Here is a 57,671-nt window from a genome sequence, read left to right on the forward strand (position 1 = left end):
AAAAAGGACATACGTATAGTATATTCCGACTTCCTTCTCAACCTCACGGGGTTGGGTTAAAGGACTGTATTATATTACTTTATTTTTAGCACTCTTCTATTACATTGTCAAATAAAGAGAGCGTTATTATGTGTGAAATATTTCAAAAGATATTTCATTCTCCTTGACGCACACTTCATTATTTTCCCATAATAAAAATAACTCATATAAAAAGGAATGAATCACAGATGCTAAATTTAGTACTTATGATGATTGAACGTGTCGGACTTATTGTTATTTTAGGATTTTTACTTTCTCATATTAAAACGTTCAGGCGCCTTCTTCATAGACAAGATGGGTATGTAGATAAGCTTAAGCTTATTTGTATTTTTTCAGTGTTTACAATTGTAAGCAATTACACAGGAATTGAAATTGCCGGGAATACAATTATGAAAGAAAATTGGCTACAAGGTGTTTCGTCATCTAGTACAATTGCGAATACACGTATTATGGGTGTTGGAATTAGTGGATTGCTTGGTGGTCCTATCGTCGGCATTGGAGTGGGATCGATTGCGGGTATTCACCGTTATATGCTTGGCGGGACGACAGCACTAAGTTGTGCAATTTCATCAATTTTAGCAGGTGTTATAACGGGGTATATTGGATACATTTTTAAAAAATATAATCGTGCAATTACGCCTAAATTTTCAGCGATTTTAAGTGTGTTTATCGTTTCTTTAGAGATGATTATGATCCTATTAATCGTAGAGGATGGGATTAGTATCGTGAAAACAATTGCGATACCAATGATACTTGTAAATAGTTTCGGGAGTTTTATTTTACTTTCTATGATACAAGCTATTTTGCGCCAGGAAGAAAATGCGAAAGCCTTGCAAACGCATAAAGTATTACGAATTGCTGATAAAACATTACCATATTTTCGCCGCGGACTAACAGAAGATTCTTGTAAACATGTGGCACAAATTATTCACCGCTTTACGGGAACAGATGCGGTATCCTTAACAGATACAGAGAAAATATTAGCTCACGTTGGATTAGCATCAGATCACCATATTCCTTCACATAGTTTAATAACAGGTTTATCGAAAGAAGTGTTGAACACAGGAAAAATAATGAAAGCGAAATCGCGTGAGGTTATTAATTGTCAACATGAAGGCTGCCCTTTGCAGGCAGCGATCGTTATTCCACTAACTTCACATGGAAATACAATTGGAACATTAAAATTATATTTTAAAAATTCTAGCCAGTTAAGTCGTGTGGAAGAGGAATTAGCAGAAGGATTAGCAAAAATATTCTCTACACAACTTGAGTTAGGTGAAGCAGAGTTACAAAGTAAGTTATTGCAAGATGCCGAAATAAAAGCATTACAAGCACAAATCAATCCGCATTTTTTATTTAATGCAATTAATACTGTATCGGCTTTATGCCGAACAGATGTAGAAAAAGCGAGAAAATTATTATTGCAGCTTAGCGTGTATTTTCGTTGTAATTTGCAAGGGGCACGCCAATTGCTTATCCCATTAGAACAAGAGTTAAATCATGTACATGCATATTTATCGTTAGAACAAGCGAGGTTTCCGAATAAGTATGAAGTGAAGATGTACGTTGAGGAAGAGTTAAAGACGACCTTAGTTCCACCATTTGTACTGCAGCTATTAGTTGAAAATGCATTGCGCCATGCTTTTCCGAAAAAGCAGCCAGTGTGCGAAGTTGAGGTACATGTGTTTGAAAAGGAGGGGATGGTGCATTTTGAAGTCCAAGATAATGGACAAGGTATTGAGGATGAACGTCTTGGACAATTAGGGAAAATGGTAGTTCCATCAAAGAAAGGGACTGGAACAGCTTTATATAATATTAATGAACGACTTATCGGGTTATTCGGGAAAGAGACAATGCTTCAAATTGAAAGTAAATTAGAGCAAGGGACAAAGTTCCTCTTTGTAATTCCGAAAAAAGTAGGGGAGGAAAAACGGAGTGTTAAAAGTATTGGTAGTTGATGATGAAATGTTAGCGCGTGATGAATTGAAATATTTATTAGAGCAAACGAAAGAAGTAGAGATAATTGGTGAGGCGGATTGTGTAGAGGATGCATTAGAGGAATTAATGAAAAATAAACCAGATATTGTTTTCCTAGACATTCAGTTATCTGATGATAACGGATTTGAAATTGCAAATATATTAAAGAAGATGAAAAATCCCCCTGCAATTGTGTTTGCTACTGCCTATGATCAATATGCGCTGCAAGCATTTGAAGTAGATGCGTTAGACTATATTTTAAAGCCGTTCGATGAAGAACGTATCGTACAGACATTAAAGAAATATAAGAAGCAAAAACAAATAAAATTAGAAACGAAACAAGAAGTAAAGAGTGTAGATGTAACGACCGAGATGCATAAATTAGCATTACCAATTGAAGAATCGATTGTGCTTGTGAATATTGAAGACATTATATATGTAGGACTTGTAGATGGAAAAGTGACAGTAAAAACGACGAGAGAGACATATGTAACACACGATACACTTGTCATTTTGGAAAAGAAGTTGCCGCAAGCAAGTTTTATGCGTGTCCATCGTAGTTTTATTGCAAATATTAATCATATTACAGAAATACAACCATGGTTCAATTCTACATATAATTTAATTATGAAAGAAGGATCGAAAGTACCTGTTAGCCGTACATATGCAAAAGAACTCAAAAAGCTACTTCGCATTTAAGAAGTAGCTTTTTGTATTTCATCTGCCTATTTCTGTAATTAATTTTGTATATTTGACGTTCTGTTGTGTAAACGCTTACAGATTTGTTTGTATCTTATACAATTGAGGTACCAAATCGAAAGAGGTGGCCAAAATGAGTACGAAAAAAGTATATAGTTTCTTATCACAAGCATTCATATTTTCAGCTATTATGTTAGTTTCTAATATTATTGCAACACATTTACCAATTCCGATGCCTTCATCGGTGATCGGATTAGTCATTCTATTTAGCTTATTATGTTTAAAAGTTATTAAATTGGAACAAGTTGAATCACTCGGAACAGCTTTAACAGGTATTATCGGATTCCTTTTCGTCCCATCAGGTATTTCGGTTATTAATTCTCTTGGTGTAATGGGACAATATTTTGTACAAATTTTAACTGTAATTGTTGTTGCAACAATTATTTTACTCGCTGTAACAGGATTATTTGCACAATTTATTTTAGGAAAAGATGACAAAGAAATAGAAGATACGAAAGAATTGAAAGTAGTAAATAAAGGACGCAAGCACGGAAAAGTTGCGTAACTAATTTAGTATATATTGTTAGGAGGGAATGAACATGGCAAGCACAATGACTCCATATTTCGGAATCGTCGTTTCATTAATAGCATACGGGATCGGAACACTATTATTTAAGCATTCAAAAGGATTCTTCTTATTCACACCATTATTCGTAGCGATGGTATTAGGGATTGTCTTTCTAAAAGTAGGTAACTTTACTTTTGAAGAATATAATACTGGCGGAAAAATGATTAGTTTCTTCTTAGAACCAGCAACAATCGCGTTTGCAATTCCATTATATAAACAAGTGGATAAGTTGAAAAAATATTGGTGGCAAATTTTATCGGCTATCGTAGTCGGATCCATTTGCTCAGTAATTGTCGTGTTCATTGTTGCAAAAGCAATTGGTTTAGATACAGCGGTAATGAATTCAATGTTACCACAAGCAGCAACAACAGCAATTGCGTTACCAATCTCTGAAAGTATTGGTGGTATACCAGCAATTACATCGTTTGCAGTTATTTTTAACGCAGTTATCGTATACGCATTAGGAGCCTTATTCTTAAAGACATTTAGAGTAAAACATCCAATTGCAAAAGGTTTAGCACTTGGAACAGCAGGTCACGCATTAGGAGTGGCAGTAGGAATTGAAATGGGTGAAGTAGAGGCAGCTATGGCAAGTATTGCTGTAACAGTAGTTGGGGTTGTAACTGTAGTTGTCATACCGATGTTTATGCCATTCATTGGGTAGTAAAACTTACTTAAAAAATGAGAAAAGCAAGCTATTTGTAGGACAGATTTCTACTGATAGCTTGCTTTTTATGTTACAGTAGTGGTAAGACCTATTTTAATAAAATGTAAGTTTCCTTAAATCTTCATTAATACTGTGTAGAATACGTTTTGAATTAGGTCATTGTATTGTAAAATAAGAAGTAAGCTACTATAGGATCTGCTAAGGGATACTATAATAAGCTTATAAAAATCTTCATATGAATAAATAATTAAAGGTAGAGAAGAGAGAAAAAATCTACTTATTAACGTTTTACTTTATAGGACAGGAGAGAGTACTCGTCGATTATGCAAATAAAAAACCTGTTTCAAAGCAAAGGATTTCAGAGGTTACTCGTATTAGTAATACTTGCTCTCGTGTTATACGGGCTACAAAGTATGTTGAATTTAATTTTAATTACGTTTATTCTCACGTATTTAATGGATCGATTCCAAAAGTTTATTTCCCGCAAATTAGATCATTTCATGCCCATTAATCGAAAGCTCATTATAGCATTTCTATATGTAATGTTAATTGGTGGAATTGCTATTACGCTATTTAAATATTTACCAGTATTAACGATACAAATTTCACAATTGATTTATCAATTTAATGTATTTTTAAGAAACCCACCAGATAGTGAATTAATTAAGTATGCAGTTAACGCTGTCAACCATATGGAACTTTCGAAATATGTAGGACAAGGCGTTGACATTTTGTATAAATCGATTACGAATGTTGGGAAATTTGGCCTTCAAGTGTTACTTTCTTTAATTTTAAGTTTATTTTTCTTATTGGAAAAAGCTCGTATCGTTGCGTTTACTGCAAAATTTAAAGAAAGCCGACTTGCAATTTTCTATACTGAAATTGAGTACTTCGGTAAGAAATTTGCACGTTCATTCGGAAAAGTAATCGAAGCACAATTTTTAATTGCAGTTGTTAACTGTGTTCTATCCGTTATTGCACTATGGATATTAGGATTCCCACAATTATTAGGTTTAGCGTTAATGATCTTCTTACTCGGTTTAATTCCAGTAGCTGGGGTTATCATTTCGTTATTCCCGCTTTGTATGATTGCTTACAATATCGGCGGTATTATGTATGTTGTTTATATTTTAGTTATCGTAACAGTGATTCATGCGCTTGAAAGTTACGTGCTAAATCCGAAGTTTATGTCGCAAAAAACAAACTTACCAATTTTCTATACGTTTATGGTATTAATCTTCTCAGAACACTTCTTAGGTGTATGGGGATTAATCATCGGTATTCCAATCTTCATTTTCTTATTAGATGTCTTAGATGTGACAAGTGATGAAATGGAGAAGGATGTTGGAACAAAATAAAGTGAAGTAAAGAAAAAGCATCGATGTTCGGTGCTTTTTCTTTTATAACATGATGTTTCTTATGCCATACTGTAAGAAGAACATAGAATAGGGGTGAAAGAATGGCTGTAAATGAAAAGGTAGAACTAGCTACATTTGCTGGAGGATGCTTCTGGTGTATGGTTTCGCCATTTGAAGAGATGGAAGGGATTATAAAGGTTGTTTCTGGCTATACAGGTGGTCATAAAGAGGATCCAACGTATAAAGAAGTATGTTCAGAAACGACGGGACATTATGAGGCAGTACAAATTACATTTGATGCAAATAAAATGCCGTATGAGGAGTTATTAAATATATACTGGAGACAAATTGATCCAACTGATATAGGTGGGCAATTCCACGACCGCGGACAGTCTTACGAAACAGTGATTTTTTATCATAATGAAGAACAACATAAAAAGGCAGAGACTTCAAAAGAAGAGCTTGCAATGAGCGGACGCTTTTCAAAGCCGATTGCTACAAAAATATTACCAGCTATGCCGTTTTATCTGGCTGAGGAATATCACCAAGGATATCATAAGAAAAATACATTCCGCTACGAGTTATACCGTAAAGGATCAGGGCGAGATGCGTTTATTAAACAACATTGGCCAAAAGATAATGATCATTTAAAAGAAAAACTAAATGAGATGCAATTTTATGTAACGCAGGAAAATGGAACGGAACCACCATTTCGAAATGAGTATTGGAATCATAAAGAAGAAGGTCTTTATGTAGATATCGTTTCAGGAGAACCGTTATTTACTTCTTTAGATAAATTTGATAGCGGGTGTGGATGGCCTAGTTTTACGAAGCCAGTTATGTCAGCTAGTGTGAAGGAAAAAATGGATGTGAGTCATAATATGACGCGTACAGAAGTGAGAAGTAAGGAAGGAGATTCACATCTTGGGCATGTATTTCCAGACGGTCCAGGACCAAATGGACTGCGTTACTGTATTAATTCTGCAGCCCTTCGATTTATTCCAAAAGAGGAATTAGAGAAAGAAGGATATGGTGATTTTTTAGTCTTGTTTGGAAATAAAAAATAACCTCGCTAACTGCGAGGTTATTTTTTGTTATTTTGCTTTTTTCTTTTTAAATTTGCTTAATACTTCATAAACGATTGGTACAATAAGAAGTGTTAATAAAGTTGAACTTGTTAATCCACCAATTACTGTTACACCAAGTCCTTTAGAAATTAAACCACTACCTTCAAATCCTAATGCAAGCGGGATAAGAGCCCCGATCGTTGCAATTGCAGTCATTAAAATCGGACGAAGGCGTGTTGCACCAGCTTCTAATAAAGCTTCACGTGTTGATAGACCTTCATTCTCTTTGTGAATAACGCGGTCGATAAGTACGATTGCATTCGTTACAACGATACCGATTAACATAAGCGCACCAATCATTGCAGAGACACTTAATGTTTCACCAGAGATTAATAAGGAAACAAGAGCTCCGATAATTGTAAATGGTAGCGAGAATAAAATTGCGAATGGTGCAAGGGCACCACCAAATGTAACGACAAGAACGAAGTATACAATGGCAATCGCAGCTAACATCGCTAAGCCAAGTTGCTTAAATGATTCTTCAATATCTTTTGTAACGCCGCCCATGGAAACATCTACGCCAGAAGGAAGATCCATTTTATCTACTTCTTTTTGAACAGCGGCAGATGCCTTTGAAACGTCATCAGATGTTAATTTTGCACTTACTTCCGCATAAACACGGCCATCGCGGTGTTTCACTGTATTTGAAGTTTCCCCTTCTTTTACAGTCATCACATCTTTCACAGCCACTTCATTACCAAGTGGTGTTGTAAGTTTTCGATTTGTTAAGTCATCGATTGTTTCATAATTTTGTTTTTCAGCTTCTACATATACATTGACGTCTTTACCGTCTTTTTTAATTGTTGTCAGAACAGGGCGATCATGTTGATTAGAAAGTCCCATTCCAATTTGAGCCGCTGTTAGACCCATTTTACTTAGCTTTTCCTGATCTGCGACTAAAGTGTACTCTGCGTATGTTTTTGCAATACTAGAGTCTATATCTTTTAAGTCTTTGTTTTTCTTCATTATGTTTTGAATATCTTTTACGACAGGCGTAATGTCTTCCGAGCTATCTCCGTAAACGTATAGTTTAATTTCGTTACTACCGCCACTTGCTCCGAAATCTTGGTTTTTCCATTCGCCTTTTCCAGACATCTTCTGTAAATCTTTAACGACTTGCTCTTTTTCTTTTTCGAAGTTTTTCGTGTCGTTATCATATTGCACGAAGAACATCGCTTGATTTGATTGACCAGGACTCATTGGGTTTTCGCCACCTAATGAGAACTGAATTGTTTTGACGTTTTTATTATCTTGGAAGTGCTTCTCAGCTTTCGTTGCAATTTTTTCAACGTCTTCTAACGTTTGCCCCGGTTCAGGATTGTACGTTGTAATGATCATTTTTTCTTCTTCAGCTGGTAAGAAACTTACACCGATAATTGGCACTAGTGCAAGACTACCAACTAATAGAAGGACAGCAATACTTGATGTAATAATTTTGTGATTTAAAGCCCATGCAAGTATGCGTTTATAAATGTTTGCTAATTTACTTGGTTTTTCTTCATGATGTACTTCTTTTTCCCTCATGCTCTCTTTCTTAAATAAAGAGTGAGCTAACATCGGCACGATTGTAACTGCTACTAGTAATGATGCTAATAAAGCGAAGACAATAGTTAAGGCAAATGGTAAGAACATTTCACCAATCATACCTTTTACTAGTCCAAGCGGTAAGAACACAGCAATTGTTACGATAGTAGAAGACATAATTGGGATAAACATTTCCTTCGTAGCTTCACGAATTAAATCTTTTCCGCGCAGTTTCTCTTCTGATAACGACATTCGTCGGTAAATATTTTCAATAACAACGATGGAGTCATCAACAACGCGTCCAATAGCGACTGTCATTGCTCCAAGTGTCATAATGTTAAGCGTAATATCCATTTGTTTTATGACTAATACAGCAATTAATAAAGAAAGTGGTATGGAAACGACAGAGATTAATGTTGTTCGGATATTTCGTAAGAACAGCATAATAATAACAATCGCAAAGATAGCACCAAAAATGGCTTTGCTCAGCATTGTTTCTACTGATTTCTCAATCGGTGCACCTTGGTCAAATGTTGAAATAATCTCTAAGTCTTTATATTTTTTCTCAAGGTCTTTTACTTTATCTTTCACTGCATTTACAACATCAACTGTATTCGCGTCAGCAGCCTTTACAATTTGAATTCCAATTGCTTCTTTTCCATTTGTTCGAGAAATAGATTCTGCTTTTCCGACTTCCTTAATTTCAGCAATTTCGTCTAATGTAACTGTCGGAATCCCGTTCATAGCGGCTGGATTCATTTGTGGTGTTTGTGCACCGGCACCGGCGTTTTGACTACCTTGGCCGCTTGGTGATGAAGGAACAGCTGGAATTTTTAATTCTTTCAATGCTTTCATTGTTGTAATATTTCCATCTACAACAACTGATTTTTCCGTGTCTTTAAATGTATATAAGCCAAGTGGGAAAGATACGTCCGATCCTTTAATTACATTTTTTACAGTATCTTCACTTAAACCTAATTCTTTCATCTTATCTTTCTTGAAGACAAGTTGCACTTCATCTACTTGTTGACCTGAAATTTGAACAGATGCGACCCCATCAAGTCCTTTTAATCCTGGAACAACATTTTTTTCTACACTTTCAGTTAAGGTAGCTAAAGATTCATTTTTACTTGCTACGCTTAATGAAATAACAGGAAAGGCATTAAAGTTTACACGTGAAACTTTCGGATCCTTTACACCTTCTGGCAGTTTCACATTTGCGAGAGCTTCTTTAATTTCTGTTTCAGCCTTTTCCATATTTTTATCAAAATCATATTCTACCTGAATAGAAGATGCGTTTTGAAAAGATGATGAACTAACAACATTTACACCACTTAAATTTTGCAGTTGTTCTTCCATCGGTTTTGAAACTTTGTCAGCTACTTCTTCTGGTGTAGCACCAGGATAAACCGTAGTTACTGTTACAATCGGTGTTGTAATATCAGGAATTGTTTCCAGCTTCATGTTCAGCCCAGAATAAATACCTGCAATGGTAACAATAATGGTTAGTAGCCAAACTGCGAACTTATTTTTTAACGAGAAATTAATGATTTTGTTCATGTTTGCGCTCCCTTTGTATTGTATTGACCAACTGGTCAGTCTAATACATAATATAACTGACTAATTGGTCAGCCGTCAATGAAAAGGGATGGTATAATAAAGTGAAACTTTAATCAGTGGGGATTTTTTCATTCCCACTGATTATTAGTTGAACCAATCGGGCTTTTACGGGCAATTGAGCCCCCACATAACTTCTTTGTTTTCGCTGAATTTTGAGGCGGGGGCTTACTGCCCGTTAATGCGAGATAAATTCATAATAAGATGCGAGATTAAATTTTAGGAGAGACATGATATGAAAGAAAAAGAGCGTTTAATTATAGAGATGGCTATGAAGTTATTTGCGACTAAGGGTGTAAATGCGACATCAGTACAGGAAATTGTGACAGCTTGCGGCATATCTAAGGGAGCTTTCTATTTATACTTTAAATCGAAAGAGGAGCTTTTATTAGCAACACTTCGATATTACTATGACAAGATTCAAAATAAAATGATGGATATTGAAAAAGAATCATTATTACCGCGTGAAAAATTTGCAAAACAATTGCATTGCCAGTTTAACGATATACAAAAGCATAAAGAATTTATTATTATGCATGCGAGGGAAAATGCTATACCTTTTAATAAAGAAGTAGAAGAGTTTATGATGCGGATGAAGTTAGAGTCTCACGCATTTTATCGGAATAGTTTACTGTTTATTTATGGTGAGAAGATTATGCCTTATTTATTAGATTTAGTCATTATGGTAGAGGGCATATGCCGTGGATATTTAGAGTTAATTATTTTACAAGCATCAGAAATTGACTTACCTTATGTTTCTGCTTTTATTTTGAAAAGAGTAGATGATTTAGTAGATGGATTGGTAGGATCTTCGGAAGAACCTGTGTTACATGAAGAAAAGCTTGGAGAATTTCTTTGCAAATCAGAGCTTATTAAGGAGCAGGTTAAGGAACACTTTTTAAAAGAAATTATCATTTTTAAACGTACATTAGCTGATCAATTAGAAGATGAGGAATTGCTTGTGACATTAGATGTTTTGGAGGCAGAAATGAGATTGCAAAATCCAAGAATCCCGGTCATTCAAGGGATGTTATCTAATTTAGAGATATATCCAAATTTAAAAGAATTTCGTTTGAGGCTTATGGGGTATTACAATATAAAAAGGTAACAATGAGAGTTTTCATTGTTACCTTTTTTATTATGCATTCACTTTTTCTTTTGTTCGTGTAGTCTCTTCTTGCTCGATATTGATTGTTTCTTTCACAATATAAATCGGACGGTTTTTGCTCTCGTCATAAATACGAGCAATATATTGGCCAACGATTCCAAGACCAAGCAACTGAATACCACTAAAGAATGTAATAGCAACCATAATAGATGCCCAACCTGTTTGCGTACCAGTGCCAATGATTTTTACAGTAATTGTATATAGTAAGACAATTATTGAAATGAGAACTGATAATAATCCTAAAGTCATAACGATACGTAACGGTTTTGTTGAAAACGCAATAATGCCATCAGATGCAAATTTAATCATTTTCTTTAATGGATATTTTGTTTCACCAGCAAAGCGCTCATCGCGTTCATATTCAACATACGTTTGGCGGAAGCCAACCCAAGACATCATCCCACGAATGAAACGATTGCGTTCAGTCATTTGATTGAAAACATCAGCTACTTTACGATCGATGATTCGGAAATCACCAGTGTCTTTTGGTATATCGATATCAGACATGTAGTTTAAGAATTTATAGAAATATTTAGCTGTTAAAAGTTTAAACCAAGTTTCACCTTTACGTTGTTTACGTTTTGCATAAACAACTTCATATCCTTCTTCCCATTTTGCAATAAGTTCAGGAATAACTTCAGGTGGATCTTGTAAGTCTGCATCGATAATTACAATAGCATCACCTTTTGCAGCAGCAATACCAGCTGTAACGGCTATTTGGTGTCCAAAGTTACGTGCGAAATTGACGATTTTTGTACGGTAATCATTTGCTGCAATCTCAGATAAGATCTCCATTGTACGGTCTGTGCTACCGTCGTTTACAAAGACAAACTCGTAATTAATATCATTTTGAAGCATAACGGACTTTAAACGGTTATAACATTCCTGTGCTACTTCTTCCTCGAAGTACATAGGAACTACAACCGAAATTAATTTTTGCATGTTGTATCCTCCGTAGTTTTAATAAGTTGTTTAAGTTTAATTAGTAGCCTTTTCAGTTTGGTTGAATGTCCAAATTTTATTAAGAACGAAATTGATAACCATTCCGACGCCAATTGCGAAAATCTGTGCAATTAACGCATTAAAGGTAAGTTTATCTACTAATATAAATAAACATAATGTATTAAAAGCCAATACAATTAAATTTACAGTTAGAAATTTAAAGAACATTGACGTGCTTTTATTATTAGGTTTAAACACCCAATTTTTATTCCAATAGTAGCTATTGGCAACACCAATTAAATAGGCAATGGTATTCGCAATAAGGTAGTTCATCCCAAATTTTAATAATATCCAAAAGCTAATAATTGTAATGAGCGTATTAAAGATTCCTACTAAACCAAACTTTAAGAGTTTCTCCATAATAGTATCCTCATCTTTATAAAATATATAAATAAAACAGGAAATGTAGAAAGGTTATTCGTACATAACAAATACTTATTATAGCATATTTTATGCTGAAACGTTATTTATTTTGATTAGAGTGATTTTTTAAGTAATTAGAAAAAATAGGTATTATATACAAAATATAGATAAATATATGATATGCTTTACTTACTACCACCAATTAAAAAGCATAGTGCGAACAAAAATAACATGTGTATTTTGGGTTTTGTGGTAAAAATGAATAGTCCTAAATTTTCATTATGTTTTTGTAATGGAGATAACGTTATTCTTAATACTAATCTTTAAAGGAGTAAATTGTTTTGAAATTATTTTTTAAAGGCATGTCTACTTTTTCTACACGTGCGATATATGTTATATACGTTTTTTTTACTTTAGCATTACTTATTAATTATTTTTCAGATACTCAAAAGTATAATTATGTAACATTATTATTGGGTGTTTTATTATTATCTATAGTGGGAAGTTTTATCCTTAGAAAAAGTTCGCTGTATCTAGAAAAATTAAGTGAAAAAAATGCTTTTTTGTTTTAGTAATCGTTTGTTTTGCGTTCAATTTAGCATGGGTGCTTACGTACCAAATTCAACCATTGGTTGATTATGCTACGTTTTATTATACTGCAGAAGCACTAAGTGAAAACTTTGTCATTGATAATAGATACATCGCATTATTTCCACATATTTTTGGATATGCTTCGTTTTTAAGTATTTTCATGAAAATCTTTGGGTCTAGTTATATGATACCACCTATTTTAAATGTTATTTTAACTACAATATCAATGGGGTTAATATATGCTATATCTAGAACAATTGGTGGGATTAAAACTGCAATAACAGCAAGTGTTTTATGGATAGCGTTACCTTCTCAAACGATTTATAATATGTTTGCAATGTCAGAACCGCTCTATTGTACAGTACTGTTGTTGATTTGGCTTATTATGATAATGACTCATGAAAAAATCGCCAATATAAATATAAAACGATTACTTGTTTATTCCGTTTTAATAGCAGCTTTACTTGCATTTATGAATATGGTGCGACCAATTGCAGCAGTTCCAATTATTGCTCTATTGATATGGTTCTTTATTATAGATACAAAGCATATAGGGAATAAAAAAATATGGTTAAATAAGATAACGTATGTAGGAGTTATTGTTGTGGGATACCTTATTTTTTCTTCAGCAATAAATCAGTATATAACAGTACGTTTAGGCGAAGAGATAGCGTCAACCCCAGGGTATAACATTTATGTAGGATTTAATGAAGAAAGCTCGGGGAAATGGAATCGATCCGATGCTGAACTATTGTTTCATTATAGTAATAAACCAGGATGGAATGCGAATGACGCTCAGCTGAAAATGCTAGAAGAAGCAAAAGAGAGGATAAAAAATGATAATATTGATTTTGTGAAATTATTCTCCAATAAATTCTTTGAGCTTTTAGGTGAGGATAGTGCAGCAGTTTCCTATGCTGATCCTGCATTAGATCATACAGTACGATATACAGTAGCATCTAATATGTTTTATTACTTCTTAATTGTTACTTCATTAGTAGGTGTATTGGTAGCTATTAAAAATAAAAACAAATCTTCTCTATTTATTATTTGCTTATACGCGATAGGATTAACAATGGCACAGTTATTAGTAGAAGTGGCATCAAGATATCATTATTCAGCTACCATTTCGATGATCATTTTGGCTGCATTTGGTATAAATCATGCTTACAATGAAAAAGAAAATATAAATATACATGAAAAGGCATGAGCTCGGTATTGCACCAGGCTCATGCCTTTTTCGTTCGTTTGAATGTATTTTGATGATTAACTCTTCACTGGTTACAGTTTAATTTTGTACTTTGGAAGTTTTTCTGTTTGATATAAATCGATAGCACAAATATAGTCCATAACTTTGAATGATTGTAAAGCTAGGAATGATAAAGTATCGATATCTTGTTTGGTATTCAATTAAGAAGTGAACAGTTACATAACCAATTATTAATAGTAAAAATATTGTGTAATGCGTGTTGTTTTGCTTAGTCAATATGAGATAAAGAAGTGCTAGCGTACCAAATAGCATAGCTGTCATATACATATACTTTTCATATTTCATAAGGTCGTTTTGTAAAGTAATCATATTATCATCTGTGTTCCCCAGCGATAGTAGACTCCATGATGGTGCGGAGTCGTAATCTGCCCACATGAGTGTAAACTTATCACCGAATAAAGATAAAACCTTCTGTGGATCAGCTAGTCGCTCTTGAATCAGTTTCTTTTCAGCGGCTTTTCGTTCTTCGCCAATCTCAAAGGACATCATATATTCTGCATCTGCTGTAGAATAGCCACCTTTTGTTTCATGATTAAGTCCTACTGTGAATTTCCAGAGAGGATCACGGTTGGATAGTGGGTATTGTGTAATTCCGGCAGATATAAATGAATAACTTATAATGTAATGAACAAGGTAAAATACGATGAAAATCCCACAAAGTTTTTTAATAGAAGTGAAAATATCTTGTTTCGATTTCCCTAACATACCGTGTAAAAAGAAATAAATAGTTACTGCAATTAGGATGATGCCACCAAGTGGGCGCATAATGTCTCCTAAAGAAAGGGAGATCCCTATAAAAATCCACATATATTTATGGCTTAAGCCTTTTGTAATTAATAAATAAAATCCAAGATAAAATAGGAATGTGGCAAGGTGTTGATTTGTTAGGACTGAGCTTAATACAATACTTGGGATATATAATGCATATATTAATCCCGCCACGCGTCCAGTCCACTCATTAAATATGTGAGAAGTTATTTTGTAAACTAATAATGTTGTTCCTGTGCAATATAACACATTTAAGAACTTTAGAAAGAAAGTCCCCTCACCGAATAAATTAATAATCAAAGCTTGGTACATTGTAAATCCAAGCTGATAAACCCAAGAAGTATAATAAATACTTTGAGCAAAACTAAAATCTCCTTTAGTTGCTTGCACGGCTCCGTTGTACATCATAGCAAAATCTGATTCGATAGGAGTTTGGATAGTAAGAAACCAGATGAATCGAATAGAGAAGGCTAAAATGATAAGTAAAATAGTGAATATTAGTTTTGACATATATTTATTGGCAATATAGCCAATGAGTATAAATAGAAGGCCTATTAGAATGATACTTGGGATTATAATAAGTAAACGGGTATCAGCTTGTTCTCTAACCACGGATACTGAGTCCCATGTAATAGCTGCAGAAATAATTAAACATAGCACTAATAAACATTTCACAAAAAATGTATTGAGTTTTAGAAAAAATGTACTTTGCATTATATATAAAAACTCCTTATCAAACCTTATGGTATTTTAAAACGAAATCCCTTTACACGCTAAATAGCGGTGTAAAGGGATGTTTTTTAGGGGATTAAGAATTTTCTTGGGCCCATTTTTCTACATCCCAAGTTTTTGTTATCCAATCTTCATAAAAGTCTGGTTCGTGGCATACAAGAAGAATTGTTCCTTTGTATGCTTTCATCGCTTTTTTCAGCTCATCTTTTGCTGTAACATCAAGGTGGTTTGTTGGCTCATCAAAGAGTAGCCAGTTACTTTCTTCGCCCATTAGTTTACATAAACGAACTTTTGCTTGTTCGCCACCGCTTAATTGATTCAACGGACGAGAGATATGTTCATTTTTTAAACCGCATTTTGCTAACATTGCACGTACTTGATGTTGGTCTAAGCTAGGGAATGTATTCCAAACATCATCAATTGGTGTTATATTATCAGCTTTTACTTCTTGCTCGAAGTATGATGGGTTTAAGAAGTCACCAAGACTTGTTTTTCCACTTAATGGTTTAATCTTACCTAAAATCGTTTTTAATAGTGTTGACTTACCGACACCATTACATCCAACAATTGCAATTTTTTCACCACGTTCAATTGTCATTGTTAATTTTGGTAATAACGGATGTGTATATCCAATCTCTACATTTTCCCCTTCGAAGACAAATCGACTACTTGCACGACTCTCTTTAAAGGAGAACTCAGGCTTAATAGCTGTTTCAGGACGATCGATACGCTCCATGCGATCAAGTTGCTTTTGACGGCTCTTCGCACGTCCTGTCGTTGAGTAACGAGCTTTATTTTTTGCAATAAAATCTTCTTGCTTTTTAATAAACTCTCGCTGTTTTTCATAAGCGTTAATATGTTGATTTTTATTGATTTCTGCCAGCTCTAGAAATTTTTCATATGTTGCTGTATAACGCGTCATTTTTGTGAATTCTAGATGGAAAATAACATCGACACATTTATTCATAAATTCCGTATCATGGGAAATTAATAGGAATGCATGTGGATATTCTTTTAAATAATTTGTTAACCAATGAATATGTTCAACGTCTAAATAGTTGGTAGGCTCATCTAATAGTAATACTTCTGGTTGCTCAAGTAGTAACTTTGCAAGTAATACTTTTGTACGTTGTCCACCACTTAATGCCGCAACATCACGATCTAGACCAATTGCATCAATTCCAAGGCCGCGTGCTGCTTCTTCAATTTTAATATCTAATAAATAGAAGCCACCTGCTTCAAGGGCATCTTGAATTTCTGCCATTTGTTCAAGAAGTTCCTCTAATTCTTCCGGTGTAGCGGTTCCCATTTTTTCTGCAACTTCATTTAAAGCTTTTTCTTTTTCAAATAAAGGTAAAAACGCATCTGCTAATACGTCACGGATCGTGCGACCAGGTGTTAAAATGGTATGTTGGTCTAAGTAACCGTAATTTGTACCAGGTGTCCATTCTACACGACCTTCGTCATGGATAAGCTGACCAGTAATTATATTCATAAATGTTGATTTACCAACACCGTTTGCTCCAACTAATCCAACGTGCTCTCCTGCGAGTAAGCGCATGGATACATCTCTAAATAATGTACGATCACCAAATGTATGGCCTAATTTTTCAACAGTTAATAAGCTCATAATGTCCTCCGTTCATTTCTAAATAGTGTCTTGAATCATGATACTAAATTCTTGGATATAATGCTATCATTTCAAAAATATATAATGTAATTGACCAGTATGGGCTACGCTTACAAAGAACGATGGGTTGCTTTGCAAGAAATAAGCGATGTAAGAGCAATAAAAAATAAGGTGTAACCATTTAATAAAAGTGGTTACACCTTGCTTTTTATTTTAAATATCCACGAACAATTCCGCGTAAGCGATTTGCGTGGAATTTGCGCTTATCATTAGAAATGTTTTGTGTCATACGGAATGATGCGGCAGCGACAGCACGTAAGAAATAAGGGAATCCATAGTGTAAACGAATAACCCTACCAAAACCACCAGCATAAGAAATAGCACGTTTTAATGATTGTTCATTAATAATTTCCTCTTTTACAGGATGGTATACGAACAGATCTTTTCTAAATAAACCAGTATAATTTTGTTTCATACCACGTAGTACAAAGTCAGTTTCTTCACCAGCTCCATAAATCGTTCCAGAACCAACACCTAAATCTTCATCAAATGTACCTACATCTTGTACAAATTGCTTTGTGAAGAATAGTGTGAAAGAGGGTCCCATGAATCCATACTTATTATTTAAAATAATGTCTGTATTCGGTGCGTGTATTAAAGAACCTGTCCCTTCAACATTTGTAGTGTTTGTTGAGATGAAATGAACATCTTTATTAGAGTTGAAAGTTTCTAATATACTTTCTAAAACATTTGTTTCATAAATACAATCATCATCTGGAAAAGCGATGAAATCACCATCTGCTACTTTTAAGCCTGCATTTCGAGCTCTCGATAGCCCTTTAATAGGTGTATAAATGTAATTAATAGAAAATTTATCTTTATATTCATCAAATAAATCAGAGATTGGCGTATCATTTTGATCTACTACGATAAGTTCAAAGTTTTTATAAGTTTGTTGTTCAAGTGATTTTAGTAAGTCAAGAATATCATCACGTCTGCCACAAGTAGCCATGATTAAAGAAAATTTCAAGTTTAACAGCTCCTTTTAGAGATGGCGTTTAAGCCTTTTTGAATCGTGCTAATATCTTTTCAAGTAGTGAAAAGAGAATTTCATCCTTTGTTATAAAGAGGATAAGGGCATACGTTAAGCCACACGTTATTATTACTAGGATAACTTGTAGTATTTGCCCCGATACGATCATATCAATAACGAATGCTATTGGGACAAATGTTAGTGAATAAAATAGATATTTAAGTTTTTGTATATCGAATAACGTATAATTCACTTTTAATTTCTTTTTCACATAAATATATTCAAATGTGATTAAGAAACAATTCGCAATTGTTGTTGTGAAAATTGCGGTTGTTGGTGTAAGTACATGGAAGAATATTAATGCAATATTGGATGCTAAGTTGATAAATCCACAAATGAATAAAAATCGCACTAGAATACTTTCTTTCTTTTTAACATAAATAATTTGATTCGATAAAATGGATTCAATACCGACTGTAATCATATAGAAGGCGAAAACAATTAATGTATTACCAGCCTTAGCAAATTCTTGCCCACCGTAAATAACAACAGCTCCATGAGCAATGAGCATTAAACCGATTGCTGCAGGGAATAAGGTAATGAAATATACCTTTGAAATTTTATTTAATAAAGATTCATACTCCATTTCAGACGCGTTTCCTGATAAATAAGACAGTCTTGGAACGGTTACTTGTACAACACTTAACATAAGTGTATTAATAATCATCATAATTTGAAAAGCCATTACGTAATATGCAACTTCTTCCTTTCCAACATATACCCCTAAAACAAGACGATCTAATTGAGTATATAAAATATTAGCATTTGAAAAAATCAAGACTAATAGTAACGGTTTCAAATGAGGAATAATTGTTAAGTCGGAAAAATCAAATTTCACTTGGCGTTTCACATATATAAAGCTAATAGAGTGGTTCAAAAATGTCGATAATACTAATAAACCAGCATATGTTTTGTAATCTTCGACCCCATGAATGAAAGAGAAAAGAAGTACGACATAGATTAAGCGAACGATAACTGTTTTTTTAGTGATGAAGTCATAATTTTCATATGCCTCATTGAACCATTCCACATAAAACATATTAGATATAAAATTAAAACCGAAAATAAGAAGAACAGGAAATAGACTTTCATGTCCGTATCCAATATAACTAAAGAGCACAAAGCCTGATAAAGCCAAAATACTAGTTGTGAAATTAATTACATAGAGACTTGTAAATAATTTAGAAACTTTCTTTTTATCGTTTTTAATTAAGCTAATTTCACGTAAACCATATTGATATACACCAAATACGGCGAACACGAAGAAGTAATTGAAAAAAGTTTCAGCAACGTTAACGGTTCCGATTGAATTGGCTCCTAATGTTCGATATGCGTAGGGACCAACTAAAATTGGAAGTATAATATTAAACGTGTTGAGCAGTATTTTATAAAAAATATTTGAAGCAATTGATTTCTGCATAATTTCACCTTTCCATTAAAATAATACAATTTCATTAAAATACTTGCTATGTCATAGTAAGGTTTTTTAACCACAGTTAATTCTTTCAATATAATGAAGTGTAAGGTGTTTTCTACACAGTTTACAAATCCTTAAATTGTTTTGTTGACCACCCGTATAAGTGTACCCTACATAAACTTTGTAAAGCAACTGTTGATGGCATAGAACCGTGTTATAAAATGAAACTTTAATCCGTGGGGTTTTGTTCATCCCCACAATGATTATCAACCTTCACCAATTGCTCGTTTACGGGCCGGCCGAAGCTGAATTTTGAGGTGGGAGTTTTACAGCCCGCAAATAGCGTGATAAATGAGATTTTATCAATTAGAAAAAGTTAATCGCGAACGGGTATGTATAAAATATTACATAATACGTGTGAAAAGGAGTAATGGTTGTATGAAGCTATGGAATTGTTTATAAAAAATGAGCGAATATGTGATATCTATTCGCTCAGAAGATGTTTTGATAGTGAGGGCCTATATACTCCAAGGTTTACTTAAAGTTAAAACTTCAGCCATTTCCTTGCTTTTTACACGCCCTTTTTTCCTGTTTTCAGCACGTTCAGAACCAGTTGTGTGTAGCCAATGTTCTTCTTCAGTTTCCGGTAGTACTTGTGGAACAGATGAAGGTTTTCCATCCTTTAATGCAACGAATGTAATGAAACATGTTGCAGCTATTCTACGTTCGCCTGCTAATAAATTCTCTGCAATTACTTTTACAAACACTTCCATCGAAGATTTTCCTGTATAACATACGAATGCCTCGTAACAAACAGAATCTGCTTGGTGAATTGGCGTTAAAAAATCAACAGAATCGATAGATGCCGTTACGCAATGTTTACGGCTATGTCTTGCAGCTGCAATTGAAGCGATGCTATCAATTTCTGCTAATAATTTTCCTCCGAAAAGTGTTTGATGATTATTTAAATCATTCGGAAAAACACGTGTTGTTTTAATTGCTTTGGATTCTCGCATGAATTTCTTTTCCATATGGTCAGCCCCTATTTTCTGTTTTCAATCAGAATGACATGTATTGTAAGTGGAGTATAAAAAAATTAAAAATCAATAGATATTTAATGAAGTAAAGAATTACAGAAGAGGGTTAGTAAAACTTCTGTATTTGTATTCATGAAACTGAAAGAAAATTTATTACTATATAAAGTGTAGTGTAAAAGAGGATTCGCTTACATTGCAAGTGAAAAAAATAGGACCCTGTATTTGTCATAGAAATTCCCTATCAGCTGTGTACCTATTCATGATAGAATCGTTTTGTTATGAATGGAAATAGAGGTGCAATGGACATATGAATCATATACAAACAAACTTTTCGTCTTTTTTCAGTAAAATAATGATTGGTGCGATGCTTGCATTTTTTGTTTATAGTTGCTGGTCGGCGTTTGAAACAAGTAAACAATTTTTTGGCGACAGTACAACAAGCGTAACAATCGTATTGGTTATTTTTATTATTCTCATGCTGTTAGTGGCATCGATTTTACAGTATCGTTTTACAGATAAACAATTTCTTGTTTTTCTTATAAGTATATCTATAATTGTGAGACTTAGTATGGTTCTATTTGTAGACGTTCCGATAAGTGGTGATATGAAAGCTATGTTTGAGTCTGCAAAGCAGATTGCAATTGGTAATAACGTAGAGAACGTAGCGCAGTTACCTTTTATTATTTATGAATCAATGATTATTCATGTATTTGGCGATACGGTATTCGCATTGCAGTTATTTAATATTTTATTTTGCACATGGACTGCATTTTTCATTTATCGTATTGCAGCAATCGTTTTTGGAGAAGAGTGCGGCCGTATTGCGTCTGTATTTTACGCTTTATATATTCCAAATATATTTATGAGTTCCTTATTAACATCAGAATCGCTCGCAATATTTTTATTTTATTTGGCTTGCTACATACTTTTATATAAAGGTTTAGATCATCCTTATATGTGGGTACTTTCAGCAATTTTATTTGCATGCAGTAATATGATTTTCCCAATGGGATTATTTCTTCCTATTTTTATTGCTGTATATGTGTTGTTAATTGAACTCTTTCAATCAGCGATGAAGCAAAAAATACTATTAAAGATGATAGGGATGCTTATTCTATTTTATAGTGCTCATTTTGGGGTGAGTTATGGAATTCAGACAATGGGAATGTCACAATATACAATTTCAAATGAGACGTATGTTCAATCTGTTTTAATTGGAAAAGGTAAAAATGAGGAAAAAATAATAAAGAATCAAAGCGTAACAGAGCATATTGATCAAAAGCTAAAAGAGATTGAAGAAGAAAGATTTAAACTTTTAAAGCCAGTAATTAATCAATTCTCAGGTGAGGGAATACATTCTATTCTATTTAAATGTGAAAAACTTATATATATAGCGGTAACATTATTTACGTCTATAGCTTTATTACACTTTCTTATTAAGAAACAACAAAATGAAGGATATATGTTGTTCTTATTGTTAATTAGCGGATACGTATTGTTTAGACTCTTCCAAGTAGATATGACATATTACAACCTTATAGTGCCAGCTTTGTTTATTTTACAAAGCTTTGGTGTTTATATGAGTTATGTGTATTGTCAAAAAATATTCTTCAGAAAATAAAAAGAATCCAGTTCGGATTCTTTTTTTTATAGATGGAAGATGAAGACTAAGAGTCAGCAGAGATAAAGAGTCCCTACTGATATAAGCCTCAATCTATCGATTCAATTCTAGTTGTAAACTATCAGCTGTTAGAGCCATTTTTGAGGATTCATCTTGAATTCCTTTCATTACTTGTGAAATGGTTTCTAACTCATTTTCAATTTTTTTATTCTGTTCTTTCGAGTTAGACATGTCTTTTACAATTTCTTGGAAGTATTGATCTGTCGCAGACATACTATCCGTTCCTTCAGAGACGAGGGAGCTAATTTGTTTCACTGAAGAAGAGACACGAATAATTTGTTCATTTGTTTTTTCAACGAGTTTTGTAACGTTGAATATAGATTCTTTCGTTTGCTCTGATAACTTTCGAATTTCTCCAGCTACAACAGAAAAGCCTTTGCCGAATTCCCCAGCACGTGCAGATTCAATAGCAGCATTTAGTGCGAGTAAATTTGTTTGCTCTGCAATTGATTTTACAATATCTATAATTTCGTTAATTTTGTTAGAAATATCGAGAAGTTCATGAGTATCTGTAATAATCGTTTCCATATTCGTTTGAATGCATTCCATTCGTTTATTTTGCTGATTTAATTGTTCTTTACCTTTATTCGCTTTTTCTTCTGAAGTTGTAGCTAATGATGTACCTGTTTTGGCAATTTCTACAATAGTTTCAGATTTAGCGGTTAAATGTTGAATGGAAGCACTCGTTTTTTCGGATACAGATGCTAATTCTGTTGCAATATGCGTAATTGTCATAGCTGTTAGTTCTTTTTCTTTTTCATGTTCTTTTTGCATTCTTTCATATTCAGATTCATAAGCCGCAATAACGAGTTCTTGTTCAAGAGTAAATAATTTGTTTATTACGTTTATGGAATAAGAAAAATCATCAATTGTTGTAATTTTTGTTTGCAAAATCTTCATGATAGAGCGGAATAATTCTTGATAAGCAGCAGTATACCATTTTCTATGTAAGCCAATTTGTACATGTCTTTTGGCAATTCTAACACGTTGTTCAATAAAATCTTCATGCATATCACCGCTGAATAATTCTTTTATATGTATTTTTAAAGTTTGCTTGAGTTTTGGAATAGAGCTATAACGTTCAATAATAGTAATTAAATTAGGCTGTTTTGTAATATTGGCATAGAATTTTTCCGTAATCCAATCAATTTCTTCATAAATAAAAGGCTGTAGTACCTTTACGATTTGTAAATCTTCTTTTGAAATATGTAACATATCCATTTGAATGTTCAGTTCAGAATTAGTAGGCACGTTAAAAGTGATTTGTTGATTCTTACTTAATTCAAGTATACTGGTGTTTGTTTTATTTGTATGTTTTTTAAAAACCCCAAGCATCGTTCTTCCCCCTGTTTGTAAAGCGTTTTCATTTTTGTTTCTATTATAATTATATATTTTTATATACAATTACTCTATATTAGTGTGTAGAATAGTATATAAATTAAGAGAATTCTATGTAGAATTCTCTTAATGACCTTTATTAATTTTAGCATGTGTTTTAAAGAAAACTGGGAAATGTACATTATATATTACAGTGACAACACGAATAATGAATGTTACTAATAAACAAACATAGAAAGCTAATACGTGTGCCCCCATTGCATATGTGATTAGGAAACTAATTGCCCCTAAGATAGAAGCGATTGCGTAAATCTCTTTTCGGAATACGTAGGGGATATCTTGGGCGCAAATGTCACGCAAAATACCGCCTCCAATACCTGTAATGACTCCCATTGAAACAACTAAAAATGAGGCGTCAACATGATGCGACATTGCCGCATTTGCACCAATAGCTGTAAAAACACCTAAGCCAACAGCATCAGAAAGCATGATAACGACTTGTAGTTTATTGATACGTTCAAAAAACATACAAGTAAATAATGCTGATAATACACTTACGAAAAAGTAAATGGGTTTAACAAATGCGACAGGAGGCAGGTTACCGATCATAATATCACGAATAATACCGCCGCCGAGCGCTGTAGCTACAGCTAAACAAAGGACACCGAATAAATCTAAATCTTTTTTTAAACCAACTAATGTACCAGAAATAGCAGCGGCGATAATGCCAAGAAACGTAAATATGTCGATTAATAACATTGCTGTAATCCCTTCCTCCTAAAGATGTTCCAGAGAAAAAATATACACTAAAGTTATGTAAATAACAATGCATTTTCGTTACATGTAGAAAAAAAGAAAAAATGAGGAAAGAAAGCGCTTGAAAATGCAAATACGCTTTTTTCTATAAGGTAAGTTTGAGGAGAAATGTGAGACGTTTAATTAAAAAATATATGTTATAATAAATATTTGAGATAAGAAAAAAATATTAACAGTATAGATTGAAATTAGGTAATAGTTATGGAGGTTCTAGATGTTAAGCGAAAATAGTAAGAGTAATAAATTTGAAAATTTTCTATTAATCTTTATTTTGTTGCAACCGATTTTAGATTTGCTTACAGCGTTCTGTATCATGGTTTTAAAAATTGATACGACCATTGGAGTTATTACACGCTTATTCGTTATGTTCCTAGGCGGGATATATATTTTAATTCAAACGAAGAAACAAGGAAATATAAAATATATATTGTATATAATCTTAGTAGGAATAGTCTTTACCATCGGATTGATAAATAATAAGCTTACAAAAAATCCTATGGTGCTTTCAGAGGAAATTAAATTTATAGCAAAAGCATTATATCCGTTTGTTATGCTTACTTGTTATGTGTTTGTATTTAAGTCTTTAAAAGAAAAAAGCCATTCAAATTCAAAAATGCGTGACTATATTACGTATGCATCGCTAATTATAGGGGTAGTAATGGTAGCTTCGATTACTACTGGAACAGATTATAATAGTTATGAATGGGTAAAGTTAGGATCACGCGGTTGGTTTTATGCAGGTAACGAGCTAGGATCTATTTTAGCCATCATGTGTCCAATTGTTATTTTGTATTCAATTGAAAAAACAAAAAGTATAGGTAAAGCGTACTATTGGATTCCTTCAATTTTAGTTGTTTATTCACTATTTGCAATTGGGACAAAGGTTGGCGTAGGAGCAATCTTTGGATCAATGGCTATCGCAGTTGTTATGTGCTTTATTCAAGCATTTACACAGCGTAAAGATGGAAAGAAACATGCTTACTTATTAAATGGTTTTCTTGCAATAACTGTATTAGTAGGCATATTGGCATATACACCTTTTTCACCATTCATGAAAAATATGGGATTCCATTTCCAATTAATTGAACAAGAACAGAGTGCGAAAAAGGAAGAGAAAAAGAAGGAGGAAGCTAAAGAGCACAAACCTCCTGTGACAGAGCAAGAAAAAGAGAAAGAGAAAGCAAAAGAAAAAGTAGAAGAGAAAAAAGAAGAAACGCAAGCTCTTATTTTTAGTGGGCGCCAATTATTTGAACAGATGTATAAAGATTTCTATAATGAAGCCCCAATGTCTCAAAAATTATTAGGGATGGGTTATGCTGGTAACTATAAAGAACAGCCGAAACTAATTGAACGTGACTTCCACGATTGGTTCTATTCTTTCGGAATCATAGGGTTCGTTTTACTTGTAATTCCATTCTTATACTTTGGTATTAAATTTATTGTATGTGTATTTACTAAATTTAGACAAATATTCACAGTGAAATATGCAATGGTGATTGCAGCGATACTTCTCGGATTAGGTATCTCATTCATGGCTGGTCATATTTTAATTGCACCTGGAGTGAGTTTCTACTTAGTATTAATCATGGCATATTTAATAGTTGACTTAGAAATTGAATGATAGAAAAATAAAAGCTAGCATATGTTAGCTTTTATTTTGTTATAGTAAATAAAAAGAAAAAATGGGGGATGTAAGAAATGAAAGTGTTGCATATGAATGCTGGTGCAGAAGAAGGTGGGGGGAAAACACATATTATTTCACTTTTATCTCAATTTTCAAAGGAAGAAGTGGAATTAATGGTATTTGAAGAAGGTGCGATTGCTAGAGAGGCGAGAAACCTTGGTATTCAAGTGCATGTTTTTTCCCAATCATCTCGGTACGACCTATCAATTCTTTCAAAAATAAAAGCATTTATTAATGAAAATCAATTTGACATTGTGCATACACATGGCGCACGAGCAAATTTCTATCTCTCCCTCTTGAAAAAAGGTATAAAAGCGAAATGGATAATGACTGTCCACAGTGATCCAACTTTGGATTTTATGAAGAGGGGATTAAAAGGATGGGTATTTACGAAGTTAAATTTACGTTCTTTCAAGAAGGTAGATTTATTCTTTGCAATTACGGAAAACTTTAAGAGAAACATAATAAAACTAGGTGTACCAGAAGAGAAGATTTGTACGGTTTATAATGGAATTGAGTATGATAATACTCCAGCAAAACCTTATGATAAGAGTGAATTTGGCATCGATGAAGGAGTATTTACAGCCGTTCAAGTAGCGCGTCTGCATCCTGTTAAAGGTCATGATATTTTATTTGAAGCGTTACAAAAAATTGAAATTCCAAATATAAAGGTGCTTTTGCTTGGTGATGGACCTATAGAAGCAGAATTAAAAGAGATGGTGAAACAAAAGGGCTTAGAGGATAAGGTGATGTTTCTAGGTTTTCGTACAGATTCAAAAGAATTGTATGCATCTGCACACATTAATTTGTTAACCTCTTATAGCGAAAGCTTCCCTCTTGTTTTATTAGAAGCGGCTAATCAACGCTTAACATCTATTGCAACAAATGTAGGTGATATGAAAAAGTTAATAGTTGATGATACGTATGGATGGATTGTACCGATTGGTGATGCAGATTCGTTAGCAAAAGCGTTAGAAAATGCTTATGAAAAATGGTTGAATGGTGAATTAGAAGCGATGGGAAATCGTTTATATAATCATGCATCTACTCATTTCTCGCTAAAGAATTTGTATGAAGATACTTATAATGCATATAAAAAACTTTTACTGAAATAGAGAGGATAGTTAATCATGGAAGTAAAAACGGTTGATATTCTAGGTGTTCCTTTTTCTACAATGACAATGGATGAAACGATCCAATATTTGAAGGGGCAACTAGAATTGGAGCGAACTCATACTTTTCAGGTAGTAACAGCGAATCCTGAAATTGTTATGTGTGCAAAAAAGGATGAAGCATTCCATAAAACATTATTAAATACAGATTTAATTACACCAGATGGTATTGGAGTTGTAAAAGCAAGTGGTATGTTAGGTACACCTGTAAAGGAACGTGTAGCAGGTTTTGATTTAATGTGTAATTTATTTGCGAAGCTATCAGAAGAGAATAAACCGGTATCTGTTTTCTTACTTGGTGCAAAACCGCATGTTGTACAAGCTGCAGCAGATCATTTAACGAAGACGTATTCAGCTGTATCTATTGTGGGTATACAAGATGGGTATTTTAAACAAGAAGAAGAAGAGAATATTGTTTCTCGTATTCAAGAAGCAAAACCAGATTTATTACTTGTCGCGCTTGGTTTCCCAAGACAAGAGAACTTTATCCAAACTAATAAGCATCGTTTAGAAACGAAGATGGCTGTTGGAGTGGGCGGAAGTTTAGACGTATGGGCTGGAGAGGTAAAACGTGCACCTAAATGGATTCAAGCGATTAACTTAGAGTGGTTTTATAGATTATGTAGTAACCCAACGCGCTGGCGTCGTCAGTTAGTATTAGCGGAATTTTTAAAAGAAGTAATGCGTTCGAAAAAGTAGCGGAATATCGCTACTTTTTTATTTGGCTATTTTTAATAAAGAGAGGTTTTGTTCATCTGCCACTGATTGTTAACCCTTATCAATCGTGCATTTATCGGCAGCTAATCTCTTTGCCCCAGCTGAATTTTGAGGCGGGAGGTTTACTGTCCTCAAATAGCGGGATAAGTATTTTACTTTTTGGGAATGATGAAGGAGAATTTTTACACGAAAGTATTTTACTTATACAATTCACACATGTAAAATGATGTGTAAAGACAGCTGTGTAAGGAGGACTTCATGTGGGCAAGGTGAAAGAAATTTCGAAGCGAAAGCTACTTGGTATAGCAGGGCTTGGATGGTTATTTGATGCAATGGATGTTGGAATGCTTTCATTTGTAATGGTAGCATTGCAAAAAGATTGGGGATTAAGTACGCAAGAAATGGGCTGGATAGGTAGCATTAATTCAATTGGTATGGCAGTCGGAGCGCTCGTTTTTGGAATACTATCAGATAAAATAGGACGGAAATCAGTCTTTATTATTACATTATTACTATTTTCTATCGGTAGTGGTTTAACTGCTTTAACGACGACACTTGCGATGTTCCTTGTGTTACGATTTTTAATTGGTATGGGTCTTGGCGGAGAGCTTCCAGTTGCTTCTACATTAGTATCAGAAAGTGTTGAAGCACATGAACGTGGCAAAACAGTTGTGCTATTAGAAAGCTTTTGGGCAGGTGGATGGCTAATTGCAGCTCTTATCTCGTATTTTGTTATTCCGAAATATGGTTGGGAAGTTGCAATGGTATTGAGCGCGGTTCCGGCACTATATGCTTTATATTTAAGATGGAATTTACCAGATTCTCCGAGATTCCAAAAGGTTGAAAAAAGGCCGTCCGTTATTGAAAATATAAAGTCAGTTTGGTCCGGGGAATATCGTAAGGCAACAATTATGTTATGGATTCTATGGTTTTGTGTTGTCTTTTCCTATTATGGAATGTTCCTTTGGTTACCTAGTGTAATGGTATTAAAAGGATTTAGTTTGATAAAAAGTTTCCAGTACGTACTCATTATGACATTAGCTCAATTGCCAGGGTATTTTACAGCTGCGTGGTTTATTGAACGTCTTGGTCGTAAATTTGTTTTAGTTACGTATTTAATTGGTACAGCGTGTAGTGCTTACTTGTTTGGAGTGGCAGAGTCATTAACGGTATTAATCGTAGCAGGTATGTTACTATCCTTCTTTAATTTAGGTGCTTGGGGTGCATTATACGCCTATACACCGGAACAGTATCCAACAGTTATTCGTGGTACAGGCGCAGGGATGGCAGCTGCATTCGGTCGTATTGGCGGTATTCTTGGGCCGTTATTAGTAGGATATTTAGTTGCTTCGCAGGCTTCATTATCACTAATATTTACGATTTTCTGTGGATCAATTTTAATTGGCGTAGTTGCTGTAATTGTACTTGGGCAAGAAACGAAGCAACGAGAATTAGTATAAAGGGACTGAGGGAACCGTAGTGGTTTCCTTTTTTCTGTTTTTTTAGATAAATAATGGTATAGTAAGAAAAAGGGAATGTTTCTTAGAAAAGCGAATGTATACAACAGGACATATGGACAAAAGAATTAGGTGGTTGAAGAAATGAAAATTTTACTGATTATGGAAGAAGTAGAAGAGAGAAGAAGTCTGGCTGAAAAATTTACTGAAAATATAAGAAATGTAGAATGTTTTGAAGCAAATACGGGAACAGAATCATTAATTATCATGAAAAAGCATACACCAGATTTTGTTTTCTTGAATTCAAAATTACTAGATGGAACCGGGTTTGAATATGCGAGTTTATTACGGGAAGTAAATTGCTATACGAAATTGATTTTTATGGGTGAAGATATAGAAGAGTCCATTACGGCATTTCGTTTTCAAGCATTCTATTATTTACTACGCCCATTTCGTGAGGAAGATTTGCAATTCCTTTTATATAGAATGGGTAAAGAGCAAGGCGAGAAAGCAAAGAGTTATTTGCGAAAACTACCGATAGAAGGGCAAGAGGGAATTCGGTATATTTTCCCTGAAGATATTGTATATGTAAGTAAAAATAAGGAAAACAAAACGGTTTCAATTTATACAACAAATAATCAGTATATTTCAACATATACACTTCAGGAGCTAGAAAATAAGCTAAATGCATATGATTTTTTACGCGTGCATAAAAGTTATTTAATTAATATGTCATATGTACAAGAATTAAAGCCTTATTATAATGGTACATATAATTTGTATTTAGATAAATATGATGAGCAACCGATTCCAGTTAGTCGTAATTATGTGAAACGACTTCGAAATAAGATTGAATTATAGTAGGTAATGCGAATTTTTTAACATGATAAACTAATAATCCTTCATGATAAGGAGGATTCAAATTAAATATTCAGAAAATTTAGTACAATCCCACTAAGCAATAGTATTGGGGGGATTGTATGTGAAAACATTGAAGTCGATTTTACTGTGGGGAGTTATTGCAGCTGTAGGCGCAGGTGCTTTTGGTGTAATAGCTTTATCACAAGGTGAAACTATTAATGCAGTGTGGCTCTTAGTGGCTGCGGTATGTGTGTATGCAGTTGCTTATCGCTTTTATAGTAGATTTATAGCGAGAAAGGTATTCGGTTTAGATAATAATAGGCAAACGCCGGCCCATACATTAAATGATGGAAAAGATTATGTTCCGACAAATAAGTGGGTATTATTTGGGCACCATTTTGCAGCAATTGCTGGAGCAGGACCTTTAGTAGGACCGATTTTGGCGGCGCAAATGGGATATTTACCTGGGACAATATGGATTATTGTTGGGGTGGTTGTCGCTGGAGCTGTACAAGATTTTGTAATTTTATTTGCTTCGATGAGACGGAATGGTAAATCTTTAGGAGAAATGATTAAAGATGAGATTGGTCCTGTTACAGGGCTTATTGCAATGATCGGTATTTTAGGCATTATGATTATTTTATTAGCGGTATTAGCATTAGTAGTAGTAAAGGCGCTTGTCGGAAGTCCTTGGGGAATGTTTACAATAGCAGCAACGATTCCTATTGCTATTTTAATGGGAGTATACATGCGCTACATTAGGCCTGGACGGGTTGGTGAAGGGTCAGCAATCGGAATTATTCTACTTATACTGTCTCTTATTGGAGGACAGTATGTAGCGGAAAATCCAACGCTTGCAAGCATGTTTACATTTAGCGGTGAAACAATTGCGATTATGCTTATTGTATATGGATTTATCGCATCGGCATTACCAGTTTGGATGCTTTTAGCACCACGTGATTATTTAAGCACATTTTTAAAAGTCGGAACAATTGTTGGATTAGCAATCGGTATTTTAATTGTAGCACCAGATTTACAAATGCCAGCAGTTTCGAAATTTATCGACGGAACAGGTCCGGTCTTCTCTGGAAACTTATTCCCGTTCTTATTTATTACAATTGCTTGTGGTGCGGTGTCTGGATTCCATGCTCTCGTTTCATCAGGCACGACGCCAAAGATGATTGAACAAGAGGGACACGCACAGCCAATAGGTTATGGAGCAATGTTAATGGAGTCATTTGTAGCGGCGATGGCGATGATTGCAGCTTGTGTATTAACACCGGGAACTTATTTTGCGATTAATAGTCCCGCAGCACTTATCGGTACGGATGTCTCGCAGGCAGCTCAAGTTATTTCTTCATGGGGATTTGCTATTACACCAAATGAACTAAAAGATCTCGCTGTAAACGTTGGAGAGCAAACGATTTTATCACGTACAGGTGGTGCCCCAACGTTAGCGATAGGGATGGCATATATTTTCTCACAAGTAATAGGCGGAACGGCGATGATGGCCTTTTGGTATCATTTTGCGATTCTCTTTGAAGCACTATTCATCTTAACAACGATTGATGCTGGAACGCGTGTAGGCCGATTTATGATTCAAGATATTTTAGGGCATGTATATAAGCCATTTGGGAAAACGGATTCTACATTCGCAAATGTAATAGCTACAACGTTATGTGTATTAGGATGGGGTTATTTCCTATACCAAGGGGTAGTAGATCCGCTTGGTGGAATTAATACATTATGGCCACTTTTCGGCATTGCAAACCAAATGTTAGCAGGTATTGCATTATTACTTGGAACGACAATTTTGTTCAAAATGGGGAAAAAGGCATATGTTTGGGTGACACTTATTCCAACTGTCGGATTGCTTATTGTAACGATGACGGCGGGTTATCAAAAGCTATTTCATGAAAACCCTAAAATAGGATTTCTATCCCACGCAAAGGTGTTTCAAGGGGCGTTAGATGAGGGGAAAGTGTTAGCACCAGCTAAAAATGTCGCTCAAATGAAACAAATTATTTTTAACGATTATATTGATGCAGCACTTTGCGGGATTTTTATGATAGTTGTAATTGCTGTATTAATTTCTGCAATTCGAATTTGGATTCAAGTATTAAGAAATAAGCCAATGCCGCTGAAAGAGGCACCATATATACCTAGAGATGAAAGTGAGTCGAGGAACTATGCTTAAAAGACTAAGACAAGTATGGGGACAAAGAAAACACTTTATTAGTTTACTCGTTGGGGTACCAAGCTATGAAACATATGTAGAGCATATGAAAAAGCATCATCCAGAAGAAGAAGTTGTATGTCAAAAACAGTTTTTTGCAGAAGCGCAAGAAGCTAGATTTAATGCAAAGGGTGGAAAGATATCACGGTGTTGTTAATGAAAAGGACGAATTTTCGTCCTTTTTTATTTGTTTTTTGCTGTTTCACGTGGAACAGCAAAAAATAAATAAAAAGCTTTGGGAATTATAGGTATCTCGTATACAATAAAATCAGGAAAGGGATAGATAGAAAAGTAGGGAGATTATTTTATGTTAAGGGACTTATTTGTAAACACAACAATTATTCTTTCCTTTATTTTTGTTGGAGGTCAGCTTTTAAGGGATAGGCCGTTAAAAGAAGAGTTTTCCCTTTGGCAGAAATGTGTAGTAGGTATGTTGACTGGAATATTAAGTGTACTGTTGATGCATTTTGGTGTACATATTGAAGATATTATGTTGGATCTACGTTATTTAGCTGTTATTTTGGCAATTATAATTGGAGGTCCGATAGCTAGTAGTATAACAGTTACTATTATATTAATTACCCGATTATTTTTTACTGAGTACTCTTTAGCCTCTAAATTGGCTTGTTATACAATTGTATTGATAGGTGTTGGAATTATTTTCATTTGGCGGATGAAAGCTTCTATATTTACAAGGTGGATCTGGTTTAATGTATATAGTTTATCTATTTTAGCAGTGCCACTTTCTATTTTATTTAAGGATATGTCTATTGTAGCATTGTATTTAGTTTGTAGTGGTGTTGCAGCATATATAACATTTATAAGCGCAAATTATGTATTGCAATCCAATGAGCTATTTCAAACGATGAAGCAATATGCAACGATAGATGCGCTGACAGGTTTAGGAAACGTAAGACAGTTTGATTTAGAGATGAATCGTCATATTGGTAATAAGCGTATGAAAAATGATTCACTTTGTTTACTACTTATAGATATTGATTACTTTAAGTGTGTAAATGATACGTATGGGCATCCCGCAGGAGACGAAGTGTTAAAACAAATAGGGAGTATTTTAAGAGAAATTTCAACGTTCCCAAATTTGGCCTTTCGAAAGGGTGGAGAGGAGTTTGCACTTTTGATACCGAAGAAGGGATTAACTTATGGGATGAGTATGGGAGAACAAGTCCGTACAGTTGTTGAGAACCATCCATTCCAATTGTTAAATGGCACAAAAATAAAAATTACAGTTTCAGTAGGTATTTCAGTGTATGAAGAATCAGCAGAGCAATTTATTCAAGCTGCTGATGATGCATTATATTACTCCAAAAGAAATGGTAGAAATCAGGTTAGTTCTGCATCTTAAACATAAGATGACCAGAAGAGCTTATAAAAAACACCCACAGAGAGGGAACATATACACTCTGTGGGTGTTTTCATTTATAGGTTAGACAAGTTCTTTTGATACAACGAATTTACGATATGCACCGTGATGTGTTGGGCCTACGTATTCGTTGATTTTGAATGAATAACGGATAGCAGCTGTGATAAATTCTTTAGCAGTTTTTACTGCTTCTTTCACAGGCTTTCCTTTTGCAAGTTCTGCTGTAATTGCAGCAGAATATGTACAACCTGCGCCATGTGTATTTGTCGTATCGATTTTTTCTGATTCTAGAAGATCAAATGTTTCTCCATCATATAGGACGTCGATTGCAGTTTCCGTACCAAGCTTGCTACCACCTTTAATTAGGACGTATTTAGCACCTAAAGCGTGGATTTTTTTTGCTGCTTCTTTCATGTCTTCAAGGGAATTAATCTTTACACCACTTAATTGGTAAGCTTCAAATAAGTTTGGTGTTACAACTAATGCCTTTGGAACAAGAACGTCACGTAAGCAATCGTTTGTTTCGGGGTGTAATGCTTCATCAGCACCTTTACATACCATAACAGGGTCAACTACTACATTTTTGAAATTATGTTTTTCGATTGTTTCTGCAACCATTTCGATAATTTCTACTGATCCAAGCATACCTGTTTTTAAAGCGTCTACGCCAACACCTTCAATTGTCGTTTCTAATTGTGGTTTTAATGTAGAAGCTGGGATTGGGAATACGTTATGTGCCCAACCGTTATGTGGATCCATCGTTACGATTGTCGTAAGAGATGTCATTCCGTATACACCAAGTTCTTGGAATGTTTTTAAATCTGCTTGTATACCAGCACCGCCACTTGTGTCAGAACCAGCGATAGTAAGTGCTTTATTTAATGTCATTATGAAAGCCCCCTCAAGTGATATAATGAAAACTATGTTTTCACCATTATATCAATGTTACGAATAAGTACAAAGTGAAAAGTAGATGATTTATTTTAGGAGCTATTTAAAATCTTGTATGTAGGAGACGAATTATGTTTCAAGAGAATCGTACAAATGAATTAGTTATATTAAAAGAGATTGCAGAGACGTTGAATACCTCAAATGATACATATCATGTGCTGCAAGCTGTGTTGGAAAAACTATTGAATGTAACAGGTTTAACGACAGGATGGATATTTCTTGCGGATGAAAATGGTAGATATACAAAATTAATTGATTATCAATTACCAGAGGGATTAAGATTTGAAAATAAACGACCGATGTGTGAGGGGAATTGTTGGTGTTTACACCGATTTGTGGAAGGGAAACTAGAGAGAGCTGTTAATATTATTGAATGTAAGAGAATTAATAATGCGATTGAATATAACTGGGGAGATACAGAAGGGATTGTGCATCATGCCACGGTACCGCTAAAAGCAGGGGGAGATGAATTTGGCGTATTAAATGTGGCTAGCCCAGGTAAAACGCATTTTTCTGAAGAAGAATTAGTGCTATTACAATCAGTTGCTTTCCAAATTGGAACAGCATTAAAACGTACAAAATTGTATGAAAATGAAAAGAGAAGGGCTCATTATTATGTAAAGTTAGACCGCTTTATTCAAGCTTTAAGGACGATTCATAAATTTAATGCATTGCCTGAGGAAATTGTAAAGCAAATAGGGAAGTTATTTCTATGGGAGCAAGTTGTATTCTTTATTAGAGAAGAAAATGAACTTACTGTAAGAGCTTCGTATAAAGTGGATGAGTTGCAAGAGGATTTGAAGTCAGCAGCACAGGAAGCATTGGAAAAAGAAGAACCTGTTTTGTTAAAGAGTCAGGTTGGGAATATCGTACATCCTAATCGTGCAGTTATTGCTATTCCCGTACATATTCAAGATCATATATTTGGTGTATTAAGTGTAAGTTCGAATAGTGGAGAATTTGATATAAATACGATAGATGTAGTACAGGCGTTAGCAAACCATATATCGTTAATGATAGAGAACTTAAGGTTAAATGAAAAGCGCCGAGAACTTGTACGAATGGAAGAACGTAATCGTTTAGCTAGAGACTTGCATGATTCTGTTTCACAAAAGTTGTTTTCATTAACTTTTATGACGAAAGGTGCCGAAGCTGTCTTAAAGGGGAAAAGTGAAAGGGTAGATCAGTCTTTGTATGAGATACGTGAGTTATCGCAAGGTGCTTTAAAAGAAATGAGGACGTTAATTTGGCAACTACGTCCAGCAGGATTAGAGAAAGGACTATTACCAGCTTTAAAACAATATGGTGAAAGTTTAGGATTGAAAATTCGGGAACAAGTTACAGGTGTTCGTGATTTGCCGCGCGTAGTAGAGGAAGCGCTATGGCGAATTGGACAAGAAGCTTTAAATAACGTAAGTAAACATGCGAATGTCAGAGAAGCGGCGATTTATTTCAAAGTGACGGAGAAGAATGTATCATTAGAAATAGTCGATCAAGGAAACGGCTTTGTAGAAAAGAATATAAAAGAGAAGAAATCACTCGGTATGACTACGATGCGTGAAAGAGTAGAATTAGTTGGTGGAACAATTAAAATTGTAAGTGATAAGAAAAGAACAAGTGTAAAGGTAAACGTACCATTATGATGTGAAAATGAGGGAAGTTTGTGAAAATAAAAGTATTGTTAGTCGATGATCATACAGTCGTTTTAAAAGGATTAGCATTTTTCTTAAGTACACAGGAAGATTTAGAGTTAGTTGGAGAAGCAAATAATGGGAAAGAAGCGTTAGTGAAAGTAGGGGAGACAAATCCTGATGTGGTACTAATGGATTTATATATGCCCGAAATGGATGGTGTCGAGGCGACGGCGTGCATCAAAAAAGAATATCCAAATGTGAAAGTAATTGTATTAACTAGTTTTTCTGATCAGGCGCATGTCTTACCGGCGTTAAGGGCGGGGGCAAGCGGCTATATTTTAAAAGATGTAGAACCGGATCAACTTGTTGAAGCGATTCGAAGCGCATATAAAGGTAATATTCAATTACATCCGGATATAGCAAATGCTCTTCTCTCTCAAACACTACCCGTGGAAGAAAAGGAAGAAGAACCTTCTATTCAAGTTGATGTGCTAACGGCGAGAGAAAATGAAGTGTTGCAGCTATTAGCGAAAGGGATGAGTAATAAGGAAATTGCATCTGTTTTAGTTATTACAGAAAAAACGGTAAAAGCTCATGTAAGTAGTATTTTGAGTAAGTTGAATTTATCTGATCGTACGCAAGCGGCATTATATGCAGTAAAAAATGGAATTGTATAAGACAAAAGTCGTAAGACCTAGTTCGCCTTTAGAAGGTGGACTTTTTTTATGGAAAAATACGTCTATGTGAGGACGAAATTACCTTGATATAAAGATAAAATATGTTTGTAAGCAACAAAACAACAATTACAAGGGATACCTTTTTGAAAGCATAAAACAACATAAGAGTGAGTATTAGGAGGAAAAATAATGACAACAGTTTTATTCGTAAAAGCAAACAATCGTCCAGCAGAACAAGCAGTTAGTGTGAAATTATACGAGGCATTTTTAGCAAACTATAAAGAAGCACATCCAAATGATACAGTAGTAGAACTTGATTTATATAAAGAAGAATTACCATATGTAGGCGTAGATATGATTAATGGTACATTCAAAGCAGGTAAAGGATTTGATTTAACGGAAGAGGAAGCAAAAGCAGTAGCAGTTGCGGATAAGTATTTAAATCAATTTTTAGAAGCTGATAAAGTCGTTTTCGGTTTCCCATTATGGAACTTAACGATCCCAGCAGTGCTGCACACATATATCGATTATTTAAACCGTGCTGGCAAAACGTTTAAATATACGCCAGAAGGTCCAGTTGGTCTAATTGGAGATAAGAAGATTGCATTATTAAACGCGCGTGGCGGCGTATATTCTGAAGGTCCAGCAGCCGAAGTAGAAATGGCTGTTAAATATGTAGCAAGCATGATGGGCTTCTTCGGTGCAACAAATATGGAAACAGTAGTTATTGAAGGCCATAATCAATTCCCAGATAAAGCAGAAGAAATCATTACAGCGGGTCTTGAAGAAGCAGCTAAAGTAGCAAGCAAATTTTAATTAAAGATAGAATCGTCACTCGAAAAAAGCAGCATTAACAGGCAAATGTTAATGCTGCTTTTTTATATTTTAAGTTCGTCAGCCAGTTTTTTCAATTGGATTCGATCTTGTATGTAATAGGTTCTTCCGTCTTTTTTTAAGTAATTTTGCTGGCAAAACTGGTTTAATACATATAAAAGATGACGGTAGCTGACATTTAAGTATTCTGAAGCCTCAGTATGTTTTTCTGTATAACTGTTATTTTGTTCCGTTAATAGAATAAAAGCTGCTAATCGATTTTCGAACGGATAGCTATTGTTTTTGGCGTAACTTTCTGTTCGGGTAATTGTTTTTTCACCGATAAATTTGCATAGTTTCTGTAGAAAGATAGCATCTTGCAATAAAAGATGCTGACAATCTTTAAGAGGAAGCGCTAAGCATATACAATCTTCAATTACTTCCACCGTTTTCGTAACGGATTCTACGCCAATTAACCCTAACTCCCCAATGAACGAAGGTGCTTGAATAAAGTTAATTAAGGAGACCTTCCCGTTTTTGTGACTCATATATATTTTCGCTTTCCCGGAAATTAAGTAATAAAGATAAGGAACATCAACGCCTTCATTACATATCCTTTCTTTCTTTTGAAAGGAATGTAGTTCAGCATACGGTAAGACATCAAAAGAAAAAAGAGTATGGAAGTTGTAAATTTGCATGTAATGAGAGATTTCTTCGCTATTATTGCTGACTTTCATATTTTCACCTCATGCCTTAGTATGAGATATCTCCTATTATTTTTACAAGAAGGAATGATACGATTTAAGTAAATTTATTTTTGTAGAAAAGAGAGTGTGAAGGGCTTATGAAAAAATATAAAACATTGCTATTTGATGTAGATGATACATTGTTAGATTTTCAGAAGGCGGAGAAAATGGCGTTACGTATGCTTTTTGAAGAGAAAGGGATCCCTCTAACTAGCGAGGTTGAAGGGCGGTATAAAAAAATTAATAAAAGGCTTTGGGATGCTTTTGAAGAAGGTGAAATAAACCGTGATGAAGTTGTAAGTACAAGGTTTTCGATTTTGTTTAAAGAATACGGGGAAGAGGTAGATGGGATATTATTCGAAAATAATTATCGTAGCTACTTAGAAGAAGGAGACCAACTTATCCAAGGTGCGTTTGAATTTATAAATCAAATTCAAAGTGAGTATGATTTATATATAGTGACAAATGGTATTTCTAAGACGCAAGATAAACGTTTACGTAATGCAGGCTTACATGCCTTGTTTAAAGATATTTTCGTTTCTGAAGATACGGGATTCCAAAAGCCGATGAAAGAGTATTTTGATTATGTTTTTGAACGAATTCCTAATTTTTCCCCTGAAGAAGGGCTCATTATTGGGGATTCGTTAAGTGCTGATATTAAAGGTGGATATGTAGCGGGACTTGATACTTGTTGGTTTAATCCAGAAAAGAAATCAAATGATAGTGAGATTGTGCCAACATATGAAGTTCAAAATTTTGAAGAGTTATACGCACTATTGAAGCAACGTGTGTAATAAAAATAGGCAGTGGAACTTTTGTCCCTACTGCCTATTTTTATTCGTTTGTAGCTTCGTTGTTTTTAGGAAGTGGAAATGCATTACCAATTGCGGCCGCTCCAAGCATCGGTAATAGTAAATTGAGCGGGAAAAACATGAGTAATAGTAATGTTATAGCAATTGGTTTTCTTAATGCATAGCTTGAAATTGCTGTTGTGACGATGGCTACTGAAGCGATTGGATCTATCGGGATAATGGAAGCTATAGCATATCCGATACTAGATCCAGCAAATATAATTGGAAAAATATGTCCGCCGCGCCAACCTGTATTTAAACAAACGGCAGTAATACATAATTTTAAAACACCTGAAAGAAGTAGTACCCAGAAGGATAAATGGCTCCATTCAACGACTAAATCTTTTAATTGGTGTTCTCCTGAGAATAACGTGTACGGGAGAAAAGTTCCTGTAATTCCTAATAAAATACCACCGATAGTTCCAAGTGATAGTTTGTATTCTTTTAAGGGATGGATTAATTTCTCTAATGTGAATTCTAATTTGAAATAAAAGAAGCCAACTATAGCACCAATACTAGCAAGTGGTAGAAAGGCAATCCATTCATTAAGAGAAAGGGAACCTTCCCCAAAATCAACGATAAAGGATCCTCGATTATCGAATTTACTAAGCAATAAATAAACGGAAAAACCAGCGAAAGTGGTAGCTAAATATACAATTGCTTTTTTTCCTTTAGAAAATTCGTTAATTTGCTCACTCTCATTTTCATTTGGAGCTAAATAACCGAATAATGGTGCGTTAAAAATTACACTTAAAGTAGCACCAATTCCAACCTCTGTTAGTTCGTTCATTCCTTTTAAGGCGAATGTAAAGCGATCCCCTACCCATGTACAAAGTCCACCGATAATTCCAACAAGTGCTGCTTCGGGACCTAAGCTAGCACCAAATATTAAAACGATAATTGCAGTTAAAGTAGCTTTATGTACAAAACGGTATTCAATTCTACCTGTTTTTTTATATTCACCCAATACTTCCGGCATAAGACGTGGATATGTGCCGAAGTATTTTTGGGTTAAACCAACGAGAATACCACCGATAGTTGTTACACAAATAGTGTAATACGGGGGAGAAGAGAAGATTGTAGGTAAGTATCCCCAAATAAAGTGAATGCCGATATTTATTGTAACTAAAAATAGCCAGACTGTTGCTCCTACTATAGAGCCTAAAAGAATGCCGTATAGGACGAGCATATAGTGCATGTCCTTTGTGTTTGTCATGTTATACCTCCGTTATGTAAGTTGTAATGTTAAAAGGATTAAATATGCTACTTTGGAATGAATATGTATAGTATCTTTTTGAGAGGTTGGCTTATTCAATATATTGAGGTCTCGTGAGAATTTGAAATGTATATAGTTACACTACTTATTTAATTCTATATAGTAATCAGGGGTTTTAAAAGGTCTTTTTTAAATGAATATGGAATATATTTCTTTTGTTATGCATGTCAAATTCTTTGTGGTTAATTTAGAACATTCAGAAAAACAGATTGACATTAGGAAATTATTGCTATAAAATCAACGGTAATTGCATAGTCTTATCAAGAAAAGGTGGAGGGACAGGCCCGGCGAAACCTTGGCAACAGCCGTATAACGGAATTGTGCCAAATCCTGCAGGTAATAAATCCTGAGAGATAAGAAAGAGCCTTTAGAGCGTGTTTTCAAACTGCTCCTTTCTTGTTTTCAGGAAAGGAGCAGTTTTTTTATTTTGTATAAAAGAAAGGAGAATGAGAGATGGGAGAATCATGGGGAAAAGGAACAATTTGTGTGCAAGGTGGCTATACACCAAAGAATGGTGAACCGCGTGTTTTGCCACTTTATCAAAGTACAACGTATAAATATGATACTTCGGATGATTTAGCAGCGCTATTTAATTTAGAGGCAGAAGGATATATATATACGCGTATTGGAAATCCTACTTTAGCTGCATTTGAGCAAAAATTAGCGGATTTAGAGGGTGGTGTAGGAGCTGTTGCAACGGCTTCCGGGCAGGCTGCTATTATGCTTGCTGTTTTAAATATTTGTAGTAGTGGAGACCACTTGCTTTGTTCTTCCACAGTTTACGGTGGAACGTTTAATTTATTTGGGGTGAGCTTACGTAAGCTTGGTATTGATGTTACATTCTTTAATCCGAATTTAACTGCTGATGAAATTGTGGCCCTTGCTAATGACAAGACGAAACTCGTTTATGCGGAATCGCTAGGAAATCCAGCGATGAACGTTTTAAATTTCAAAGAGTTTTCAGATGCAGCGAAAGAGCTAGAAGTACCTTTTATCGTGGATAATACATTAGCAACTCCTTATTTATGCCAAGCATTTGAACACGGAGCAAATATTATCGTTCATTCTACGACGAAATATATTGATGGTCATGCAAGCTCCTTGGGCGGCATTGTCATTGACGGAGGGAACTTCGATTGGAAAAATGGGAAATATCCTGAACTTGTTGAACCGGATCCAAGTTATCACGGCGTAAGTTACATTCAAAATTTTGGTGCAGCAGCTTACATTGTGAAGGCGCGTGTTCAATTATTAAGAGACTATGGAAACTGTATGAGCCCATTCAATGCGTATATTAGTAATATCGGCTTAGAAACGCTGCATTTGAGAATGGAGCGTCATAGTGAAAATGCTCTCGCAGTTGCTAAGTGGCTTGCTAACCATGAACGTATTGAATGGGTGAATTATCCGGGACTAGATAGTAATGAAAATTACTCGTTAGCACAAAAGTATTTGAAAAAAGGTGCTAGTGGTGTTTTAACATTCGGCATTAAGGGAGGATTAGAAGCGGCGAAAGAATTTATCGCAAATGTAAAACTAGCAACTCTCGTAACGCATGTAGCGGATGCACGAACTTGCGTTATACATCCTGCTAGCACGACGCATAGACAATTAAATGCTGAAGATCAGCGTTTAGCTGGCGTCACATCAGATTTAATTCGTTTATCGGTCGGTATAGAAGATGTTTCTGATATTATTGCAGATTTAGAAGCAGCTTTAGTCGGAGGCAAACAACATGCCGATCATAATTGATAAAGATTTACCAGCTCGCAAAGTGTTGCAGGAGGAAAATATCTTTGTAATGACGAAGGAGCGAGCAGAAACACAAGATATCCGGGCATTGAAGATTGCTATATTAAATTTAATGCCTACAAAGCAAGAAACAGAAGCGCAATTACTTCGTTTAATTGGCAATACACCGTTGCAATTAGATGTTCATTTACTTCATATGGAATCACATTTGTCTCGTAATGTAGCACAGGAACATTTAACGAGTTTCTATAAAACATTCCGTGATATTGAGAATGAGAAATTTGATGGGCTTATTATTACAGGAGCTCCAGTAGAGACCCTTTCTTTTGAAGAGGTAGATTATTGGGAAGAGCTTAAACGTATTATGGAGTATTCAAAAAAGAATGTAACATCTACACTTCATATTTGCTGGGGGGCACAGGCTGGTCTGTATCATCATTATGGTGTTCCAAAGTATCCTCTTAAGGAAAAAATGTTCGGTGTATTTGAACATGAAGTCCGTGAGCAACATGTGAAACTGTTACAGGGCTTTGATGAGTTATTTTTTGCTCCGCATTCTCGTCATACAGAAGTACGAGAGAGTGATATTAGAGGGGTGAAAGAATTAACATTATTAGCAAACTCTGAGGAAGCGGGTGTTCACCTTGTTATTGGGCAAGAAGGAAGGCAAGTGTTTGCGCTCGGGCATAGTGAATATAGTTGTGATACGTTAAAGCAAGAATACGAACGGGACCGCCAAAAAGGGTTAAATATTGATGTTCCAAAAAATTATTTTAAGCATAATAATCCAAGTGAGAAACCACTTGTAAGGTGGAGGAGCCATGGGAATCTATTATTCTCTAATTGGCTGAATTATTACGTGTATCAAGAAACCCCTTATGTATTATAAAAAAAGATTGTGTCACACGTGGCAACGTTTTCTTTGTAAAGATTAACCTATATTTTTCCGAATGTTCAAAAAACATTGTTTTTCAGATTTTTTACTCATATAATTTCATCTAAACACAATTTTTGAGGGGTGGACAGTATTATGAAAGAAATTCAAGTTGGTTTATTAGGTCTTGGGACAGTTGGTAGCGGTGTAGTTCGTATCATCACAGATCATCAAGAGCGACTTATACACCAAGTAGGTTGTCCTGTAAAAGTAACGAAAGTATTAGTACAAAATATTGAAAAAGAGAGAGAGGTAGAGGTACCTTCTACTCTATTAACACAAGATGCAAATGAAATTTTAGATAATCCAAATATTGATGTTGTCATCGAAGTAATGGGTGGCATTGATGATGCAAAAGCATATATTTTGCAAGCTTTACAAAGCGGGAAGCATGTTGTGACTGCCAATAAAGATTTAATGGCGTTACATGGGGCGGAACTCTTAGCGGTAGCAAAAGATAATAAAGCAGACTTGTTTTATGAAGCAAGTGTAGCCGGAGGGATCCCGATTTTACGAAGTATCGTAGAAGGACTTTCTTCAGATCTTATTACGAAAGTAATGGGAATTGTAAATGGAACGACAAATTTTATTTTGACGAAAATGTCAGATGAAGGGAGAGCATATAACGACGTGTTAAAAGAAGCCCAACAACTTGGATTTGCAGAGGCAGATCCAACATCAGATGTGGAAGGTTTAGATGCAGCGAGAAAAATGACGATTTTGGCTACCCTTGGTTTCTCTACAAATGTAGAGCTTGGAGATGTGAAGGTAAAAGGTATTACTTCTATTACAGAAGAAGACATTGAATACAGTAAGAGTTTAGGGTACACGATTAAATTAATTGGTCTTGCGAAGCGAGATGGTGAAAAATTAGAGGTGACAGTTGAACCGACACTACTTCCAAATACACACCCTCTTGCGGCTGTACAAAACGAATATAACGCTGTATATGTGTACGGTGAAGCGGTCGGGGAAACGATGTTTTATGGACCAGGTGCAGGAAGTTTACCAACAGCAACAGCTGTTGTTTCAGATTTAGTAGCTGTAATGCAAAATATTAGATTAGGTGTAAACGGAAATAGTGCGGTATCCCCGCAGTATAAAAAGGTATTAAAAGAGCCAAACGAAATTGTCGTGAAGAAGTTTTTAAGACTTCATGTAAAAGATGAAATTGGTGTATTTGCAAAAATTACTTCATTGTTCTCTGAGCGTGGTGTTAGTTTTGAAAAGATTATTCAAATGCCGCTTGAAGAGAAAGGGAAGGCTGAAATTGTAATTGTAACGCATCGTGCGTCTCTTGCTGATTATGATTATATTCTACATACATTGCAATCGTATGAAGAAATAGATTGTTTGAAAGCAAACTATCGAATTGAAGGGGATGCAAAATAGTATCTCCTCTAATAAAAAACCTATTAAGCGGCCTGCTTAATAGGTTTTTTTCTATTTAAAATCTGCGTACCAACTTGAATAAATGCCTGGATAATCCAGCCTGTTGTAAAAGATAAGATGATTGTTCCAAAATAGATAGGTCCATCTAATAAAAAGCTTAATGTTAAAAATAAAAAAGCTAATGAAATTTCTGTTCTTCTAAATGTCCATTTCTTTTTTTCAGCAACCGTTAAAACAAAAGCTTCTTGAGGTGCTGCACAAAGGTTTGTAGAGACGTAAAGACCAATCCCAGCTCCAACGAATAGATTTCCGCAAATAAGTGTTATATATTTTGGAAGAGAACGGATAACGTCCATAATAGTTGTAATGGAACCAATCCAATCAACAAAAAGAGAAATAAGAACCATCGTTACAATTGTACCAATCGTAATTTGTTTTTTATTCCAAAAGAGTACGATAAGGGTAAAAGCAAAGTTAATCATGAAAATCCAAAAACCGATACTTATCCCGAAATTTTGATATAGTGCAATAAAGAAGGAATCATAAGGGCTAAGTCCAAAGGAAGTAATTGTCGTCATCATATTAATACCGACGGCGAGAGTGAGTAGACCGCCAATGAAAAATATATATTCTAATTTGAATCGAAGCATAGTTGTATATCCTTTCAAAATGTATTTGCTAGGAAAGGATATATTGTGGAAAGCTTACCAGGTCAAGGGAGAATTTTTACAGGGAAGGGGAAAATGAGATGACGAATATAAGAAAGATTGCTGAACTTGCTGGGGTATCTGTTTCAACTGTTTCACGTGTACTGAATAATCATCCATATGTGAATGAACAGAAACGAAAAGAAATTTTAGCAATTATAGAAGAGTTAAATTATACGCAAAATGTGAATGCAATTCATTTAGTGAAAGGAAAAACGAATGTCATTGGCGTGTTATTACCGCACGTAAATGATCAATATTATAGTGCTATTATCGAGGGAATATCAAAGGAAACAGCAAAGAATAATTATAATATGATGCTTTGTCAAACGAATTATAGTGAGGAAAGGGAATTAGAAATTTTGAATATGTTAAAAATGAAAAAGCTTGATGGGGTTATTATATGTTCGCGGGCAAATAGTAAGGAAAAGCTTGAAGAATATACGAAATTTGGTCCAATTGTTATGTGTGAAGAAATAGACTCGAATTCCATTTCGAGTGTGCATATTGATTACTATAAAGTCTTTTCGCGCGGGATGAAGAGCTTAATAGATGCCAGTCATACAAGTATTGGATATTGCATTGGAAGAAGTAATAGCATTAATAGTCAGAGAAGAAAACAAGCATATGAGGATTCGCTTCAACAAATCGCTGTAACACCGATAGAGGAATGGAAGTTTAAGGGCTGTTTTACGGTGGAAGATGGGCGTAATGTAATTAGGGAATGGGCTCATATGTCAGTAAAACCAACTGCATTTCTTGTATCTTGCAACCATATTGCGGCGGGAATGGTAACAGAAGCGAAAAAACAAGGAATTCGTATTCCAGAAGATATTACGATTATCGGTTGTGATGATCAAGATGTGGCAGATATTTTAGGTATTACGACGATTTCGTATTCTAGTAAAAATGTTGGTGTGAAGGCATTTGAATTATTATATGAAAAGATTAATGATGAGAAAATAGATGTAAAGCACGTAGAGCTATTGCCAGAATTAGTACATAGGGAAACAACATAATAGATAAGGTTTGAAAATCGCTTTTCAAAATTGCGTTTGGTATAATTATGGACAATCTATGAGGGCTAAAAGGGGTTTTGATATGAGATCAAAAGTAGTAAAAGTAATTCTACTCATTACAATTGCATCTTTCTGTTTATTTGCATATGGCTTTGTTTCAGGTGTAAATGATGTGTTAAATCCGAAAGCTTCAAATTTAATTAAAAAGACCGATGTAGTGGCAAAAGAGAAAAAGAAAACGGGAACGTTACAAATCGTTAGTTTAGGTGATTCATTAACACGCGGTGTTGGTGATAAAGAAGGAATTGGCTATATTGGACGGATGAAAGAAGATTTACAAAAAGATTATAAGCAAAAGGTTGCTTTAACTAACTTAGCTGTTAGTGGTGCAAAAATGCCTGATTTATTAAAACAAATGGAGAGTAGTGGCGCTCGATATTCAATTAAGCAAGCGGATGTAATCGTTTTAACGATTGGAGGGAATGATTTATTTCCAGGTTGGGAATCGCTTGGAAAGATAGATTTAGAAACATACCGTCCTGATACAGAAACATTCCAGAATGAAGCGAAGAAAATTATAGAAGAAATTCGTAAGTTAAATACAGATAGTCCTATTTTTTGGTTAGGTTTATATAATCCTTTTGAAGATGTAGAAGATTTAAAAGGGTCTTCAAACATTGTTGTAGATTGGAATGCATCTTTAGAAAAATTAGCGCTAAATAATAAAAATGTGTATATTACACCGACATTTGATTTATTCCAAAATCGCGGGAAAGATTTATTATACTCTGATCATTTCCATCCGAATGAAGTAGGGTATACATATATGGCGGACCGATTAGTTCAAAATGTTGCGAGTAAATTAAAACTAGAACAAGGAGGGGTAAAATGACGACGATACTTTCCGTACGAGACGTGAAGAAGGTAATTGGAAAGAAGACAATTGTAGAGAATATTTCCTTCGATGTAAAACAAGGAGAAGTGTTTGGCTTCTTAGGACCAAATGGTGCCGGAAAAACGACTACCATTCGAATGTTAGTTGGATTGATTAAAGAAACAGAAGGTACGATTTCTATCGGTGGTTATTCTATTAAGGAAAATTTCAGAGAAGCGATGCGTCAAATTGGGAGTATCGTTGAAAACCCAGAACTGTATACATATTTAACGGGATGGGAAAATTTAAAACAATTTGCCCGTATGCTAGGTAATATATCAGATGAACGTATTATTGAAATTGCTCAAATGGTTCATTTAGATGAAAGAATTCACGATAAGGTGAAAACATACTCACTTGGTATGAAACAGCGCCTTGGCATTGCGCAAGCGCTTCTTGGAAATCCAAAATTGCTCATATTAGATGAGCCAACAAATGGTTTAGACCCAGCTGGAATTAGAGAACTTAGGGAATTTATACATAAGCTTGTGAAAGAAGAAAATATGAGTGTGTTTATTTCAAGTCACTTGCTAAGCGAAGTACAAATGATATGCGATCGGGTTGCCATTATTCATAAAGGAAAAATGATAACAGTTGCCAAGGTTGAAGAGTTAATTAAAACAGCAAGTGATCGTGTAGAATGGATTGTTACACCGATTTCTAAGGCGAAAGACATGCTAGAAGATGCTGAGGAAGTAAGAGAAGTGAGTACAGAAGGTGATCGATTACTATGCCGCATGGATATCGCATCTATAAGTAATTGGAATAAACATTTTGTAGAAAACGGGATAGATGTTCATAGTGTCAAGGAGCTTGTATTTACACTAGAAGATTTATTTATTGAACTCACAAGGGGTGAGCAGCATGCGTGAATTTGCGAATCTAGTTTTAAATGAATCAGAGAAAATTTATCGTAAAAAGCGTATTTTTGTTGTCATGCTTATTTTAGCAATCTTGATCCCGCTTTTCGTGTATGCTCAGTATCGTGAAGTAGAAACGACACAAAAAAGGCTAGGTACAACAGATTGGAAAGTTTCGCTGCAACAACAAATTGTTGATTCTCAAAACCGTTTGAACAATTCTAGATTACCAGAAGAATGGCGTGATTGGCTAAAGGTAAGAGTGGAGCAACAACAATATTATTTAGATCATGATATTAACCCGATGGCACCGGGCGCACCAACTTTTGTAAGGGCGTTTATTGAGCAAGGAATTACACTGTTTATTCCACTTCTTGTAATGATTGTCGCCATTGATATTGTTTCAGGAGAACGAAGTGATGGAACGATGAAGATGTTACTTACGCGGCCGATTCGGCGCTGGAAAATACTCCTTAGTAAGTACGTGACGATGTTATTTTTCATTTCACTCATACTGCTCCTTGTCGGTGTGTTTGCTTACGTATTATCTGGACTTGTATTTGGGTACTCAGGATGGAATTTACCTGTTTTAACAGGATTTGTTATCGATAAGGAAACGTTAAATACGAATTTTGTACACCTTATTCCGCAGTGGCAATATATTTTGATGGCGTATGGATTAGCTTGGTTTGTTGCTGTCGTTGTCGGAACTATATCATTTATGGTTTCCGTTTTAATTCGAAATACACCAGCTGGTATGGGCGTTATGCTAGCTGCATTAATTGCGGGCGGTATTTTAAGCTCATTCGCAACATCTTGGGAAGGTGCGAAATATATTTTTAGTGTGAATTTATCATTAACAGATTATCTATCAGGAAAATTACCTGCATTACAAGGGTTATCGATGGGGTTCTCTTTAATGAATTTAACTGTTTGGGCAATTGTGTCCCTTATTATTTCGTTTGTAGTATTTACAAAGCAGGATATGGTGAATTAATTGGACGGGAAGTGAAAGCATGAAAAATGTTTTAAAAAATGATTGGGAGTCATTATTGGCGCCGGAATTTGAGAAAGAATATTATCGTAATTTGGCTGATTTTTTGAAAGAAGAGTACAGTACACATGTTGTTTATCCAAAGATAGAAGATATTTTTAACGCTCTAGCGTATACAAGTTATGAAAATACAAAGGTCGTTATTTTAGGCCAAGATCCATATCATGGACCGAATCAAGCTCATGGTTTAAGCTTTTCGGTACAACCTGGCATTAAAACACCACCGTCATTGCTAAATATGTATAAAGAACTTCGAGATGAATATGGTTATGAAATCCCGAATAACGGTTATTTAGTAAAGTGGGCAGAGCAAGGAGTTTTATTATTAAATACGGTATTAACAGTTCGTCAAGGTGAGGCGAACTCTCATAAAGGAAAAGGATGGGAGCACTTCACAGATCGCGTAATTGAGCTATTAAATGAACGTGAAAAACCAGTTGTTTTCATATTGTGGGGACGTCATGCACAGGCGAAGAAAAAGTTAATTACGAATACGAAGCATCATATTATCGAATCTGTACATCCAAGCCCATTATCAGCAAGACGTGGTTTCTTTGGTAGTAAGCCATACTCTAAAGTGAATGCGATATTAGCTACTATGGGTGAAAGAGAAATTGATTGGGAAATTCCAAATTTGTAAATAAAAAAGGTAGTTAACAGTCGTTAACTACCTTTTTATTATTGTTGTTCGTTCTTTAGTTTTGCATCTAGTACAAACGTACCAAATGGGATAACTGATGAAACGAATGCCCCAAGTGCCCATGCAATTGATTTGCGGTGTACAATTGTTACTTGAATTACTGCAAAGATGAATAGAATAAATAAAACACCATGAGCCATACCTGTAATTTTAACGGCTGTAGCAAATCCTGCAAAATATTTTAATGGCATTGCTACAAATAATAGTAGTAGGAAAGAAATCCCTTCAATTAAGCCGATTGCTCTTAATCGTCCGATTGGTGTAGATAACATGAAGTAGCCTCCTTTAATGTATGCTTGTATATAGTAAATTTGTATTCTTTTTCAAAATAAAATAGTCTATTTTGTTTCATTATATACAAAAAGAAAGTTTACACTACGAGAATAGTGCAAAGTTCAAAATATAGTCACAAAAGAATGGTAATTTAAATAAAAACCTATTTGAAGTGTTTGACTTCAAATAGGTTTTGTGAATGAAAATATTAAACAAGTACTTCGTTTTTTAGTACAAATTCCTCTACGACTTTTGCAACGCCATCGTTCATATTTGTATCTGTTACGTAGTTGGCAATTTCTTTAATATCATCTGGTGCATTCCCCATTGCAACACCAAGACCAGCAAATTCAATCATCGCTTGGTCATTATAGCTATCGCCCATTGCGATAACCTCTTCACGCTTAATGCCAAGTTTTTGAATCAGTTGGTTTAAGCTCGTTCCTTTTGTAACACCAGCTTCAGTAAATTCTAAGAAGAATGGTTTAGAACGCATAACACTTAATTGGCCTTCTAGTTGTTTTTGTAGTTTCTTTTCTACTACAACAAGTCGTTCAGCTTCTTTATTCATTAATACTTTTACTACAGGCTCTTTAACAGCAGATTTAAAGTCGTCTACTACAACAATTGGCATACCAGTAATATCGCCCTCAATTTCAGTATAAGGATTATTTTCTCCTGTTACGATATCATCGCCAATATAAGTATGAATCCATACATCTTCAGCTTTACTAATTTCAAATAGGTTGTGAACGATTTCAGGAGATAGCGTACTGCTAAAGATTTCTTCGTTTGTTTTACAGTTAATAATTTTTGCACCATTAAAAGATAGAATGAAGCTGCCGTATTCTTCTAAACGAAGTTCTTTCGCTACATTGCGCATACCAAACGTTGGACGCCCAGAAGCAAGTACAACTTTTACACCTTGCTCTTGTGCAGTCATTAGAGCCTCTTTCGTACGAGGTGAAATAGTATGGTCGTCACGTAATAAAGTATCATCTAAATCTAAAACAATCATTTTATAAGTCATATTGAAAATTCCTCTCTTTGTTGAAATAGAAATAAAGTTTTATGAAGATATTGGGGAATATATAGTAAGACATCGAACTTCTTTATTTGAAGCTAAGAGAAGTCCTGTATTGTTAGTATAAATTACCATGAGCACGTTGCCCATGATAATTTATACCGCTAACGCCTGATTAGCGTTCACTTTATCATTATCGTAACAACTCTAAAGATAGAGTGCAATAATGGAAGTTTTCCAATTTACGATGGTTGTCTTTCTGTAGAACGAGAAAATAGCATTTCAAGCAAAATTGCCATTACAGATCCAAGAACGAGACCGTTACTTAAAAATGATGCTAGAAATGGTGGTAGCGTAGAAAATGCTCCTGCTGGAACAAACATAACTCCGACTCCTGTAAAGATTGAAAGACCAGCTACTTTAAATAATCGTTCTTTATCTTGTACTGTTTCGTATTCGCGAAAGGCAAGACCAATCATGCTTGCAAATACAGGGTAAATGGCAGCATATCCGACTGCGACAGGGATCGCGGCAAAGAATGAAGTAATCTTTGGGAATATACTAACGAGAATAATAAAGCTTGACCCTAACATAAATGGGAGTCGTTTATAAATATTAGTCGTTGCAATAAAGCCTGCGGATCCAGAAATGGCAACAGGGCCAATAGCTGAAAATAGGCCGCCTAGCAATTGATTGATTCCTGTTATAATACCGGCTTGTTTGAAACGATCTGGTGCTGCATTCTTTTCATATTTAGAGACAATCCTTTGCACAACGCGAATACTTGCTAACATATTTGTTAGAAGTAATAGTGTAACGAAAACTACCGTAATTGCCATGTTCCATTCAATACGAGGCATTCCGAAAACAAATAGAGACGGAAAACGGATTATATCTGTCACAGGCGTTACTGGATTAGATAATCCGAAGCATACGAATAATATCCAGCCGCAGACGATACTGAAAAGAACGGAATATTGTCCAATAATAGGTAGCTTCATGATGAAAAAGGATAGTAAAATAACAATGAGTGAAAGAATAAATACGTCAGCTTGTACTTCTGTATGTTGTCCGTCAAGGCCGAACATTCCCTTTAAGAAGGACCCGCTAAGTTGCGCGACAAGAAGAAATAAATATGTTCCAATGACTGTCGGTGTAAAATAGCGAACTAGTTTATCGATAAGTCCAAAAACGCTAAGAATAATACAAATGATACCACTTAATAGGAAAGCGTACTGAAGGACTTTCAGCGTTTCATTGCTGGATCCGAATAATACGACTCCTAAACTTGCATAAAGGGAGAAAATCCCCCACCAAAGTCCTGCGGGACCTTCTTGAATAGGAAGTTTATGTCCAAATATAGCTTGCAGTAGGCCAGCAAAACCAAGAACAAATAATGTTCTTTGTACGAATGCAATAGCTTCAGCGCCATCGAGACCATAACTAGTTGCGACACTAATTGGTACAATAAGGCTCCCGGCTAAAATAAATAGCGCCCATTGTAAGGCGGAAAGAAATGTTTTCATTATATCAACCTCTTTCATAGATTCCGTATCTAGTATATATGTATTTCATTTCCACTGGCAAAGATTGTAGATAGAGAAAAGAGTTGAAACACGATATGAATGCACGTAAGCAATTATGGATAGCAGTTATATGTATGACCTTTGTTGTAATTCTAGGAACGTTAGGATTTATGGCGATTGAAGAGATTAGTTTGTTTCAAGCATTTTGGATGACGATGATTACTGTATTAACTGTTGGATACGGAGATGCTGTTCCTGTAACACATGCAGGAAAAGTTTTTGCGCTTCTTATCATACCGGTTGGTGTCGGTATCGTTACGTATGCAATTGGTGTAGTCGCAGCTATGATTATTGAAGGGAATTTATTTCATGCAGTGCGGAGGAAGAAGATGGATAAACAAATAGCGCAGTTACAAAATCATATTATCGTATGTGGTTGTGGTAGAGTCGGGCTTCAAGTTGTAAATGAATTACAAGAAAAGAAAATTCCATTTGTCGTTGTGGATAAAGATGAAAGCATATTAGAGAAGGAAAAACTTTTGTATGTACACGGAGATGCAACGGAAGACCAAGTGTTACATCATGCTGGAATTTCAAAGGCAGCTGGTTTAGTTGCTATCGTAGCAAATGATGCTGAAAATGTATTTATTACATTAACGGCAAGAGGATTAAACGATGCAATTAAAATTGTGGCAAGAGCGGAAAAACCAGAAACTGAAGACAAATTAAAGCGGGCTGGGGCGAATAAGGTTATTAATCCATCTAGCATGGCAGGAATTCATATTGCAAAAGGTATTGCGAATCCGCTAACAGTTCATTATATTGATACAGTACTGTATGGTGTGGAGCAGTCATTTGTAATTGAAGAAATTGCAGTCGGCGAGGGCTCTATTTTAGCTAGTAAATCGTTACTAGAGAGTGATGTGAGAAATCAATTTGATGTAACAATTTTAGCGATTTTGAGGAATGGGAATGTTATACATAATCCAACAGGGCAGGAAAAACTACAAGAACATGATATGATAATAGTATTTGGTTCAGTAGAGAAACTGGGACAATTTGAGAAAGAACTACAAAGTAAGAGGTGACGAGGAATGCAAATATCGAGCGATAAGATTTTAAATAAAATGGCGAATGAAATTGCAAAAGCAAAAAGCAGTGAAGGGCAAAAATCAAAAGAGCATGTATTAGTTGTGCGTGCTTTATGCGATTTACTACTAGATGAGCAGGTTGAATCTTCTACGTATAGAGAGCCACAAATTCAATCAAAAATAATTGGATCACAGCCTATAACGACAGTTCAACCGGTTATGCCAGTTTCTGGAGAACCTGTGTATATAAAAGAAGAAGGTGCAAATGGTAATTCATTATTTGATTTTTAATGATTAAATCGTTTGGCTTATATGAAAAAATTGCTTATGATAAAGGTAAAAAAGGGGAATTAAGATGAAAATTTTCTTTTTACTAGGTTGTATTGCAGCAGGGCTAGCTGTTGCTTTAGGGGCTTTTGGAGCACACGGTTTAGAAAATAAAGTTTCTGCAAAAATGTTAGAAGTTTGGAAAACAGGCGTTACATATCAAATGTTTCATGCAGGTGGACTATTCGTAGTTGCTTTATTGATGGATAAAATTCAATCATCACTTTTAACTACCGCTGGCTGGCTTATGGTAGCTGGAATTATTATGTTTTCAGGCAGTTTGTATGCATTAAGTACGACAGGTATTAAGTTCTTTGGCCCAATTACACCTCTTGGTGGCGTAGCGTTTATTGTGGCATGGATCTTAGTCGGAACTGCAGTTGTAAAAGGGTTATAAAAAACAAAAGCTGGCATATGCCAGCTTTTTTTATGGTCTTGGAGCATAGGTTGCTTGTTGACTAGGTAAATACGTAATTTCTTCTGGGAATTCTACATAATCTAAGTAAATCATTAATAGTAAATAACGTTTCCCTGATTGGGGCTCACTAATTACGATATGATCACGACCAGCTGCCTCAATAATACCTGTATAAGATTGTGTACCGAGTGAACTGCCGCGCTCATAAGTCATTACAACTGTCGCTTGCTTGCCCTTATTCAAGCGGAGAATATTTTCAATATACGACTGTTCTAATGGTAACATGCCTTGAGAAACGGCATATTGAGCTTGCGCAGCTTGTTGTTGCATCGCTTGCTGTTGTTGCTGTTGCTGTGGGGTCATTTGTTGCGGTTGTACATAAGTTCCAGATGGTTGATAAAATCCTGTTCCGTAATACGGGTTTTGTTGCTGTGCCATTCAAAAATCCCTCCTCATTATCAATCCTTAATAAACGCTAGGACAATCCTCGCCAGATGGCTGGAAGAAGCAGTGCTTTTTGAAGCGACCAGAGTTTTGTTGATTATACCAAGTCGGCGGACAAGGGCCTTCCGGTCTAAAAAACCATAAGGAAAAGTTGGCAGGCCAAAAGCGTTGTCCCTGAATCGTTCGCCTTGCTAATGCGATATCTTGTTCTCTTGCACGCTGATAAAAATACCCTTTTTGCGTTGCCTCAAAACCGCCAGGATTTTGATAAACCATTTGACGTAAATTACGTATTTTTTTAAAGTCTAAACAATTTCCGCGGACACGATTTACCCCAACATTTCCGACCATCAACATCCCCTGTTGTCCTTCTCCTTCGGCTTCAGCACGCATCAGTCTAGCTAATAACTTTACATCTTCTTCGTTATAAGCAATAACGCCCATTATGTGTCACCTCTCTTTTTGGAATACCTTGTGGAAAGAGGTTTATCTCTAGATGAAGTGTGTAACAATTACTAGTTCATACGTATGAGAAAAAGGAATCAGATATGACAACCAAACGAAGTTTTACATTGAGAATGGAAAATAAAAAAACTAGCGTGAGCTAGCTTTTCATCATTAAAATACTTTAGACCATAAGTTTAAGAAAAAATCTCCAATAGAGCGCATTGTTAATACGAACCAATTTGCTTTTTCAACTTCTTCTTTCGTTTTTGCAGTAACTTTCATACTTTTACTACCGTCTAAGAAACCATATTTATCAGTTGATTCTAAAGTGATCGATCCTACCTTGGCATCTTTCTTAACAGGAGCAACTAAATGCCCATCTTCAGCGAGGGATTTATCTACTTCAGTCCCAATTTTATAAGGATCTTTGCTACCCTTTTTCGCAATTACTGTTATTTCTTTTTCCGGTGTAACAGTGACTTGATCTTCTTTCCCTTTTACTACAGAGATTGTGTTGTGTTTATCCACTTTTAGTTTTTGTTTTTCGAAATTATTAAATCCGTATTCAATTAATTCACGAGATTCAGTGAAACGCTCGTCCATTGATTTTGTTTTTATAATTACTGAAATGAGGCGTAAGTCACCACGTTTTGCTGTAATAGTGAATCCGTATCCAGCGGTATCAGAACTACCAGTTTTTAAACCATCTGCTCCTTCATAAGAGAAAGCGGCACCTGGCAACATCCAGTTCCAGTTTTCCATACGAATTGGTTTCGGATGATTATCTGGGAAGTTTCTAAATCTTTGTTTTGTATCCTCTAGCATTTCTGGATACTTTGTAATCATTGCTTTTGAAAGCATACCCATATCGCGAGCTGACATGGAATTTTCTCCATTCGGATCAGTTCCTTCAGGATGTTTTCCTTTTAAGTCAGCGTTATTTAACCCAGTAGCGTTTACAAATTTATATTTTTTTAACCCTAGTTTTTTTGCATGTTCATTTGCAAGATTTAAGAAGTTTTTCTCACTTCCTGCAAGAAGTTCTGCTAAGGCAATACTAGATCCGTTTGCAGAGAAGATAACGATAGAATGATATAGTTCTCTTACAGTATATTGACGTCCCTTTTCAAATGGAACGTTAGAGAATTCATTATTACGTGAAACTTCATAAGCGTAATCAGAAATGTTTACCTTTGTATCCCAACTGATTTTTCCTTCTTTAATTGCTTCTAACACGGCATAAACAACAATTAATTTTGACATACTAGCGATAGCTAGTAATTCATCTGGATTTTGTTCATGCAGTATTTTTCCTGTATCTGCATCAAATAGAAGTGCAGCAGCTGCCTCAATGTGTATTTTTTCTTCGGCATGGGATGTTGTTACTCCTAAGGGATAAATTGACAATAAAAGCATTAGTAAAATAGACAAGATTTTCTTCATATACATTATCACCTTCGCATCGTTATTAGCATGTAGCTCGTACCATTTTAGCATAAATTTGGATATAGAAAGGTTACAATTTTGTAAGGAATTTGAAAGGGATTTGTCGATTTTTGTTCAAATTTGCGGAGAAAAGAAGTTTTTTGAAGAGAAATATAAAGGGTAATAAAAAAAGGAACGAATTTCGTTCCTTTTTTACGATTTTATATGTGTAAAAACTTCGCTACCTTTTCGTCTGGTAAAATGTTTCCAACGAAAAATGTTCCGAATTCACCATAACGAGCACTTACTTCATCGAAGCGCATTTCATATATAAGTTTTTTAAATT

At 34.9% G+C, this 57,671-nt stretch carries 52 protein-coding genes, 2 pseudogenes and 1 riboswitch (1 of these 55 only partly in view); of the genes and pseudogenes, 32 read left to right on the plus strand and 22 right to left on the minus strand.

Annotated elements, in window-relative coordinates:
- The first annotated feature begins 227 nt into the window (after nt 1-227).
- From lytS to msrB, 6 genes are all read left to right on the plus strand, one after another.
- Complete coding sequence (gene lytS, locus FS742_RS20710) at nt 228-1,997, plus strand: two-component system sensor histidine kinase LytS (protein ID WP_144614777.1); 1,770 nt, start codon at nt 228-230, stop codon at nt 1,995-1,997.
- A complete protein-coding gene (locus FS742_RS20715; protein WP_000921825.1) occupies nt 1,975-2,715 on the plus strand; it encodes a LytR/AlgR family response regulator transcription factor in 741 nt (246 codons plus the stop codon). The genes lytS and FS742_RS20715 overlap by 23 nt, the downstream gene beginning before the upstream one ends.
- 133 nt (nt 2,716-2,848) lie before the next feature.
- Complete coding sequence (lrgA, locus tag FS742_RS20720) at nt 2,849-3,280, plus strand: antiholin-like murein hydrolase modulator LrgA (RefSeq protein ID WP_000104908.1); 432 nt, start codon at nt 2,849-2,851, stop codon at nt 3,278-3,280.
- A 34-nt stretch (nt 3,281-3,314) separates the two neighbouring features.
- A complete protein-coding gene (lrgB, locus tag FS742_RS20725) occupies nt 3,315-4,007 on the plus strand; it encodes an antiholin-like protein LrgB (protein WP_000168869.1) in 693 nt (230 codons plus the stop codon).
- A gap of 326 nt (nt 4,008-4,333) precedes the next feature.
- Nucleotides 4,334-5,368 (plus strand): AI-2E family transporter, encoded by a 1,035-nt coding sequence (locus tag FS742_RS20730; RefSeq protein WP_001166017.1) that lies wholly within the window; start codon nt 4,334-4,336, stop codon nt 5,366-5,368.
- A 101-nt stretch (nt 5,369-5,469) separates the two neighbouring features.
- Nucleotides 5,470-6,435, plus strand: a complete 966-nt coding sequence (gene msrB / locus FS742_RS20735) for a peptide-methionine (R)-S-oxide reductase MsrB (RefSeq protein ID WP_144614779.1) — start codon at nt 5,470-5,472, stop codon at nt 6,433-6,435.
- Nucleotides 6,436-6,462: 27 nt separating this feature from the next.
- Here the strand turns inward: msrB and FS742_RS20740 are convergent, their stop codons facing one another.
- Nucleotides 6,463-9,579: an efflux RND transporter permease subunit gene (locus FS742_RS20740; RefSeq protein ID WP_144614781.1), complete on the minus strand. Its 3,117-nt coding sequence runs from the start codon at nt 9,577-9,579 to the stop codon at nt 6,463-6,465.
- Nucleotides 9,580-9,871: 292 nt separating this feature from the next.
- Between FS742_RS20740 and FS742_RS20745 the strand changes: the two genes are divergently transcribed.
- Entirely contained in the window at nt 9,872-10,744 is an 873-nt protein-coding gene (locus FS742_RS20745; protein WP_144614783.1) for a TetR/AcrR family transcriptional regulator, read from the plus strand.
- Between the two features lie 30 nt (nt 10,745-10,774).
- Here FS742_RS20745 and FS742_RS20750 read toward each other — a convergent pair whose 3' ends face one another.
- Both FS742_RS20750 and FS742_RS20755 read right to left on the minus strand, forming a co-directional pair.
- Nucleotides 10,775-11,746, minus strand: a complete 972-nt coding sequence (locus FS742_RS20750) for a glycosyltransferase family 2 protein (protein ID WP_144614785.1) — start codon at nt 11,744-11,746, stop codon at nt 10,775-10,777.
- A 36-nt stretch (nt 11,747-11,782) separates the two neighbouring features.
- On the minus strand, nt 11,783-12,166 hold the full coding sequence (locus FS742_RS20755; protein WP_000413281.1) for a GtrA family protein: 384 nt from the start codon (nt 12,164-12,166) through the stop codon (nt 11,783-11,785).
- 365 nt (nt 12,167-12,531) lie between these two features.
- Here FS742_RS20755 and FS742_RS20760 point away from each other — a divergent pair.
- Nucleotides 12,532-13,970 (plus strand): annotated as a pseudogene (locus FS742_RS20760) (glycosyltransferase family 39 protein).
- Between the two features lie 78 nt (nt 13,971-14,048).
- On the opposite strand, the gene FS742_RS20765 reads toward FS742_RS20760, so the two are convergent.
- From FS742_RS20765 to FS742_RS20785, 5 genes are all read right to left on the minus strand, one after another.
- The gene (locus FS742_RS20765; RefSeq protein ID WP_144614786.1) at nt 14,049-15,512 is read right to left on the minus strand and encodes an ArnT family glycosyltransferase; all 1,464 of its coding nucleotides are present in this window, start codon (nt 15,510-15,512) and stop codon (nt 14,049-14,051) included.
- A gap of 94 nt (nt 15,513-15,606) precedes the next feature.
- A complete protein-coding gene (locus FS742_RS20770) occupies nt 15,607-17,160 on the minus strand; it encodes an ABC-F family ATP-binding cassette domain-containing protein (RefSeq protein ID WP_144614788.1) in 1,554 nt (517 codons plus the stop codon).
- Between the two features lie 208 nt (nt 17,161-17,368).
- Nucleotides 17,369-18,190 carry a glycosyltransferase family 2 protein gene (locus FS742_RS20775; protein WP_144614789.1) on the minus strand — a complete coding sequence of 274 codons (822 nt, stop codon included), beginning with the start codon at nt 18,188-18,190 and terminating at the stop codon, nt 17,369-17,371.
- Nucleotides 18,191-18,218: 28 nt separating this feature from the next.
- On the minus strand, nt 18,219-19,673 hold the full coding sequence (locus tag FS742_RS20780; RefSeq protein ID WP_144614791.1) for an oligosaccharide flippase family protein: 1,455 nt from the start codon (nt 19,671-19,673) through the stop codon (nt 18,219-18,221).
- 515 nt (nt 19,674-20,188) lie between these two features.
- Nucleotides 20,189-20,701, minus strand: a complete 513-nt coding sequence (locus FS742_RS20785) for an acyl-CoA thioesterase (protein ID WP_048560471.1) — start codon at nt 20,699-20,701, stop codon at nt 20,189-20,191.
- Nucleotides 20,702-21,014: 313 nt separating this feature from the next.
- On the opposite strand from FS742_RS20785, the gene FS742_RS20790 reads away from it, so the two are divergent.
- A complete protein-coding gene (locus FS742_RS20790; protein WP_144614792.1) occupies nt 21,015-22,328 on the plus strand; it encodes an ArnT family glycosyltransferase in 1,314 nt (437 codons plus the stop codon).
- Nucleotides 22,329-22,421: 93 nt separating this feature from the next.
- Here the strand turns inward: FS742_RS20790 and FS742_RS28300 are convergent, their stop codons facing one another.
- The 3 genes and pseudogenes from FS742_RS28300 to FS742_RS20800 form a co-directional block, all read right to left on the minus strand.
- Nucleotides 22,422-23,162 (minus strand): methyl-accepting chemotaxis protein, encoded by a 741-nt coding sequence (locus tag FS742_RS28300; protein WP_395940398.1) that lies wholly within the window; start codon nt 23,160-23,162, stop codon nt 22,422-22,424.
- A gap of 63 nt (nt 23,163-23,225) precedes the next feature.
- A pseudogene (locus FS742_RS28305) lies at nt 23,226-23,723 on the minus strand (protoglobin family protein); the annotation flags it as partial.
- Between the two features lie 129 nt (nt 23,724-23,852).
- Nucleotides 23,853-24,485 (minus strand): trimeric intracellular cation channel family protein, encoded by a 633-nt coding sequence (locus FS742_RS20800; RefSeq protein WP_000924376.1) that lies wholly within the window; start codon nt 24,483-24,485, stop codon nt 23,853-23,855.
- 271 nt (nt 24,486-24,756) lie between these two features.
- Here FS742_RS20800 and FS742_RS20805 point away from each other — a divergent pair, with 271 nt between their 5' ends.
- The 8 genes from FS742_RS20805 (at nt 24,757) to FS742_RS20845 (ending at nt 34,032) form a co-directional block, all read left to right on the plus strand.
- A complete protein-coding gene (locus FS742_RS20805) occupies nt 24,757-26,163 on the plus strand; it encodes an O-antigen ligase family protein (RefSeq protein ID WP_144614796.1) in 1,407 nt (468 codons plus the stop codon).
- Between the two features lie 77 nt (nt 26,164-26,240).
- A complete protein-coding gene (locus FS742_RS20810; RefSeq protein WP_144614798.1) occupies nt 26,241-27,341 on the plus strand; it encodes a glycosyltransferase family 4 protein in 1,101 nt (366 codons plus the stop codon).
- Nucleotides 27,342-27,356: 15 nt separating this feature from the next.
- Nucleotides 27,357-28,097, plus strand: coding sequence for a WecB/TagA/CpsF family glycosyltransferase (locus FS742_RS20815; RefSeq protein ID WP_144614799.1), 741 nt, complete (start codon nt 27,357-27,359; stop codon nt 28,095-28,097).
- 278 nt (nt 28,098-28,375) lie between these two features.
- Complete coding sequence (locus tag FS742_RS20825) at nt 28,376-29,575, plus strand: MFS transporter (RefSeq protein ID WP_144614801.1); 1,200 nt, start codon at nt 28,376-28,378, stop codon at nt 29,573-29,575.
- Nucleotides 29,576-29,716: 141 nt separating this feature from the next.
- Nucleotides 29,717-30,433, plus strand: coding sequence for a LytR/AlgR family response regulator transcription factor (locus FS742_RS20830; RefSeq protein WP_144614803.1), 717 nt, complete (start codon nt 29,717-29,719; stop codon nt 30,431-30,433).
- A 121-nt stretch (nt 30,434-30,554) separates the two neighbouring features.
- Nucleotides 30,555-32,630 carry a carbon starvation protein CstA gene (gene cstA, locus FS742_RS20835; protein WP_144614805.1) on the plus strand — a complete coding sequence of 692 codons (2,076 nt, stop codon included), beginning with the start codon at nt 30,555-30,557 and terminating at the stop codon, nt 32,628-32,630.
- Nucleotides 32,623-32,826, plus strand: coding sequence for a YbdD/YjiX family protein (locus FS742_RS20840; RefSeq protein WP_000919824.1), 204 nt, complete (start codon nt 32,623-32,625; stop codon nt 32,824-32,826). Before cstA ends, FS742_RS20840 begins: the two co-directional genes overlap by 8 nt.
- Before the next feature lie 150 nt (nt 32,827-32,976).
- Complete coding sequence (locus tag FS742_RS20845) at nt 32,977-34,032, plus strand: GGDEF domain-containing protein (RefSeq protein ID WP_144614807.1); 1,056 nt, start codon at nt 32,977-32,979, stop codon at nt 34,030-34,032.
- 81 nt (nt 34,033-34,113) lie between these two features.
- Here FS742_RS20845 and pdxK read toward each other — a convergent pair whose 3' ends face one another.
- Complete coding sequence (gene pdxK / locus FS742_RS20850; RefSeq protein WP_000174252.1) at nt 34,114-34,938, minus strand: pyridoxine/pyridoxal/pyridoxamine kinase; 825 nt, start codon at nt 34,936-34,938, stop codon at nt 34,114-34,116.
- 134 nt (nt 34,939-35,072) lie between these two features.
- On the opposite strand from pdxK, the gene FS742_RS20855 reads away from it, so the two are divergent.
- From FS742_RS20855 to FS742_RS20865, 3 genes are all read left to right on the plus strand, one after another.
- Nucleotides 35,073-36,644, plus strand: coding sequence for a GAF domain-containing sensor histidine kinase (locus FS742_RS20855; RefSeq protein WP_144614809.1), 1,572 nt, complete (start codon nt 35,073-35,075; stop codon nt 36,642-36,644).
- 20 nt (nt 36,645-36,664) lie between these two features.
- Nucleotides 36,665-37,312 carry a response regulator gene (locus FS742_RS20860; protein ID WP_000695804.1) on the plus strand — a complete coding sequence of 216 codons (648 nt, stop codon included), beginning with the start codon at nt 36,665-36,667 and terminating at the stop codon, nt 37,310-37,312.
- Between the two features lie 189 nt (nt 37,313-37,501).
- Nucleotides 37,502-38,128, plus strand: a complete 627-nt coding sequence (locus FS742_RS20865) for an FMN-dependent NADH-azoreductase (protein ID WP_063223945.1) — start codon at nt 37,502-37,504, stop codon at nt 38,126-38,128.
- A 62-nt stretch (nt 38,129-38,190) separates the two neighbouring features.
- Here FS742_RS20865 and FS742_RS20870 read toward each other — a convergent pair whose 3' ends face one another.
- Nucleotides 38,191-38,862 carry a transcriptional regulator YeiL gene (locus FS742_RS20870; protein WP_144614811.1) on the minus strand — a complete coding sequence of 224 codons (672 nt, stop codon included), beginning with the start codon at nt 38,860-38,862 and terminating at the stop codon, nt 38,191-38,193.
- Between the two features lie 107 nt (nt 38,863-38,969).
- Here FS742_RS20870 and FS742_RS20875 point away from each other — a divergent pair, with 107 nt between their 5' ends.
- Nucleotides 38,970-39,665 carry a YjjG family noncanonical pyrimidine nucleotidase gene (locus tag FS742_RS20875; protein WP_144614813.1) on the plus strand — a complete coding sequence of 232 codons (696 nt, stop codon included), beginning with the start codon at nt 38,970-38,972 and terminating at the stop codon, nt 39,663-39,665.
- Nucleotides 39,666-39,705: 40 nt separating this feature from the next.
- Here FS742_RS20875 and FS742_RS20880 read toward each other — a convergent pair whose 3' ends face one another.
- Nucleotides 39,706-40,938 (minus strand): chloride channel protein, encoded by a 1,233-nt coding sequence (locus FS742_RS20880; protein WP_144614815.1) that lies wholly within the window; start codon nt 40,936-40,938, stop codon nt 39,706-39,708.
- Nucleotides 40,939-41,252: 314 nt separating this feature from the next.
- A riboswitch (SAM riboswitch) is annotated at nt 41,253-41,358 on the plus strand.
- A gap of 93 nt (nt 41,359-41,451) precedes the next feature.
- Here FS742_RS20880 and FS742_RS20885 point away from each other — a divergent pair.
- The 3 genes from FS742_RS20885 to FS742_RS20895 all read left to right on the plus strand — a co-directional run bounded on the left by FS742_RS20885 (nt 41,452) and on the right by FS742_RS20895 (nt 45,076).
- Nucleotides 41,452-42,750 carry a bifunctional O-acetylhomoserine aminocarboxypropyltransferase/cysteine synthase gene (locus tag FS742_RS20885; RefSeq protein WP_144614817.1) on the plus strand — a complete coding sequence of 433 codons (1,299 nt, stop codon included), beginning with the start codon at nt 41,452-41,454 and terminating at the stop codon, nt 42,748-42,750.
- A complete protein-coding gene (metA, locus tag FS742_RS20890) occupies nt 42,734-43,639 on the plus strand; it encodes a homoserine O-acetyltransferase MetA (protein WP_144614819.1) in 906 nt (301 codons plus the stop codon). Before FS742_RS20885 ends, metA begins: the two co-directional genes overlap by 17 nt.
- A gap of 141 nt (nt 43,640-43,780) precedes the next feature.
- Entirely contained in the window at nt 43,781-45,076 is a 1,296-nt protein-coding gene (locus tag FS742_RS20895; RefSeq protein WP_144614821.1) for a homoserine dehydrogenase, read from the plus strand.
- A gap of 23 nt (nt 45,077-45,099) precedes the next feature.
- On the opposite strand, the gene FS742_RS20900 is transcribed toward FS742_RS20895, so the two are convergent.
- A complete protein-coding gene (locus FS742_RS20900; RefSeq protein WP_144614823.1) occupies nt 45,100-45,726 on the minus strand; it encodes a YczE/YyaS/YitT family protein in 627 nt (208 codons plus the stop codon).
- 98 nt (nt 45,727-45,824) lie between these two features.
- On the opposite strand from FS742_RS20900, the gene FS742_RS20905 reads away from it, so the two are divergent.
- Genes FS742_RS20905 through FS742_RS20925 form a run of 5 tightly spaced genes read left to right on the plus strand, consistent with a single transcriptional unit; the run spans nt 45,825 to nt 50,290 of the window.
- Nucleotides 45,825-46,802: a LacI family DNA-binding transcriptional regulator gene (locus tag FS742_RS20905; RefSeq protein WP_144614824.1), complete on the plus strand. Its 978-nt coding sequence runs from the start codon at nt 45,825-45,827 to the stop codon at nt 46,800-46,802.
- 10 nt (nt 46,803-46,812) lie between these two features.
- A complete protein-coding gene (locus FS742_RS20910) occupies nt 46,813-47,694 on the plus strand; it encodes an SGNH/GDSL hydrolase family protein (protein ID WP_144614826.1) in 882 nt (293 codons plus the stop codon).
- Nucleotides 47,691-48,608 (plus strand): ABC transporter ATP-binding protein, encoded by a 918-nt coding sequence (locus FS742_RS20915; protein WP_144614828.1) that lies wholly within the window; start codon nt 47,691-47,693, stop codon nt 48,606-48,608. Before FS742_RS20910 ends, FS742_RS20915 begins: the two co-directional genes overlap by 4 nt.
- A complete protein-coding gene (locus tag FS742_RS20920) occupies nt 48,601-49,593 on the plus strand; it encodes an ABC transporter permease subunit (protein WP_144614829.1) in 993 nt (330 codons plus the stop codon). The genes FS742_RS20915 and FS742_RS20920 overlap by 8 nt, the downstream gene beginning before the upstream one ends.
- Nucleotides 49,594-49,612: 19 nt before the next feature.
- Nucleotides 49,613-50,290, plus strand: a complete 678-nt coding sequence (locus FS742_RS20925) for a uracil-DNA glycosylase (protein WP_144614831.1) — start codon at nt 49,613-49,615, stop codon at nt 50,288-50,290.
- Nucleotides 50,291-50,328: 38 nt separating this feature from the next.
- On the opposite strand, the gene FS742_RS20930 is transcribed toward FS742_RS20925, so the two are convergent.
- The 3 genes from FS742_RS20930 to FS742_RS20940 form a co-directional block, all read right to left on the minus strand.
- The gene (locus tag FS742_RS20930; protein ID WP_000953389.1) at nt 50,329-50,622 is read right to left on the minus strand and encodes a DUF3817 domain-containing protein; all 294 of its coding nucleotides are present in this window, start codon (nt 50,620-50,622) and stop codon (nt 50,329-50,331) included.
- Between the two features lie 209 nt (nt 50,623-50,831).
- Nucleotides 50,832-51,653 (minus strand): Cof-type HAD-IIB family hydrolase, encoded by an 822-nt coding sequence (locus FS742_RS20935; RefSeq protein WP_144614833.1) that lies wholly within the window; start codon nt 51,651-51,653, stop codon nt 50,832-50,834.
- 236 nt (nt 51,654-51,889) lie between these two features.
- On the minus strand, nt 51,890-53,173 hold the full coding sequence (locus tag FS742_RS20940) for a purine/pyrimidine permease (protein ID WP_144614835.1): 1,284 nt from the start codon (nt 53,171-53,173) through the stop codon (nt 51,890-51,892).
- Between the two features lie 95 nt (nt 53,174-53,268).
- Between FS742_RS20940 and FS742_RS20945 the strand changes: the two genes are divergently transcribed.
- The 3 genes from FS742_RS20945 to FS742_RS20955 all read left to right on the plus strand — a co-directional run bounded on the left by FS742_RS20945 (nt 53,269) and on the right by FS742_RS20955 (nt 54,988).
- Complete coding sequence (locus FS742_RS20945; protein ID WP_144615369.1) at nt 53,269-54,261, plus strand: potassium channel family protein; 993 nt, start codon at nt 53,269-53,271, stop codon at nt 54,259-54,261.
- 6 nt (nt 54,262-54,267) lie between these two features.
- A complete protein-coding gene (locus tag FS742_RS20950; RefSeq protein ID WP_144614837.1) occupies nt 54,268-54,555 on the plus strand; it encodes a YwdI family protein in 288 nt (95 codons plus the stop codon).
- A gap of 64 nt (nt 54,556-54,619) precedes the next feature.
- A complete protein-coding gene (locus FS742_RS20955; protein WP_144614839.1) occupies nt 54,620-54,988 on the plus strand; it encodes a DUF423 domain-containing protein in 369 nt (122 codons plus the stop codon).
- Between the two features lie 30 nt (nt 54,989-55,018).
- Here FS742_RS20955 and gerQ read toward each other — a convergent pair whose 3' ends face one another.
- The 4 genes from gerQ to hemQ all read right to left on the minus strand — a co-directional run.
- Entirely contained in the window at nt 55,019-55,447 is a 429-nt protein-coding gene (gene gerQ / locus FS742_RS20960; RefSeq protein WP_000068648.1) for a spore coat protein GerQ, read from the minus strand.
- 27 nt (nt 55,448-55,474) lie between these two features.
- Nucleotides 55,475-55,897: a cell wall hydrolase CwlJ gene (gene cwlJ / locus FS742_RS20965; RefSeq protein ID WP_048560445.1), complete on the minus strand. Its 423-nt coding sequence runs from the start codon at nt 55,895-55,897 to the stop codon at nt 55,475-55,477.
- 174 nt (nt 55,898-56,071) lie between these two features.
- Nucleotides 56,072-57,349 carry a serine hydrolase gene (locus FS742_RS20970; protein WP_186327199.1) on the minus strand — a complete coding sequence of 426 codons (1,278 nt, stop codon included), beginning with the start codon at nt 57,347-57,349 and terminating at the stop codon, nt 56,072-56,074.
- 197 nt (nt 57,350-57,546) lie between these two features.
- On the minus strand, nt 57,547-57,671 hold the end of the coding sequence (gene hemQ, locus FS742_RS20975; protein ID WP_144614843.1) for a hydrogen peroxide-dependent heme synthase. 619 nt of this gene lie beyond the right edge of the window; 125 of the gene's 744 nt are visible here — the last part of the coding sequence; its start codon lies off the right edge, out of view; its stop codon occupies nt 57,547-57,549.

This window comes from Bacillus cereus (assembly GCF_007678085.1).
GTDB classification, from domain to species: Bacteria; Bacillota; Bacilli; order Bacillales; family Bacillaceae_G; genus Bacillus_A; species Bacillus_A cereus_BE.

Coding starts and splice junctions, on each gene's coding strand:
- lytS (WP_144614777.1), top strand. CDS start 228: ATGCTAAATTTAGTACTTATGATGATTGAACGTGTCGGACTTATTGTT.
- lrgA (WP_000104908.1), top strand. CDS start 2,849: ATGAGTACGAAAAAAGTATATAGTTTCTTATCACAAGCATTCATATTT.
- lrgB (WP_000168869.1), top strand. CDS start 3,315: ATGGCAAGCACAATGACTCCATATTTCGGAATCGTCGTTTCATTAATA.
- FS742_RS20730 (WP_001166017.1), top strand. CDS start 4,334: ATGCAAATAAAAAACCTGTTTCAAAGCAAAGGATTTCAGAGGTTACTC.
- msrB (WP_144614779.1), top strand. CDS start 5,470: ATGGCTGTAAATGAAAAGGTAGAACTAGCTACATTTGCTGGAGGATGC.
- FS742_RS20740 (WP_144614781.1), bottom strand. CDS start 9,579: ATGAACAAAATCATTAATTTCTCGTTAAAAAATAAGTTCGCAGTTTGG.
- FS742_RS20745 (WP_144614783.1), top strand. CDS start 9,872: ATGAAAGAAAAAGAGCGTTTAATTATAGAGATGGCTATGAAGTTATTT.
- FS742_RS20750 (WP_144614785.1), bottom strand. CDS start 11,746: ATGCAAAAATTAATTTCGGTTGTAGTTCCTATGTACTTCGAGGAAGAA.
- FS742_RS20755 (WP_000413281.1), bottom strand. CDS start 12,166: ATGGAGAAACTCTTAAAGTTTGGTTTAGTAGGAATCTTTAATACGCTC.
- FS742_RS20765 (WP_144614786.1), bottom strand. CDS start 15,512: ATGCAAAGTACATTTTTTCTAAAACTCAATACATTTTTTGTGAAATGT.
- FS742_RS20770 (WP_144614788.1), bottom strand. CDS start 17,160: ATGAGCTTATTAACTGTTGAAAAATTAGGCCATACATTTGGTGATCGT.
- FS742_RS20780 (WP_144614791.1), bottom strand. CDS start 19,673: ATGCAGAAATCAATTGCTTCAAATATTTTTTATAAAATACTGCTCAAC.
- FS742_RS20785 (WP_048560471.1), bottom strand. CDS start 20,701: ATGGAAAAGAAATTCATGCGAGAATCCAAAGCAATTAAAACAACACGT.
- FS742_RS20790 (WP_144614792.1), top strand. CDS start 21,015: ATGAATCATATACAAACAAACTTTTCGTCTTTTTTCAGTAAAATAATG.
- FS742_RS28300 (WP_395940398.1), bottom strand. CDS start 23,162: ATGCAAAAAGAACATGAAAAAGAAAAAGAACTAACAGCTATGACAATT.
- FS742_RS20800 (WP_000924376.1), bottom strand. CDS start 24,485: ATGTTATTAATCGACATATTTACGTTTCTTGGCATTATCGCCGCTGCT.
- FS742_RS20805 (WP_144614796.1), top strand. CDS start 24,757: ATGTTAAGCGAAAATAGTAAGAGTAATAAATTTGAAAATTTTCTATTA.
- FS742_RS20810 (WP_144614798.1), top strand. CDS start 26,241: ATGAAAGTGTTGCATATGAATGCTGGTGCAGAAGAAGGTGGGGGGAAA.
- FS742_RS20815 (WP_144614799.1), top strand. CDS start 27,357: ATGGAAGTAAAAACGGTTGATATTCTAGGTGTTCCTTTTTCTACAATG.
- FS742_RS20830 (WP_144614803.1), top strand. CDS start 29,717: ATGAAAATTTTACTGATTATGGAAGAAGTAGAAGAGAGAAGAAGTCTG.
- FS742_RS20840 (WP_000919824.1), top strand. CDS start 32,623: ATGCTTAAAAGACTAAGACAAGTATGGGGACAAAGAAAACACTTTATT.
- FS742_RS20845 (WP_144614807.1), top strand. CDS start 32,977: ATGTTAAGGGACTTATTTGTAAACACAACAATTATTCTTTCCTTTATT.
- pdxK (WP_000174252.1), bottom strand. CDS start 34,938: ATGACATTAAATAAAGCACTTACTATCGCTGGTTCTGACACAAGTGGC.
- FS742_RS20855 (WP_144614809.1), top strand. CDS start 35,073: ATGTTTCAAGAGAATCGTACAAATGAATTAGTTATATTAAAAGAGATT.
- FS742_RS20865 (WP_063223945.1), top strand. CDS start 37,502: ATGACAACAGTTTTATTCGTAAAAGCAAACAATCGTCCAGCAGAACAA.
- FS742_RS20870 (WP_144614811.1), bottom strand. CDS start 38,862: ATGAAAGTCAGCAATAATAGCGAAGAAATCTCTCATTACATGCAAATT.
- FS742_RS20875 (WP_144614813.1), top strand. CDS start 38,970: ATGAAAAAATATAAAACATTGCTATTTGATGTAGATGATACATTGTTA.
- FS742_RS20880 (WP_144614815.1), bottom strand. CDS start 40,938: ATGACAAACACAAAGGACATGCACTATATGCTCGTCCTATACGGCATT.
- FS742_RS20885 (WP_144614817.1), top strand. CDS start 41,452: ATGGGAGAATCATGGGGAAAAGGAACAATTTGTGTGCAAGGTGGCTAT.
- metA (WP_144614819.1), top strand. CDS start 42,734: ATGCCGATCATAATTGATAAAGATTTACCAGCTCGCAAAGTGTTGCAG.
- FS742_RS20895 (WP_144614821.1), top strand. CDS start 43,781: ATGAAAGAAATTCAAGTTGGTTTATTAGGTCTTGGGACAGTTGGTAGC.
- FS742_RS20900 (WP_144614823.1), bottom strand. CDS start 45,726: ATGCTTCGATTCAAATTAGAATATATATTTTTCATTGGCGGTCTACTC.
- FS742_RS20905 (WP_144614824.1), top strand. CDS start 45,825: ATGACGAATATAAGAAAGATTGCTGAACTTGCTGGGGTATCTGTTTCA.
- FS742_RS20915 (WP_144614828.1), top strand. CDS start 47,691: ATGACGACGATACTTTCCGTACGAGACGTGAAGAAGGTAATTGGAAAG.
- FS742_RS20920 (WP_144614829.1), top strand. CDS start 48,601: ATGCGTGAATTTGCGAATCTAGTTTTAAATGAATCAGAGAAAATTTAT.
- FS742_RS20925 (WP_144614831.1), top strand. CDS start 49,613: ATGAAAAATGTTTTAAAAAATGATTGGGAGTCATTATTGGCGCCGGAA.
- FS742_RS20930 (WP_000953389.1), bottom strand. CDS start 50,622: ATGTTATCTACACCAATCGGACGATTAAGAGCAATCGGCTTAATTGAA.
- FS742_RS20935 (WP_144614833.1), bottom strand. CDS start 51,653: ATGACTTATAAAATGATTGTTTTAGATTTAGATGATACTTTATTACGT.
- FS742_RS20940 (WP_144614835.1), bottom strand. CDS start 53,173: ATGAAAACATTTCTTTCCGCCTTACAATGGGCGCTATTTATTTTAGCC.
- FS742_RS20945 (WP_144615369.1), top strand. CDS start 53,269: ATGAATGCACGTAAGCAATTATGGATAGCAGTTATATGTATGACCTTT.
- FS742_RS20950 (WP_144614837.1), top strand. CDS start 54,268: ATGCAAATATCGAGCGATAAGATTTTAAATAAAATGGCGAATGAAATT.
- FS742_RS20955 (WP_144614839.1), top strand. CDS start 54,620: ATGAAAATTTTCTTTTTACTAGGTTGTATTGCAGCAGGGCTAGCTGTT.
- gerQ (WP_000068648.1), bottom strand. CDS start 55,447: ATGGCACAGCAACAAAACCCGTATTACGGAACAGGATTTTATCAACCA.
- cwlJ (WP_048560445.1), bottom strand. CDS start 55,897: ATGGGCGTTATTGCTTATAACGAAGAAGATGTAAAGTTATTAGCTAGA.
- FS742_RS20970 (WP_186327199.1), bottom strand. CDS start 57,349: ATGTATATGAAGAAAATCTTGTCTATTTTACTAATGCTTTTATTGTCA.